59 protein-coding genes (1 of these 59 running past the window's edge) are annotated in these 57671 nt (G+C 35.8%); 39 read left to right on the top strand and 20 right to left on the bottom strand.

All coding sequences use genetic code 11. From position 1 onward, the window contains the following. Positions 1-457 carry the final stretch of a calcium/proton exchanger gene (gene cax / locus BAQ44_RS24680; RefSeq protein ID WP_061676716.1) on the top strand. Its footprint begins 599 nt before the window's first position, so the window shows 457 of its 1056 coding nt (coding positions 600-1056); its start codon lies off the left edge, out of view; the stop codon is at positions 455-457. Between the two features lie 81 nt (positions 458-538). Continuing rightward, positions 539-1336: a YfkD famly protein gene (locus tag BAQ44_RS24675; protein WP_061676717.1), complete on the top strand. Its 798-nt coding sequence runs from the start codon at positions 539-541 to the stop codon at positions 1334-1336. 34 nt (positions 1337-1370) lie between these two features. Here BAQ44_RS24675 and yfkAB read toward each other — a convergent pair whose 3' ends face one another. Then, positions 1371-2498, bottom strand: a complete 1128-nt coding sequence (yfkAB, locus tag BAQ44_RS24670) for a radical SAM/CxCxxxxC motif protein YfkAB (RefSeq protein ID WP_063263193.1) — start codon at positions 2496-2498, stop codon at positions 1371-1373. Between the two features lie 213 nt (positions 2499-2711). Between yfkAB and BAQ44_RS24665 the strand changes: the two genes are divergently transcribed. From BAQ44_RS24665 to truA, 6 genes are all read left to right on the top strand, one after another. After that, complete coding sequence (locus BAQ44_RS24665; RefSeq protein WP_000513558.1) at positions 2712-2894, top strand: SE1561 family protein; 183 nt, start codon at positions 2712-2714, stop codon at positions 2892-2894. 206 nt (positions 2895-3100) lie between these two features. Beyond that, positions 3101-4621: a class I fumarate hydratase gene (gene fumA / locus BAQ44_RS24660; RefSeq protein WP_084669636.1), complete on the top strand. Its 1521-nt coding sequence runs from the start codon at positions 3101-3103 to the stop codon at positions 4619-4621. A 126-nt stretch (positions 4622-4747) separates the two neighbouring features. Beyond that, positions 4748-5530 carry a delta-lactam-biosynthetic de-N-acetylase gene (gene pdaA, locus BAQ44_RS24655; protein ID WP_063263192.1) on the top strand — a complete coding sequence of 261 codons (783 nt, stop codon included), beginning with the start codon at positions 4748-4750 and terminating at the stop codon, positions 5528-5530. 59 nt (positions 5531-5589) lie between these two features. Further along, a complete protein-coding gene (locus BAQ44_RS24650) occupies positions 5590-6453 on the top strand; it encodes a DNA-3-methyladenine glycosylase family protein (protein WP_071724388.1) in 864 nt (287 codons plus the stop codon). A 10-nt stretch (positions 6454-6463) separates the two neighbouring features. Next, positions 6464-7843 (top strand): 23S rRNA (uracil(1939)-C(5))-methyltransferase RlmD, encoded by a 1380-nt coding sequence (rlmD, locus tag BAQ44_RS24645; RefSeq protein ID WP_061676722.1) that lies wholly within the window; start codon positions 6464-6466, stop codon positions 7841-7843. 56 nt (positions 7844-7899) lie between these two features. Further along, the gene (truA, locus tag BAQ44_RS24640; protein ID WP_061676723.1) at positions 7900-8637 is read left to right on the top strand and encodes a tRNA pseudouridine(38-40) synthase TruA; all 738 of its coding nucleotides are present in this window, start codon (positions 7900-7902) and stop codon (positions 8635-8637) included. A 41-nt stretch (positions 8638-8678) separates the two neighbouring features. On the opposite strand, the gene BAQ44_RS24635 is transcribed toward truA, so the two are convergent. The 4 genes from BAQ44_RS24635 to BAQ44_RS24620 form a co-directional block, all read right to left on the bottom strand. Beyond that, positions 8679-9023 (bottom strand): DUF4064 domain-containing protein, encoded by a 345-nt coding sequence (locus BAQ44_RS24635; RefSeq protein WP_061676724.1) that lies wholly within the window; start codon positions 9021-9023, stop codon positions 8679-8681. 19 nt (positions 9024-9042) lie between these two features. Next, the gene (locus BAQ44_RS24630; RefSeq protein ID WP_061676725.1) at positions 9043-9678 is read right to left on the bottom strand and encodes a hypothetical protein; all 636 of its coding nucleotides are present in this window, start codon (positions 9676-9678) and stop codon (positions 9043-9045) included. A gap of 224 nt (positions 9679-9902) precedes the next feature. Then, positions 9903-10100 (bottom strand): hypothetical protein, encoded by a 198-nt coding sequence (locus BAQ44_RS24625; protein ID WP_061676726.1) that lies wholly within the window; start codon positions 10098-10100, stop codon positions 9903-9905. A gap of 157 nt (positions 10101-10257) precedes the next feature. Next, complete coding sequence (locus tag BAQ44_RS24620) at positions 10258-11661, bottom strand: sigma-54 interaction domain-containing protein (protein ID WP_063263189.1); 1404 nt, start codon at positions 11659-11661, stop codon at positions 10258-10260. 274 nt (positions 11662-11935) lie between these two features. On the opposite strand from BAQ44_RS24620, the gene BAQ44_RS24615 reads away from it, so the two are divergent. From BAQ44_RS24615 to BAQ44_RS24605, 3 genes are all read left to right on the top strand, one after another. Further along, positions 11936-12190 carry a biotin/lipoyl-containing protein gene (locus BAQ44_RS24615; RefSeq protein WP_000859483.1) on the top strand — a complete coding sequence of 85 codons (255 nt, stop codon included), beginning with the start codon at positions 11936-11938 and terminating at the stop codon, positions 12188-12190. A gap of 98 nt (positions 12191-12288) precedes the next feature. Next, positions 12289-13710, top strand: a complete 1422-nt coding sequence (locus tag BAQ44_RS24610; RefSeq protein WP_071724385.1) for an amino acid permease — start codon at positions 12289-12291, stop codon at positions 13708-13710. Positions 13711-13818: 108 nt separating this feature from the next. After that, a complete protein-coding gene (locus tag BAQ44_RS24605) occupies positions 13819-15093 on the top strand; it encodes an acetylornithine deacetylase (RefSeq protein ID WP_071724383.1) in 1275 nt (424 codons plus the stop codon). Between the two features lie 99 nt (positions 15094-15192). On the opposite strand, the gene BAQ44_RS24600 is transcribed toward BAQ44_RS24605, so the two are convergent. Continuing rightward, a complete protein-coding gene (locus BAQ44_RS24600) occupies positions 15193-15846 on the bottom strand; it encodes a DUF1232 domain-containing protein (protein WP_071724381.1) in 654 nt (217 codons plus the stop codon). Positions 15847-15975: 129 nt separating this feature from the next. Between BAQ44_RS24600 and ytaF the strand changes: the two genes are divergently transcribed. Then, positions 15976-16587 carry a sporulation membrane protein YtaF gene (ytaF, locus tag BAQ44_RS24595; protein ID WP_063263185.1) on the top strand — a complete coding sequence of 204 codons (612 nt, stop codon included), beginning with the start codon at positions 15976-15978 and terminating at the stop codon, positions 16585-16587. Between the two features lie 122 nt (positions 16588-16709). Here ytaF and BAQ44_RS24590 read toward each other — a convergent pair whose 3' ends face one another. Together BAQ44_RS24590 and glsA are read right to left on the bottom strand one after the other, a co-directional pair. After that, positions 16710-17051 carry a DUF3969 family protein gene (locus BAQ44_RS24590; RefSeq protein ID WP_000766602.1) on the bottom strand — a complete coding sequence of 114 codons (342 nt, stop codon included), beginning with the start codon at positions 17049-17051 and terminating at the stop codon, positions 16710-16712. A gap of 175 nt (positions 17052-17226) precedes the next feature. Next, positions 17227-18156, bottom strand: a complete 930-nt coding sequence (gene glsA, locus BAQ44_RS24585; protein WP_071724379.1) for a glutaminase A — start codon at positions 18154-18156, stop codon at positions 17227-17229. A gap of 69 nt (positions 18157-18225) precedes the next feature. On the opposite strand from glsA, the gene BAQ44_RS31700 reads away from it, so the two are divergent. The 13 genes from BAQ44_RS31700 (at position 18226) to BAQ44_RS24520 (ending at position 33475) form a co-directional block, all read left to right on the top strand. Next, positions 18226-18339, top strand: a complete 114-nt coding sequence (locus tag BAQ44_RS31700; protein WP_071724377.1) for a transcriptional regulator — start codon at positions 18226-18228, stop codon at positions 18337-18339. A gap of 141 nt (positions 18340-18480) precedes the next feature. Beyond that, positions 18481-19974 carry an N-acetylglucosamine-specific PTS transporter subunit IIBC gene (nagE, locus tag BAQ44_RS24575; protein WP_061676733.1) on the top strand — a complete coding sequence of 498 codons (1494 nt, stop codon included), beginning with the start codon at positions 18481-18483 and terminating at the stop codon, positions 19972-19974. Positions 19975-20236: 262 nt separating this feature from the next. Continuing rightward, positions 20237-21478 (top strand): serine hydrolase domain-containing protein, encoded by a 1242-nt coding sequence (locus BAQ44_RS24570; RefSeq protein ID WP_071724374.1) that lies wholly within the window; start codon positions 20237-20239, stop codon positions 21476-21478. Positions 21479-21614: 136 nt separating this feature from the next. Beyond that, entirely contained in the window at positions 21615-22430 is an 816-nt protein-coding gene (locus BAQ44_RS24565; protein ID WP_071724372.1) for a sugar ABC transporter ATP-binding protein, read from the top strand. A gap of 167 nt (positions 22431-22597) precedes the next feature. Then, entirely contained in the window at positions 22598-22999 is a 402-nt protein-coding gene (locus BAQ44_RS24560; protein ID WP_071724370.1) for an LSm family protein, read from the top strand. 16 nt (positions 23000-23015) lie between these two features. Further along, complete coding sequence (locus BAQ44_RS24555; protein WP_002166988.1) at positions 23016-23210, top strand: LSm family protein; 195 nt, start codon at positions 23016-23018, stop codon at positions 23208-23210. Continuing rightward, complete coding sequence (locus BAQ44_RS24550) at positions 23191-24771, top strand: glycosyltransferase family 2 protein (protein WP_169833840.1); 1581 nt, start codon at positions 23191-23193, stop codon at positions 24769-24771. The genes BAQ44_RS24555 and BAQ44_RS24550 overlap by 20 nt, the downstream gene beginning before the upstream one ends. Then, positions 24761-26005: a nucleotide sugar dehydrogenase gene (locus tag BAQ44_RS24545; RefSeq protein WP_071724368.1), complete on the top strand. Its 1245-nt coding sequence runs from the start codon at positions 24761-24763 to the stop codon at positions 26003-26005. Before BAQ44_RS24550 ends, BAQ44_RS24545 begins: the two co-directional genes overlap by 11 nt. Further along, a complete protein-coding gene (locus BAQ44_RS24540) occupies positions 26002-26967 on the top strand; it encodes a UDP-N-acetyl-alpha-D-glucosaminuronate decarboxylase (RefSeq protein WP_071724366.1) in 966 nt (321 codons plus the stop codon). Before BAQ44_RS24545 ends, BAQ44_RS24540 begins: the two co-directional genes overlap by 4 nt. Then, the gene (locus tag BAQ44_RS24535) at positions 26960-28507 is read left to right on the top strand and encodes a glycosyltransferase family 2 protein (RefSeq protein WP_071724364.1); all 1548 of its coding nucleotides are present in this window, start codon (positions 26960-26962) and stop codon (positions 28505-28507) included. The genes BAQ44_RS24540 and BAQ44_RS24535 overlap by 8 nt, the downstream gene beginning before the upstream one ends. Positions 28508-28846: 339 nt before the next feature. Next, positions 28847-31096 carry a formate C-acetyltransferase gene (pflB, locus tag BAQ44_RS24530; RefSeq protein WP_063263176.1) on the top strand — a complete coding sequence of 750 codons (2250 nt, stop codon included), beginning with the start codon at positions 28847-28849 and terminating at the stop codon, positions 31094-31096. A 68-nt stretch (positions 31097-31164) separates the two neighbouring features. After that, positions 31165-31896, top strand: a complete 732-nt coding sequence (gene pflA / locus BAQ44_RS24525; protein WP_063263175.1) for a pyruvate formate-lyase-activating protein — start codon at positions 31165-31167, stop codon at positions 31894-31896. A 412-nt stretch (positions 31897-32308) separates the two neighbouring features. Continuing rightward, positions 32309-33475, top strand: coding sequence for a diglucosyl diacylglycerol synthase (locus tag BAQ44_RS24520; protein WP_063263174.1), 1167 nt, complete (start codon positions 32309-32311; stop codon positions 33473-33475). Positions 33476-33845: 370 nt separating this feature from the next. On the opposite strand, the gene BAQ44_RS24515 is transcribed toward BAQ44_RS24520, so the two are convergent. From BAQ44_RS24515 to BAQ44_RS24500, 4 genes are all read right to left on the bottom strand, one after another. Then, positions 33846-33965 carry a YfhE family protein gene (locus BAQ44_RS24515; protein WP_000358484.1) on the bottom strand — a complete coding sequence of 40 codons (120 nt, stop codon included), beginning with the start codon at positions 33963-33965 and terminating at the stop codon, positions 33846-33848. 110 nt (positions 33966-34075) lie between these two features. After that, on the bottom strand, positions 34076-34633 hold the full coding sequence (locus tag BAQ44_RS24510) for a GNAT family N-acetyltransferase (RefSeq protein WP_000914737.1): 558 nt from the start codon (positions 34631-34633) through the stop codon (positions 34076-34078). A gap of 241 nt (positions 34634-34874) precedes the next feature. Next, positions 34875-36005 carry an amidohydrolase gene (locus BAQ44_RS24505; protein ID WP_071724362.1) on the bottom strand — a complete coding sequence of 377 codons (1131 nt, stop codon included), beginning with the start codon at positions 36003-36005 and terminating at the stop codon, positions 34875-34877. A 140-nt stretch (positions 36006-36145) separates the two neighbouring features. Then, complete coding sequence (locus BAQ44_RS24500; RefSeq protein ID WP_071724359.1) at positions 36146-37051, bottom strand: TIGR01777 family oxidoreductase; 906 nt, start codon at positions 37049-37051, stop codon at positions 36146-36148. 81 nt (positions 37052-37132) lie between these two features. Between BAQ44_RS24500 and recX the strand changes: the two genes are divergently transcribed. Both recX and BAQ44_RS24490 read left to right on the top strand, forming a co-directional pair. Next, positions 37133-37951 carry a recombination regulator RecX gene (recX, locus tag BAQ44_RS24495; protein ID WP_071724358.1) on the top strand — a complete coding sequence of 273 codons (819 nt, stop codon included), beginning with the start codon at positions 37133-37135 and terminating at the stop codon, positions 37949-37951. Between the two features lie 10 nt (positions 37952-37961). Further along, complete coding sequence (locus BAQ44_RS24490) at positions 37962-38279, top strand: YfhH family protein (RefSeq protein ID WP_063263171.1); 318 nt, start codon at positions 37962-37964, stop codon at positions 38277-38279. Between the two features lie 64 nt (positions 38280-38343). On the opposite strand, the gene BAQ44_RS24485 is transcribed toward BAQ44_RS24490, so the two are convergent. Both BAQ44_RS24485 and BAQ44_RS24480 read right to left on the bottom strand, forming a co-directional pair. Next, the gene (locus BAQ44_RS24485) at positions 38344-38496 is read right to left on the bottom strand and encodes a YpzG family protein (RefSeq protein WP_000122093.1); all 153 of its coding nucleotides are present in this window, start codon (positions 38494-38496) and stop codon (positions 38344-38346) included. Positions 38497-38533: 37 nt separating this feature from the next. Then, entirely contained in the window at positions 38534-38692 is a 159-nt protein-coding gene (locus tag BAQ44_RS24480; protein WP_000517891.1) for a small, acid-soluble spore protein K, read from the bottom strand. A gap of 123 nt (positions 38693-38815) precedes the next feature. On the opposite strand from BAQ44_RS24480, the gene BAQ44_RS24475 reads away from it, so the two are divergent. Then, positions 38816-39082, top strand: a complete 267-nt coding sequence (locus BAQ44_RS24475) for a YfhJ family protein (protein WP_000997857.1) — start codon at positions 38816-38818, stop codon at positions 39080-39082. A 24-nt stretch (positions 39083-39106) separates the two neighbouring features. On the opposite strand, the gene BAQ44_RS24470 is transcribed toward BAQ44_RS24475, so the two are convergent. Next, positions 39107-40087 (bottom strand): metal-dependent hydrolase, encoded by a 981-nt coding sequence (locus tag BAQ44_RS24470; RefSeq protein ID WP_061676747.1) that lies wholly within the window; start codon positions 40085-40087, stop codon positions 39107-39109. A 150-nt stretch (positions 40088-40237) separates the two neighbouring features. On the opposite strand from BAQ44_RS24470, the gene mutY reads away from it, so the two are divergent. Then, on the top strand, positions 40238-41335 hold the full coding sequence (gene mutY, locus BAQ44_RS24465) for an A/G-specific adenine glycosylase (RefSeq protein WP_071724357.1): 1098 nt from the start codon (positions 40238-40240) through the stop codon (positions 41333-41335). A 34-nt stretch (positions 41336-41369) separates the two neighbouring features. On the opposite strand, the gene BAQ44_RS24460 is transcribed toward mutY, so the two are convergent. After that, positions 41370-41594, bottom strand: a complete 225-nt coding sequence (locus tag BAQ44_RS24460) for a mother cell protein YfhS (RefSeq protein ID WP_071724353.1) — start codon at positions 41592-41594, stop codon at positions 41370-41372. A gap of 125 nt (positions 41595-41719) precedes the next feature. Here BAQ44_RS24460 and BAQ44_RS24455 point away from each other — a divergent pair, with 125 nt between their 5' ends. The 4 genes from BAQ44_RS24455 to BAQ44_RS24440 all read left to right on the top strand — a co-directional run bounded on the left by BAQ44_RS24455 (position 41720) and on the right by BAQ44_RS24440 (position 45047). Further along, positions 41720-42001, top strand: a complete 282-nt coding sequence (locus BAQ44_RS24455; protein WP_071724351.1) for a gamma-type small acid-soluble spore protein — start codon at positions 41720-41722, stop codon at positions 41999-42001. A gap of 188 nt (positions 42002-42189) precedes the next feature. Beyond that, positions 42190-42450 carry a YgaB family protein gene (locus BAQ44_RS24450; protein WP_000997582.1) on the top strand — a complete coding sequence of 87 codons (261 nt, stop codon included), beginning with the start codon at positions 42190-42192 and terminating at the stop codon, positions 42448-42450. 251 nt (positions 42451-42701) lie between these two features. Continuing rightward, positions 42702-43232: a nucleoside tri-diphosphate phosphatase gene (gene ntdP, locus BAQ44_RS24445; RefSeq protein WP_061676751.1), complete on the top strand. Its 531-nt coding sequence runs from the start codon at positions 42702-42704 to the stop codon at positions 43230-43232. A 54-nt stretch (positions 43233-43286) separates the two neighbouring features. Beyond that, complete coding sequence (locus BAQ44_RS24440; protein ID WP_071724349.1) at positions 43287-45047, top strand: ABC transporter ATP-binding protein; 1761 nt, start codon at positions 43287-43289, stop codon at positions 45045-45047. Positions 45048-45062: 15 nt separating this feature from the next. On the opposite strand, the gene BAQ44_RS24435 is transcribed toward BAQ44_RS24440, so the two are convergent. From BAQ44_RS24435 to hemL, 3 genes are all read right to left on the bottom strand, one after another. After that, positions 45063-46151 (bottom strand): aromatic acid exporter family protein, encoded by a 1089-nt coding sequence (locus tag BAQ44_RS24435; protein ID WP_061676753.1) that lies wholly within the window; start codon positions 46149-46151, stop codon positions 45063-45065. A gap of 258 nt (positions 46152-46409) precedes the next feature. Further along, a complete protein-coding gene (locus BAQ44_RS24430; RefSeq protein WP_071724348.1) occupies positions 46410-50846 on the bottom strand; it encodes a glutamate synthase-related protein in 4437 nt (1478 codons plus the stop codon). Positions 50847-51045: 199 nt separating this feature from the next. After that, positions 51046-52344 (bottom strand): glutamate-1-semialdehyde-2,1-aminomutase, encoded by a 1299-nt coding sequence (gene hemL / locus BAQ44_RS24425; RefSeq protein ID WP_061676755.1) that lies wholly within the window; start codon positions 52342-52344, stop codon positions 51046-51048. Positions 52345-52471: 127 nt separating this feature from the next. Here hemL and BAQ44_RS24420 point away from each other — a divergent pair, with 127 nt between their 5' ends. The 6 genes from BAQ44_RS24420 (at position 52472) to perR (ending at position 56763) form a co-directional block, all read left to right on the top strand. Beyond that, positions 52472-53485 (top strand): ABC transporter ATP-binding protein, encoded by a 1014-nt coding sequence (locus BAQ44_RS24420; RefSeq protein ID WP_000843649.1) that lies wholly within the window; start codon positions 52472-52474, stop codon positions 53483-53485. Then, on the top strand, positions 53478-54269 hold the full coding sequence (locus BAQ44_RS24415; RefSeq protein WP_000521523.1) for an ABC transporter permease: 792 nt from the start codon (positions 53478-53480) through the stop codon (positions 54267-54269). The genes BAQ44_RS24420 and BAQ44_RS24415 overlap by 8 nt, the downstream gene beginning before the upstream one ends. Positions 54270-54273: 4 nt before the next feature. Beyond that, positions 54274-55059, top strand: a complete 786-nt coding sequence (locus BAQ44_RS24410; RefSeq protein WP_071724344.1) for an ABC transporter permease — start codon at positions 54274-54276, stop codon at positions 55057-55059. A 72-nt stretch (positions 55060-55131) separates the two neighbouring features. After that, on the top strand, positions 55132-55536 hold the full coding sequence (locus BAQ44_RS24405) for a potassium channel family protein (RefSeq protein WP_061676758.1): 405 nt from the start codon (positions 55132-55134) through the stop codon (positions 55534-55536). Between the two features lie 44 nt (positions 55537-55580). Beyond that, positions 55581-56036: a thioredoxin-dependent thiol peroxidase gene (gene bcp, locus BAQ44_RS24400; RefSeq protein ID WP_063263164.1), complete on the top strand. Its 456-nt coding sequence runs from the start codon at positions 55581-55583 to the stop codon at positions 56034-56036. Positions 56037-56334: 298 nt separating this feature from the next. Beyond that, positions 56335-56763 (top strand): peroxide-responsive transcriptional repressor PerR, encoded by a 429-nt coding sequence (gene perR, locus BAQ44_RS24395; RefSeq protein ID WP_000237831.1) that lies wholly within the window; start codon positions 56335-56337, stop codon positions 56761-56763. Between the two features lie 201 nt (positions 56764-56964). On the opposite strand, the gene BAQ44_RS24390 is transcribed toward perR, so the two are convergent. Further along, positions 56965-57321, bottom strand: a complete 357-nt coding sequence (locus BAQ44_RS24390) for a YgzB family protein (RefSeq protein WP_000025063.1) — start codon at positions 57319-57321, stop codon at positions 56965-56967. Positions 57322-57671: the final 350 nt, after the last annotated feature.

Here is a 57671-nt window from a genome sequence, read left to right as displayed (position 1 = left end):
GTGGTCGAAAGGTAAAGCGCTACTCGTTTTAGCAATAGCGACAATTGCGGTAGCTTATGTGTCAGAGGCGCTTGTGCATACATTTGAGACAGTTGCAAAATCATTTGGTTGGTCAGAATTATTTATAGGGGTTATTATCGTTGCGATTGTTGGGAATGCAGCGGAACATGCATCTGCAATTATTATGGCGTATAAAAATAAAGTGAATATTGCAGTTGAGATTGCAATAGGTTCTACGTTACAAATTGCCATGTTTGTTGCTCCTGTATTAGTACTGCTTTCTATGTTCTTCACGCAAAGGATGCCTTTAGTATTTACAATACCAGAACTTGTTTCTATGATTACAGCTGTTTTCTTAACGATTGCAATTTCAAATGATGGAGATACAAACTGGTTTGAAGGCGGTACTTTACTAGCAGCGTATGTCATTATGGGAATTGGTTTTTATTTATTATGAAAAATAGGCATAACAATTGTATTGAGAGAAAACAATAAACAAAGTAGTATATATACCTTTACGTAGGAAGGAGCCAGACAGGTGAAACGAGTATACAGCATATGTCTTTCAACTATGGTCTCGTTTATTCTATTATTTCCTAACATGAGTTTTGCAAAGACAACGGTAGAAACAAAAATGCCTTCATCTGTTTTAAATATTTCCAAAGACAATACGTTTCCAAATGATGCGCAAGATTTGCCGCGCTTACAGCCGAGTAAGTTTGCTCAAGAACTATTGAAAACAGCAAATATTAAAATTGAAAATCCGGACTTAATTCGAATGTTTAATGAAACGACAATATCGAATGCGCCGCTTGCGGTAGGGTACCGAGCGAAGATTTATTTAGGTCAATGGGCTTTGAATTATGAATCGGTTGATACATCGATTAATTGGGAATATAAACAAGTAAATCGCAATGTGTACGATAATCGCGGAGGAGATCGCTTATATCCACTACGCTATAAACAAGAAACGCAAAAGACGGTTGAAGGCGATTTAACAGCAGATATGAAAGATACTGCGGATGTGAAAAAAATGATGCTCCTCAAAGCGCTTGAAAAAGTACAATTGCCACTTTCATTTAAAACCACCATTGGGTATGGTACAGGGCATGAGCGCGTGTATAATATTAGTCCGAGTCAACTTGGATATTTATACGCTTATACACCAGCAGTAAATGAAAAAGGAAAAGTAACGTTTGGAGAAGTGTATCTTGTGTTAAAAGGAAATCAAAAAAGGCTTGTTGTAAAAAACATTACCTCACAAGGAATCGGAGCTGCTATTCCAATTCATGATCATTTGTATTTTAAATTCATTTCTTCTTCTCATTCACAATAATATGAAAAAACGTCAGCTTATAAGCTGACGTTTTTTATAATGTAATATTTGCTGTTTTTGATAAGAAATCTTCTGTCGGATAGTAGCTGTTTTTTACAAGAACATTCGGCCCTAGGCATTTCACTGCAGGACAGTGACAGCTTAATGATTTTGCAGTTTTTGAGGCACTCCATTTGTCATATGCTTCTTGTAGTGTGTTTGTTTGTACGTTACCTAGAAGGGGAACGTCACCGAAATCAGTTACAATAATATTTCCATCGAAAATGTTGACGTTTAAACGAGAACGGCCATCTGGATCGTTACGAACTGTTACATTTTTGCTTTCTTGTAATTTCTTAAATGTGGCGATGTCTCGCTCGTCATCACTACAAGCATAGAAAGGTAAAGTTCCAAATAACATCCATACATTTTCATCGCGAATTTCTAGTAAATGCTCAATTGCATCACGAATTTCAGCTTTTGTTAAAATCTCTAAATTACTCGCGAAGTCACTTGGATACATCGGGTGAACTTCATGACGTTTACATCCCATTTCGTCAACGATTTGACGATGAATATGCTCCATGTGTGGTAGAGTTCGTTTATTCAGCATTGTTTCGGCTGATACGAGTACACCTGCATCTGATAGAGCTTTACTATTTGTAATCATTCGTTCAAATAATTTTGCACGTTGTTCATACGTAGGTTTACGCTCCATCATTGCAAATCCACCTTCAACGAAGTCATCAATTGTTCCCCAGTTATGAGATATATGCAATACGTCTAAATAAGGAATAATTTGTTCGTAACGTGCTAAATCTATAGTTAAGTTTGAGTTGATTTGAGTGCGAACGCCTCGTTCATGGGCGTATTTTAAGAGTGGTGTTACATAGTTGTCGACGGATTTTTTTGAAAGCATAGGTTCTCCGCCAGTAATACTTAAAGAACGTAAATGAGGAATCTCATCTAATCGTTTTAATAAAAGATCCATCGGAAGCGGATTCGGGTCTTTCGGCTGTAACGTGTAACCAACAGCGCAATGCTCACAGCGCATATTGCATAACGTCGTCGTTGTAAACTCAACATTTGTTAATAGTAGTTTGCCGTACTCTTCAAGGTCCATATACGCTTCCCATGGATCGTAAGAAGGAGTAATCGGCTTCATTTTTTGTGATATCGTCATATGAAATACTCCTTTGACTATTGAAATAACAATTTGTCCATTCTCTATAATAGAAGAATATGTGCTTTTTATAAAGTGAAACTTTTTTGTAAAAAAAGAGATAGGGCTTACATTTGAATGAATTACTGTGACAAAATTGATGAAATTTCATGCCCATAGCAATCATTTTTGCGGTATAATAAAAGCAACTCGAATTAAAAGGAGAGTGCCTTCATGGGAAAAGCAATTCAAGATAAAGATACACAATTAGTATATTTAAAAGAACGTTTAAATATGTTCATTGAAGTAATTGATACAATTGAACCTGAAGAAGTAGAATTAGAAGATGTGGATCGTCTTCTTGCGATGTTAGATGAATTAGAATTAAAATGTGAGCAATTTAAAAAAGACGAATAATATATTAAAAAGGCTGCCAATTCCAATTTGGTAGCCTTTTTCTGTGCGGATAATAGAAGGACGATAGAAAAAGAGGTATAATCAAGTTGTGAAAAATTTCATTTATGCTTGAATAACGTGGAACAAATAAAAAGCTGAAGAGCATAACAATGGGATTTTCATCTCATAACGTTTTGGTAGCGTTCACAATTGAGGGGGAAGTAACAATGGAAAAGCTTCAAGAAAGCATGTATCAACTAATTGTTGAAACGTCAACGAACTTACCGAAAGATGTTCGTCGTGCGATTCAACAAGCAAAAGAACGAGAAAATGCAGGGACTCGTTCTGCGATGGCACTTGGCACAATTACGAATAATATTAAAATGGCTGATGATAACATCTCACCAATTTGCCAAGATACAGGGATGCCAACGTTTAAAATTTATACACCAGTTGGTGTGAATCAACTAAAGTTGAAGGAAGCTATCTATCATGCGCTTGAGCGGGCGACAAAAGATGGTAAACTTCGTCCCAATTCTGTTGATTCTCTTTTTGGAGACAATAGTGGAAATAATTTAGGACCAGGTACACCGGTTATTAAGTTTGAACAATGGGAAAAAGATTATATTGATGCACGTTTAATTCTAAAGGGTGGCGGCTGTGAGAATAAAAATATTCAGTATAGCTTACCATGTGAATTAGAAGGACTTGGACGAGCTGGCCGTGATTTAGAAGGGATTCGTAAATGCCTTCTTCATGCAGTATATCAAGCACAAGGTCAAGGATGTAGTGCAGGTGTAATTGGTGTTGGTATCGGGGGAGACCGCACATCAGGTTACGAATTAGCAAAAAATCAATTATTCCGTACATTAGATGATGTCAATCCAGTACCAGAGTTACAAAAACTTGAAGAGTACGTATTAGAAAATGCGAATAAGCTGGGCATTGGTACGATGGGATTTGGCGGAGAAACAACTTTACTTGGCTGTAAAATTGGCGTGTATAACCGTCTGCCAGCTAGCTTCTACGTATCTGTTGCATATAATTGCTGGGCATATCGTCGCCTTGGCGTAACAATCCATCCTGAAACAGGTGAAATTATGGATTGGCTATACCAAGAAGGTGACGATACACTTCAGCAAGAAGCACAAGAAAAAACAGAGCAACGTGAGATTGTATTACAAGCTCCAATTACAGAAGAGCAAATTCGTGAACTTCGCGTTGGTGATGTTGTAACAATTAATGGCATGATGTATACAGGTCGTGACGCAATCCATAAGCATTTAATGGATAACGATTGTCCGGTAGATTTAAATGGACAAATTATTTATCACTGTGGTCCAGTTGTCGTGAAAGATGAAAATGAAAACTGGCAAATTAAAGCGGCAGGTCCAACGACAAGTATTCGTGAAGAACCGTACCAAGGCGATATTATGAAGAAATTCGGTATTCGCGCTGTCATTGGAAAAGGCGGTATGGGTGCGAAAACATTAGCGGCTTTAGAAGAGCACGGCGGTGTATATTTAAATGCAATTGGCGGTGCAGCACAATATTATGCTGAATGTATTAAAGAAGTAAAAGATGTTGATTTCTTACAATTTGGTATTCCAGAGGCAATGTGGCATTTACGTATCGAAGGATTTAAAGCAGTTGTAACGATGGATTCTCATGGTAATAGCTTACATGCAGATGTTGATAAAACATCACTTGAAAAATTAGCTAGCTTTAAAGAGCCAGTATTTAAGTAAACAAAAATGCATCTCGAATTATTCGAGATGCATTTTTTTGGTATATATAGAAAAACATGCTCAGCATGAAAAAATGCGTAGCAACAGAAACTACAAGTACGATTATATATGGAAAGGAGACTATTTATGAAATATAAATGGTTATATATCGGTCTCATTTTTTCAATTATGATGGCACTTGTTCCAGTTTCGGCATTAGCTTATACAAATACTCCACATAACTGGGGAATCCCGCGCCCTAAAAATGAAACAGTACCAGATGCAGGAAAGTTATATACAGATTTACTACAAAAAAATGGTGGGTTTTATTTAGGGGATACAAAGAAAAAAGATATTTATTTAACATTCGATAATGGGTACGAGAATGGATACACAGGGAAAATCTTAGATGTATTAAAAGAGAAAAAAGTACCGGCAACTTTCTTTGTAACGGGTCATTATATTAAAACACAAAAAGATTTGTTATTAAGAATGAAGGATGAAGGACATATTATTGGAAACCATTCGTGGAGTCATCCTGATTTTACAACGGTAAATGATGCGAAACTTCGTGAAGAATTAACGAGTGTAACAGAGGAAATTAAAAAAGTAACTGGGCAAAAAGAAGTAAAATATGTACGCCCACCGCGAGGCGTGTTTAGTGAAAGAACGTTAGCTCTTACGAAAGAAATGGGCTATTATAATGTATTTTGGTCACTTGCATTTTTGGATTGGAAAGTGGATGAACAAAGAGGATGGCAATATGCGCATAATAATGTCATGACGATGATTCATCCAGGATCTGTTTTATTACTTCATGCAATCTCGAAAGATAATGCAGAAGCACTTGCGAAAATCATTGATGATTTGCGCGAGAAAGGGTATCATTTTAAAAGTCTAGATGACTTAGTAAAAAGCGATCAACCGTAAGCATGTATGCTTGCGGTTTTCTCATGCTATAATGATGTGTAAAAAGGATGGGGAAACGTATGTGGAGCGAACATGTTACGTTAGAGTATCCGTATCATTTTGAAGAGGTATTAAAACGGTTATCTTTTGATCCTCTTAACGTCATTCAATTAGATGAGAAAGTTATCTATGTCCCGCTTTGTATAGATGAGGAACAGGTTGTTGTTCGCTTGCAAGGGATTGGTACTGTGCAAAATCCACAGTTTTGGATTTCTAGTCAAACAGGAGATCCGGAGAAAGTCATGAAACGAATGAGAGCCATTTTTCATTGGAATGAACCGTTTCAAGATATACAAAATCATTTTTTAAACACATCATTACGTCCACTATTTGAAACATATGCTTATACTCCAATTATTTTAGAATTTGATTATTTCGCTTGTCTTCTTCGCTGTATCATTCATCAACAAATAAATTTGAAATTTGCTACTGTGCTAACAGAACAGTTTGTGAAACGATATGGAACAGAAAAGAATGGTGTATTCTTTTTCCCCACTCCGGAAATAGTAGCAAATATTTCAATAGAAGAATTGAGAGAGCAGAAGTTTAGTCAACGAAAGGCTGAATATATAGTAGGATTAGGTCAAAGTATTGTCAGTGGTACATTAGACTTAGTGAGTATAGAAACCAGGGCGGAAGAAGAGGTTTCGGCACAATTGTTACCGATTAGGGGGATTGGTGCATGGACAGTGCAAAACTTTTTAATGTTTGGGCTTGGACGAAAAAATATGTTTCCAAAAACGGACATTGGGATCCAGCGTGCGGTGCAAGGGATATTTCAATTAGATGATAAACCTGATGATGTATTTTTAGAAAAAGTGAAACAAGAGTGTGAACCATACTGCAGTTATGCAGCGTTATATTTATGGAAAAGTATAGAGTAGAGGTGTAATAATGATACAAAAGCAACATGAGAGTAAGTTGGAAGTTGGTCAAACATTTCCTGTGACAATTAAACGTCTTGGGATTAACGGAGAAGGCGTTGGTTATTTTAAGAGACAAGTCGTTTTCATTCCAGGGGCATTACCAGGAGAAGAAGTTGTTGCAGAAACAACGAAAATTCAGCGTGGCTTCGCTGAAGCAAAAGTGAAAAAAGTTCGTAAAGCTTCACCACATCGTGTGAAAGCACCATGTCCGGTATATGAAGAGTGTGGCGGTTGTCAGCTGCAACATTTAGATTATAAAGAACAATTAAATCAAAAGCGTGATATCGTTGTACAAGCATTTGAGAAGTATATGAATAACAGTTTGGAAGAGAAAATCCGCCCAACGCTTGGTATGGAAAATCCATGGCATTATCGTAATAAGAGTCAACTACAAGTGGGACGTAAAGACGAAAAGGTTATTACAGGGCTGTATAAGCAAAACTCACATCAGTTAATTGATATTGCTCATTGTATGATTCAACATAAAGCAACGAATGAAGCGACAAAAGTTGTAAGACGTATATTAGAAAAGTTAAATGTTTCTATTTATAATGAGAAAAAACAAAAAGGTTTAGTACGTACAATTGTGACACGTACTGCGGTTCAAACAGGGGAAGTACAAGTTACACTTATTACAACAAAAGAAGAATTGCCAAATAAGGAGCAGTTTATCGCAGAAGTACAAAAGCAAATGCCAAGTGTGAAATCAATTATGCAAAATGTAAACTGGCGTAAAACATCTGTTATTTTCGGTGATAAAACATTTAAATTAGCTGGAAAAGAAGTAATTCAAGAAACACTAGGTGATTTATCATTTGAATTATCAGCGCGTGCATTCTTCCAGTTAAATCCAGAACAAACAGTTGTTTTATACGATGAAGCGAAAAAAGCAGCTGCTTTAACAGGCGATGAGAAAATTGTAGATGCGTATTGTGGTGTTGGTACAATCGGTCTTTGGCTTGCAAATGATGCAGCGGAAGTACGTGGTATGGATGTAATTCCAGAAGCGATTGAAGATGCAAGAAAAAATGCGAAGCGTCACGGATTTACAAATACGAAATATGAAGCAGGTAAAGCTGAACAGTGGTTACCGAAATGGGTAAAAGAAGGATGGCGTCCAGATGTAATTGTTGTCGATCCACCTCGTACAGGTTGCGATGATAAATTACTGGAAACAATTTTAAAAGTGAAGCCGAAACAAGTTGTTTACGTATCTTGTAATCCTTCCTCATTAGCACGTGATGTACAAGCATTAATGAAGAGTTATGAAGTGGAGTATGTGCAACCAGTTGATATGTTCCCGCATACAGCTCATGTAGAAAATGTAGTGAAGCTTGTTAGAAAGTAAAGTGTATTCATATTCCCTCACGATATGAGGGAATATTTTCTATGAAGGAGAATAAAATGAATAATTATAAATTAACGATTCAGTACGATGGTGCACGTTTTAAAGGATGGCAACGTCTCGGTAATAACGATAATACGATTCAAGGGAAAATCGAAAGTGTTATATCTGAAATGGTCGGAAAAGAAATTGAAATTATCGGTTGTAGTAGAACAGACGCTGGTGTACATGCTTTGAATCAAGTTGCTAACTTTCAAAGTGATGAGAAGTTAGTGGAACATAAAGTGAAAAAATATTTAAATCAATATTTACCTAACGATATTAGCATTACAGATGTAGAAGAAGTTCAAGATCGCTTCCATGCTCGTTACAACTCTAAAGCAAAAACATACCTTTATAAGATTTGGAATGAAGAGCATACAAATCCATTTATGCGTAAATACAGCATGCATGTGAATAAAAAATTAAATGTGAAAAGCATGAAAGAAGCTGCGAAACATTTAGTTGGTTCACATGACTTTACTGCTTTTTCAAATGCGAAATCAAAGAAAAAGTCTATGGTTCGAGAAGTATATACACTTGATGTGATGGAAGAGGCTGGATTTGTACAAATTAGAGTAAGTGGCAACGGATTCCTTCATAACATGGTACGAAAAATTGTTGGGGCATTAATTGAAGTTGGATTAGGACAATTAGATGCAGAAGCAATTCCACATATTTTAGAGGCGAAACAACGCAATCAAATTAATTGCCTTGCTGAGGCGAGTGGTTTGTATTTGGAGAATGTTGAGTTTTAAAAGATATGGATATAAAAAAAGCACTCATGTGAGTGCTTTTTTTATGCTGATGCAGCCGTTTTATCTTTTCGGAAAATCCCCATTAACCCTCCGATTAATAATAAAATTCCTGGTAATAAGTAAACGATAGAAATACAAATAAATCCACCAATTGCAGCGATCGTCATCATAATGCCACCTACTTTAGCTTTGCTCTTAACCATAACGCATCCAACAATTCCTAAAATAGAAAGAGCTACAGCAGCCCAGCCTAATCCAATAATTTGATTAGCTCCGTCAGCTTCAACTGCTGCTCCGACGCCTCCGATAAATAAAGCGATAAATGCACATAAAATCCCGAATATACCACCGATTAGTCCTAATACAAATTCTGTCGTTCTTTTCATAGTAATCACCTTTTATATTTTATTTAGAGTTAAAGAAAACTTTTTTACTTTCGTGAGTTTCGAATTGAATTTTAAAATCATCGCCAGTGTTAACCAATTGAGAGATGTACCCTTCTCCTTCAGCGCCTTTATAAAGTTTTTGATGTAGTTCATTTGGTGTTACAGCGTACTGGTCATTATTGTAAACATGTCCATCATTTGAAACAAGTTTGAAACTCGAACCGAATAAATCATATTCGTGATCTTGTGTTTCAGCATCAGTAACTTTACCTTTAATTTTCACTAGAACCCATTCTTTTCCTTCTGGAGCAGCCTCATTAAATTGATTTTCCTTTTTTAATATTTCGAAGGCTTGCTCGCCACGAATTACTTCTAAAATCGATAATTCGACTTTAGTCTTGAATTTTTCAAAATTGCCGTCTTCGCTATTGAAGATAACATCATTAACAGTAGCAGTTTCATTAAAATTGATTGGGTTAGAACGATTTCCTTTAGCTGATTCTGTTTTGGATTCTTTTTCTTTTTGTGTTTCTTTTGGAGCTTGTTCTTTTTCTTTTGTTTGTACACCATTATCTTTTTGTTCATTTGATCCGCAAGCCGCTAATCCGAAAATTAATGAACTACATGCTAATGTAAGCAAAAGTTTTTTATACATAAATTCTTCCTCCTAGATGTTGAAATGTCAGATTTAGAACTTACATAATAACAAACATAATGAACACTAAATGTCGGAATTTGTCGATTAAATTAAAAAGCATTTATTCTGTATATAATCAATTTTAAATTAAATTTTAAAGTTGTGGGGTAGAGGGGATATAAAGAAAAAACACGAGAGTAGTAAACATCTCGTGTTTAAATAGGATAAGTAACTTTGTCGGTTTAAGAAGATTTCTCGTTTTTCATACGTATCTTCAAATTCCAAAAAACAGCAAGCATAATGGCTGCAAAGGAGCCGCTAATTGTTGCGAATAGCTTTGCATAAGGAAAGCTGTTCATATCCATGAGTAACATCATACATACAAGGGTAGGGAAGAAGGCTAAGTATTGTAATAACTTTAATTTGTTATCATTACTCATATATATCATTCCTTTCTAGTACGTTATATGTTTATTGTAGCATATTTTACCAATTTGTATTTACACTTGGAAGCAGATTTATCCTGCATTAACAGGAAATAAAGGTCCAATTAGTGAGGGTGGACAAAACCTCCACAGATTAAAGTTTCACTTCATTTCATATGTGTAAATGCAATTTTTTAATTCGATATTGTAAGTTTTGCCTACTTAATCCCAAAAACTTTGCAGCCTGTGAGATATTACCGTGGTACTCTTTCAGAATTTGATTGATGTAGTTCTTTTCCATTGCCTCTATTGTGTGCTTTAACGTTTTAGGTGCATCAGCATCGTTATTAGTTAGGAAAGGTTGCATATTGAATTCTTTTTTTATTCGTTCGCGAAAGTGAGTGGGAAGATGAAACGCTGTAATGATATTTTCTTCTTCAACTAAATTCATTGAACCTTCAATGATATGTTCTAATTCTCGTACGTTTCCAGGCCAATCATATGCATACAAAAATTCTCTTACATGTACATCTAGATCCGTCACGCTGAGCCCAAATTGAATGTTGTATTTTTCGATAAAGTGCTGAACAAGAGCTGGAATATCTTCTTTTCGTTCGCGTAAAGGCGGGAGACATAAAGTAACGACGCTTAATCGGTAATATAAGTCTTCCCGTAATCGATTGTGTGTAATAGCTTCAAGAGGGTCCTCATTAATAGTTGCTATAATACGAACATCAATTTCTTTTTCTTGTGTGCCTCCGATTCTTCGTATTGTTTTTTCTTGTATAGCTCGTAGTAATTTCGCTTGAAGAGCTGGACCTAATGAGTTGATTTCATCTAATAATAAAGTGCCTCCGTTTGCTTCTTCAAATAAACCAGCTTTATCGATAGCTCCTGTAAATGCACCTCGGTTCGTACCAAATAATAAGCTTTCCATGAGTGTGTCGGGTATGGCGGCACAATTTTGTGAAATAAATGGTTTTGTTGCACGCTGACTTTCATTATGGATGCTTTGTGCAAATAGTTCTTTACCGGTCCCTGTTTCTCCTACGAGAAGTATGGATGAGGATGTACGAATTACTCTCTTTGCTTCTGTAATGACGGATTGAATGGCGCTAGAATCCCCGATTATGTGATCAAAGGTAAACTTATTATTTGGTTTTCGAGAAAGGCTTGTTTTCATTGTTTGTTTGGAATGGTTAATTTCTGTTGAAATTTCAATAGCACCTTTAATTTTTCCATTTTCTATTATAGGGAAAGTGTTGTTAATCGTCGTAATTTCTTGCCCTTTATTGTTAAAATACGTTTGTTTTATATTTTTGTTTGTTTTTCCTAATTTTAATGCCTCTATAAGAGTACTATTTTTATTTTCTTCAAATGCGAATACTTCTAAAGGACTTTTATATAGCACATCTGAGCGTTCCATTGATTCAATTTCCATCATTTTGCGGTTGTAGATAATCGTTTTACTTTCCTCATTAATAATATGAATCCCGATATCGAGCTCATTGAGCAAAGTTTCATATAGCATATTCATTTCAATGATCTGTTTAAAATTAATTTCTTCTGTACGCATAGATTATCTTCTCCTCATTTCACCCTATGAAGACTGACTTTTTATAATTTTATTAAAATTCTTATAAAATCGCAAAATTTTTTTGCTATTTTCCTTTTAAAAATTCTCAAATGATAGAAAAATTTTGCGGTTATGAAGATTTTTTTTTGAGAAACCTTCATTTTAAATAGGAATTGGATATTGGTACGCATTTTGCATAAATAATAGTTGAAATCTCTAAAGGAGGGATATGCAACGTTTCAGTAGCGATTAATAAGAAGGAGGAGTTTATAAAGTGAAGACGGTTATAGAAGGCGTGTATAGTCCTTGTTACGGGAAAGTAGAGAAGTTATTTGTTGCGGAAAGTTCATACGTATACGAGTGGGAGAAATTAGCGTTGATTGAAACAATAGATAAACAGAAAGTAGAAATTAAGGTAGGAATCAGTGGGTATATCGAATCATTAGAAGTAGTAGAAGGACAAGCTATCGCTGATAAAAAGTTATTAATAACAGTGAGGGATGATCTTTTAATAACAGGTAGTGATTAATCTATGTATTTTGCTCTTTTCAATAATTATTTTTAATATGAATGATTTTAAAAACGCTTACATGGAGTGAGTTTCCAAAGGGAAAAGGGGGGATTTATATGATGGATCAAAACCAAGGGTTAAAACGGGAATTGAAAAGCAGGCACATATTTATGATTGCACTTGGAGGAGTTATTGGTACCGGTCTTTTTTTAGGATCTGGGTATACAATTCATGAAGCTGGGCCTGGAGGAGCGATTGTAGCGTATCTTGTTGGAGGATTTGTTATGTATTTAACGATGCTCTGTCTTGGAGAGTTAGCTGTTGCGATGCCCGACGCAGGATCTTATCAAACGTATGCTACAAAGCACATTTCCCCTGCAGCGGGTTATGTAGTCGGATGGATGTCGTGGCTAAACTGGTCTGCTACGATAGGTATTGAACTGATTGCAGTTAGTATTTTAATGAAACGATGGTTTCCTGATGTACCGTCATGGATTTGGTGTGTAGCATTTGCGGTGCTTCTCTTTGCTATCAATGCATTATCTTCAAGAAGTTTTGCAGAAGTTGAATTTTGGTTTGCAAGTATTAAAGTCATTACAATTATTGCATTTATTATTTTGGGCGGGGCAGCGATGTTTGGTTTTCTAGATATGAAAGGAAATGAACCAGCACCGATGTTCTCCAGCTTTACTGATTATGGTGGGTTATTCCCAAATGGATTATCAGCTATTTTAATTACGATGATTGCAGTTAATTTTTCTTTCCAAGGCACGGAACTAGTTGGTATTGCGGCTGGAGAGAGTGAAAATCCAGAAAAAACGATTCCGAAGGCAATTAATAATACAGTTTGGCGTATACTGGTGTTCTTTGTATTATCTATTTTTATTCTTGCAGGACTATTCCCTTGGCAGCAAGCGGGAGTAATAGAAAGTCCATTCGTAGTTGTATTTGATAAAATTGGTATTCCTTATGCGGCTGATATTATAAATTTCGTTATTATTACAGCAGTTCTATCTGTTGCGAATTCAGGGTTATATGCAACTTCTCGTATGCTATGGTCTATGTCTAATCAAGGAATGATTAGTCCAATTTTCGGTAAGTTATCTAAAACTGGTGTTCCTATTTATGCATTGATTGTAAGTACAATTGTAGGTTGTCTCTCATTACTATCAGGTATTTATGCGGAAGATACAGTTTATTTATGGCTACTTTCTATTGCCGGATTTGGGGCAATATTAGTTTGGGCATCTATTGCTCTATCTAACTTATTAGCTAGAAGGTCATATATTAAGCAGGGCGGGGATGTGAAGGACTTGAAATTTAAAACCCCGCTATATCCATTCGTACCACTCCTTGCATTAACATTAAATGTAACAGTTATAGTTGCTATGGCTTTTATCCCAGAGCAAAGAATGGCGTTATATTGTGGAATTCCATTTATGATTGTTTGTTTACTGTTTTACCGTGCGACAAAGAATAAGGGAAGCAAGATAGAACATGTTGAAAAAGTAAATACAACAGAAGCAGAAAGTTTATAAATATATTAGAAACTTATGCTGAAAAAAGAGACTGTAAAATTGTAAACAGTCTCTTTTTTTGTGACAATAAAGCTGGAAACATACTATGTATGCAAAGGGGAATTAGCGATGAATCAAGAAGTTTCACAGCTATTAGAACAGATTGATTTACGAAAAGATGAGTTACTAGAGCTTACAAAGAATTTAATCCGTTTTGAAACACCAGCACCGCCGGCGAGAAACACAAATGAGGCACAAGAATTTGTTGCGGATTTTCTAAGAAAACAAAATTTTAGTGTTGATAAATGGGATGTATACCCGAATGACCCGAACATTGTTGGGGTGAAAAAAGGGATAGAAAGTGACACACATAAAAGTCTTATTATTAACGGACATATGGATGTAGCTGAAGTGTCAGCAGATGAGGCGTGGGAGACTACTCCGTTTGATCCGTTTATAAAAGATGGTTGGCTAGTTGGACGTGGTGCGGCAGATATGAAAGGTGGACTGGCTGGAGCGCTATTTGCTATTCAGATTTTACAAGAAGCAGGCATTGAATTACCTGGAGATTTAATCTTTCAATCGGTAATTGGGGAAGAAGTTGGAGAGGCAGGTACACTTCAATGCTGCAAAAGAGGTTATGATGCTGATTTTGCAGTCGTAGTGGATACGAGCGATTTACATATGCAAGGACAGGGCGGCGTAATTACTGGATGGATTACTGTGAAAAGCCCCCAGACGTTTCATGATGCAACACGCAGGCAAATGATTCATGCTGGAGGACGTTTATTCGGAGCGAGTGCGATTGAAAAAATGATGAAAATTGTGCAAAGTTTACAAGAATTAGAGCGTCATTGGGCAGTTATGAAAACATATGAAGGTTATCCATCTGGAACAACAACAATTAACCCTGCTGTTATTGAAGGCGGACGGCATGCAGCGTTTATTGCGGATGAGTGCCGGTTATGGATAACAGTGCACTTCTATCCAAATGAAACACATGAACAAATAATAAAAGAAATTGAAGAGTATATTGGGAAAGTAGCAGCAGCCGATCCATGGTTAAGTGAAAATCCACCACAATTTAAGTGGGGCGGAGAATCAATGATTGTGGATCGTGGCGAAATTTTTCCTTCTTTAGAAGTAGATAGTGAACATGCAGCAGTAAAAACTCTTTGCTCAGTACACGAATCCATTCTATCTAAACATGCAATTGTAGATATGTCTGCAACGGTAACGGATGGTGGTTGGTTTAGTGAATTTCATATTCCAGCCGTTATTTACGGACCAGGTACATTAGAAGAAGCCCATTCAATAAATGAGAAAGTTGAAGTAGAACAGTTAATTGAATTTACAAAAGTAATAACAGCATTTATATATGAATGGTGTCATACAAAAAAATAGATTCGTATGTTGAAATCGTACAAGTATGTATACTTGTACGATTTTTTAGTGAACTATTTCAGAGTTGAACAGAAACAACTGAAATAGTTCTTTGGTTTTCTATGTCTTTCGTTTTAGTTCGATTAATTTCTCTTTCGCTAATTCAACAGCAATTGCATCATCTAAATAGCCAATAGGAAAGAGATAATCAGGGATAATGTCTGTTGATAAAATGAAATACAGTAATGCGCCTCCGAGAACCGCACGTTCCTCGTTTGAAATAGTCTCATTGCAAAATTGTTGATACATATCTGTTAATTGTTCAATAAAAGGGCCAGCGCTATCAATTTGTTCTAATTTACTCGCGAAACTTTCATGAATACGTTTTTCACCTTCTGTTGTTTGAGCATAGCGTTCATAGTTTTCAAGTTCTTGTTTTACGCGCGTTGTTGTATAGTCGAAATCGAATAAGTTAGAGGATTGCAGCGTTTGCTGAATGGTATCAAGAGATGTATACATATCCGTCTTTTCTTTATTTATATGAGGAGAATCAGGATACATTTCATCAAATAATAGTTGGGATGGAACTTTCAAGCATTCTGCAAATTTTTGTATATGTTTTTGTTTTGGCGGTTGTTTACCATTCATAATTCTTGAGATTGTTGCGGGATCAATATTTGTATGCATTCCTAATTGGCGCATGGATAAGGCACGTTCTTTTAAAAGTTTTTTTATTAATGTACTAAGCCGCTCATTGGGATTTTCTTTAGGCATAGTGAAGGCACTCCTTTTTATTGTTGAAAGAATGTTGAGCATTTATTACATGTATATGAAACAGACAGGCACAGTTGCTCAACATTTTCATAAGATGCATGGAAATGTGAGAAAAAGGGGTGGATGTTTATGAGTACGGCAGGTCTATTTTCAATTTTTTTAATCGGAATTGCTTCTAATTTAGATAATGCAGGTGTTGGGATTGCTTATGGCATTCGTAAAATTCGAATTTCGTGGTTTAATAATTTTATCATTGCATTTTTTGGATTTTTATTTACTTTATTGGCTGGATTTTTTGGGAATTGGATCGCATTATTTATTTCAGAGTTTACGGCAAATTTGATTGGGGCAATTGTTTTAGGAATAATTGGACTGTTTATTTTATGTCAGCCTTTCTTGAGTAAAAAAGAGACCGTAGACTCTAAAGATGATAGTGTACTTATTGGAATTTTACGCGATCCAGAAAAAGCAGATTTTGATGGATCTAAAACAATTAGTTTTTCTGAAGCAATTGTTTTAGGCGTTGCATTGTCTATTAATAATATCGCAGGTGGATTTGATGCTGGGGTAACAAACTTGAATCTGTGGCTTACGGCATGTATTTCTGGGGTGTTTAGTTTTATTTGTATTAGTGGTTTTACGTATGTAGGAAAACGATTTTTAGCAGCATACTTAGGGAAATGGGCTACTGTGATTGCGGGCGTGCTATTAATTCTTATTGGGATAGATCAGTTATTGTAACATACAACGTTCGAGCATTTCCTCGGAAATACTCGAATGAATTGCATATATCGACATCGGATGCGCAATTACTGAAACGTTACTGTTTTTATAAATATGAAAGCACCTACATAGGTGCTTTTTTAACGTATATCTTCAATTAATTGTTCCGATTCTTCATGCATACTGTACTCACTTAAAACTTGAATACAGAGCCACTTTAGTTCTTCGATAGTATGTTCAAGTTCTTCAGGAAGCACGTGATGAATGTCTTCAAGTCCCATTCCGAAATGAATAAGTTCAAGCACTTGATCATCGATGTTCCGATCCATGAGTAGTTCAAGTACTTCTAAATTGAATATGTATCGGTGAGCTTCATCGAGTGAAACCACTTTTAACTTCAAGCTTTCTACAATACTCAATATAAAAAGAAGAATTGTTTTTTCAAGAACAGGCTGTTTTTCCATTTGAAATATTAGTTTCATCTTTCACACCTCCACATATAGCGCTAGGTTGTACTATATTATTCAGGAGGGGGGAGCAAATATGCATGATATAGAGAAACTTTCAGTACGGTTTTTGTGAGGGGACGGATAGCTGATACAGTTGAGTGTTTTATGTAATAAAAAAATCCTGCTAGTATAGCAGGATAACTCAGAATTAAAAAATACTCCAACCTTCTTGAGCAGAAAGAAGTTCAAGAATTTTAAAACCAGCGATACTATTTCCGTTTGCATCTAAAGCTGGTCCGAAAATACCAATTCCCATTTCTCCTTTTACGCAGCCGAAAATGCCACCAGCTACACCACTTTTGGCTGGAATACCAACACGAATCGCAAATTCACCAGACTCGTTATACATACCGCATGTAACCATAAATGTTTTACAGATTTTTGTAATATGTTTAGGGATAATTTGTTTTTTCTTATATGGATCATATCCATCCATCGCAAAAATTAAGCCGATACGCGCTAAATCGATACAGTTTACTTCAACTGCACATTGACGAGTGTATAAATCCATAAGTTCTTCGATGTCACAATTGATAATTCCGTTTTGTTTCATATAGTAACAAAGTGAACGGTTTAAGTAAGCTGTCTCTAATTCTGAAGTGGCAACTTTAGAAGAATAATTAATAGTAGGATTATCTGTTATTTCACGTACAAAATGAAGGATACGCTCCATTTTTTCTTCATTATCTTTTCCTGTTAACATGCTTGTAATGGCTAGTGCCCCTGCATTAATCATTGGATTAAGTGGCTTAGAAGGACTTGTCGTTTCTAACTTAATAATAGAATTAAATGGATCACCAGTTGGTTCCATTCCAACTTTAGAAAATACATATTCTTCACCACGATCTAAAAGGGCAAGCGCAAGTGTAATTACTTTTGAAATACTTTGAAGAGTAAATAGTGTTTGTGAGTTGCCAGCATGGATGTATTCTGTTTCTTTATGGAAAATGGCAATCCCTAAATCATCTGGATTTGCATTTCCTAGTTCGGGGATATAAGTAGCAAGCTTTCCTTTTTTCGTATATGGTTTTACTTGTTCTAACAACTGTTGTAAGTTGTTTGTCTCAATGCACTGCATAGTACCAACGCTCCTATTTCGAATTAACTAAGTTTACTTTTCCCGATATGCTCGGAAATAAATAATAACATGAAAAAGTGGAATGATAAAACGAAAGTTACATGTTCTATAGTAGGTATTTCGTTTCGAGTATTCTATATTGAAAAAGGAGAATTTCCCTTTTATATAACAGTTTGGAAATAGGAGATTTATCCATAAAAAATTCGAAAATAAAAACTACACATCTATACAACTATATGTTATTATGGTTATGTAAATAGAAAGCGTTTTCTAAGGCGTACTTATAATGATAACGATTTCATAAATTTGATAGGGGGAATTAAAATGTTGCAGTTTCTACAACGTATTGGTAAAGCGTTAATGCTTCCAATCGCCGTACTACCAGCAGCAGGATTATTGCTTCGTTTAGGACAAGAAGACGTATTTAACATTCCTGTTATGGCACAGGCCGGTGCAGCAATTTTTGATAATTTAGCACTTATTTTTGCAATTGGTGTTGCAATCGGTTTGTCTATTGATGGTAGTGGAGCAGCTGGACTTGCCGGAGCAATCGGATATCTTGTTTTACAAAATACAACGAATGCTCTAAGTAAGACATATTCAGCAGCAGAGTTAAATGATAAATTAAAAAGTGTTCAAGATTTAGTCGGTTCAGTAGATCCAACTAAATTAGCAGATACAATGACAAAGGTTTCAAAAGCAGCGGCGTTAACGCCGAAAATTAATATGGCCATACTCGGTGGTATTATTGCAGGGGTTGTTGCTGGGTTACTATACAACAAATTCCATAAAATTAAACTACCAGAATGGTTAGGATTCTTTGCAGGAAAACGTTTCGTACCAATCATTACTTCAATCGTAATGCTTCTATTAGGATTAGTATTCGGTCAAATTTGGCCAACAATTCAAAGTGGTATTGATGCAGTAGCACATGGTATCGTGAACTTAGGTTCAATTGGTGCTGGTTTATTCGGATTATTAAACCGTTTATTAATTCCAATCGGTTTACACCACGTAATGAACACATACTTCTGGTTCGTACTTGGTGACTTTACAAATGCAGCTGGCGATATCGTTCATGGTGATATTGCACGCTTCTTTGCAAAAGATCCATCAGCAGGTATGTTTATGACTGGTTTCTTCCCAATTATGATGTTCGGTTTACCAGCGGCATGTTTCGCAATGATTGCAGCTGCTAAACCAGAAAAACGTAAAATGGTTACAGGTATGTTAGGTGGTCTAGCATTAACTTCATTCTTAACTGGTATTACAGAACCAATTGAATTCTCATTCATGTTCTTATCACCAGTATTATATGGAATTCATGCTGTATTAACAGGTCTGTCTCTATTCATTACAACAACTCTCGGCATTCACGATGGTTTCTCATTTAGTGCCGGGGCAATCGATTACTTCTTAAACTTCGGTATTGCAACAAAACCATTGTTACTAGCAGGTATCGGTTTAATTTACGCAGCTATTTACTTTGTAGTATTCTACTTCTTAATTAAGAAGTTCGACCTAAAAACTCCTGGTCGTGAAGACGAAGAGGAGCTAGCTGAAGGTGAAGAAGCTCCAGTTGCAGGTTCAATTGGTGAAACTTACGTAGCAGCTTTAGGTGGAAAAGAAAACTTAACAGTTATTGATAACTGTGCAACACGTCTACGCTTACAAGTGAAAGATGCTGGTCAAGTAAACGAAGCAGCATTAAAACGTGCTGGTGCAAAAGGTGTTATGAAATTAAGTAACACGAGTGTCCAAGTTATCGTAGGTACAAATGTTGAATCTGTTGCCGATGATATGAAAAAACACGTATAAATAATGAGATAAGAGGATATCCAAAAAGATTGATAACATCAATTTTTAGGGGATATCCTCTTTTTTATATTAAAATTTTAACAGCAATCTTACTTTTGTAAATTTTCTTTTTCTTTTTTATACATATAGGTTGGTAATATGTGCAGTGCGTGATAAAGTAGGGATGACGTCGAATGGAATGTCGAAAATCTATGAAAAAGATCCGAAATAAATCTTGTGTAGTGGAATTAAATTATCGGTAAATAAGGGGAAAAAAGCAATCATGGATCAGGAAAAAATTAATGCGAATGGGAAAGCACGTCGGCCGATTGTATACATAAAAAGAACAATCATTCTCGTCTTACTATTTTCAGTTGTATATTTCATGTATACAAAAATTGTTGCGGATAATAAGAAAGAAGAAACTTTAAAAGCAGCGGCAGAAATGAAGAAACAAGAAGAGCTGAAAAAGAAAGAAGAAAAAAAGAAACAAGAAGAACAAAAACAAAAAGAGCAGGAAGAACAAGTGAAGCAAGTACAAGCTGTGGAAAAGCCTGCTGAGGGACCACCTCAAGAAATTAATGAAAATGCTCAATTAGATCAATATTTACAAAACGCAGGATTTAGCGGGACAGCTGTTATTGTGAAGAACGGAAAAGTTCTTTTGAATAAAGGATACGGTATGGCGAACAAAGAGAAACAAGTACCGAATAATTCAGAGACAACTTTTTATATTGGATCTATTTCAAAGGCGTTTGTAGCGACGGCTATTATGCAATTAAAAGATCAAAATAAGTTGAACGTAGAGGATACGGTTGCAAAGTATATTCCAGATTTCCCTCAAGGTAATGGTATTCAGTTAAAACATTTACTAACACATACATCAGGGATTCCAGAGTATGAACAGGGAACAGAGGATATTTCTCATGAGGAATTGATAAAACGAATAGGAAAACAAAAGCGTATTGGGAGTCCAGGGGAGAAATGGAAATATTCCGATTCGAACTATTCGATACTGGCCTACATCGCTGAGAAGGTAAGTGGACAACCGTTAGAAGAGTATATTAAACAACATATTTTTGCTACTGCGGGTATGAAGCAGTCTGGTTTCGGCAAAGCGCTAGAGCAAACAAGGTTTCCATCGACAGGTTATAAAATAGTAAATAACAATATGACAACACCTAATATTCCAAGTATGTCACAACTATATGGTTGTGGTGATATATATACAAGTGCACATGATTTATATTTATTTAATGAAGCACTCTTCTCTGGAAAGTTAATTTCAAAAGAGAGTTATGATCAAATGTTTACGGCCGTGAAAAAGGATTACGGATTTGGTTGGTATGTAGACCCAGGAAGTTATTCGAATCACGGTGTAATGCCAGGATGGAATTGTTTAAATGGATTTAGTAAAAACGGAAGTGTGTATGTCGTTTTATTATCTAACATTCAAAACAACATTAAATCATTTGGTAAAGTGAATAACGACATTTACACGATGTTGCGAAATGTTGAAGTGTAAGAGACTATCCTTTTGGATGGTCTTTTTTTATTGAGGACGTGTATGTGCAATGAGATAATGAAATAAAGTGAAACTTTAATCAGTGGGGGTCTCACTGCACGGCGAATAGCGGGATAAATGGAAAAGGGAGAGGGATATGGGTATACATAAGCATCACGCACGTAACGCGAAACGCATTTTTTTTGTAGCTGTCATCGTATGGATTATTGTCGCAATTGGATTAGTAATGGAATATAAAAAAGGGATGCTATTCACTTCGGAGAAAGAAAATCTAAAATTAATAGGTGTTGTACTACCAGCATTTGGATTATTAATATATAGCTTTATAGAAAAAAGAAGATCGAAAATGCTTAAGCAGGACATTTATAATATAGAGGCTTCTGAATTATTAGAGCAACGAAAATTTGTTGTTCGCAAAGAGGTAGGGATATTTCAAGTAATAACATACTTTGGGTTAGATGGCAGTGCAGTAGGGTTTTTAAAAGAAGAGTATGATTTTGTTATGCAACGTGTATGGCAAGCTGTACTTTCTTTTTTTGTTAAGGGACTACATAAGCAACAATTTTATTTATATAATCACTCGGGAGAAAGATTGTTGCGTGTTCAAAAGAAGATGGGAGTACGCCATTTCTATATTTTTTCCGATGTAGAGGGAAAGAAAATTGGAGAATTGAAACAAGTACTAAGTTTAACAAAGTGGGAATGGATTTTTTTAGGGGTGGATGGTAAAGAATATGCTAAAGTGACTGGGGACCTTTCAGCAACAATGCAGAAAATAGACTGGCGAGATGGAACGCATATTGATGTGAAAGAGGATGGTATTCCGTTAGAAGCTGTTAAGTATTTTTCAGCAAGCGGTGGTTCACTTGTTACAGCTTCTATAAGTGAACAGGCAGAATTGCCACGAGCGGTTTATTACAGTGTCTCTGCCATAATTACAATTAAAAATTAAAATATATATAAAGATAGATGGGATACCATCTATCTTTTTTTGTGTTTAGAACATATTGTTTCGTTGAAAAATGTATGTCTTACCTATCACAAAAAAAGCCTGCTTTGTATACATTAAGATGTATAGATGTATTTTGTATACTTTAAAAATAATAGGAGGAGAAGTGTATGTGTCTGTTCGGTAAGTATTGGAAAAAGTTATCGAGATTGTTTAATAGGCAATTGGATTATTTTTTAGATAATAAGTTATTACCTGCTGTGGAACGACTTTTATTTTCGCAAAACTTTGCAAGGTTTATTCAAAGAAACTCTAAGCAAGCTACGGAAGAATTTATTGAATCAAGTAGATTTCAATCTATTATTTGTAACATTTTAAAAGAATGTAATACATCACCTTTTAAAGGAATTGCAGAGCAGTATTTGGGTAAAAACGTAGAAATTACTGTAACGGTTGGACAGTTAACGGGTGTGATTGTAGCAGTTGGTGATGATTTCTTAACACTGCAAGAAGGAATAGGAACAGAAGTTTTATTACCATTTACAAGTATTATATCAATTAAAGAAGCGTAAGAAAGGAGACTTATATATGTTATTTACTGATGAATTGCGTAATCATGTTGGTGAGTTAGTGCAAGTTGTGACAGCGGTCGAAATTGTTGCAGGTATTCTGTTATCTGTGACAGACGGGGCAGTAAGTGTTCGTACTTCTCCTTCTTATGGACCACCGGAAGATGTAGTTGTACGTATCCCTATTATTTCTTATGTTCGCTTGGAAGGGTAAGCGTGATACAAGTATGAGAGTATCAGTTGTTATTCCAGTGCATAATGAAGCAAGTACTGTATCACAAGTTTTAGTAGAAGTAGAGAAATTGAAACCTTATGAAATTATTGTAGTAGATAATGGATCGACAGATGGGACAAAAGAAATAGCGTTACAACACCATTGCCGAGTAATTTATTATAAATATTCTCTTGGCAATGATGTTGGACGGGCGATTGGAGCAAGAGAAGCGAAGGGTGACATTGTTTTATTTTTAGACGGTGACATCGTTATTGATAATAAAGAATTGCAACGTTTCATAAAAGGAATTCAGCAAGGTCACCAAATTGTTGTGAATAATTTAACATGGTCCGTTTATTTAAAGATGAGGCCGCATTATACGACAGTTGGAAAGTTTATGTTGAATCGTTATTTGGATAAAAAAGAGCTTGTTGTTGGTTCTTTAATCGCAATTCCACATGCAATAAGTAGAGAAGTTATTCAGAAATTTGGTTGGTGGAATTTAGCCGATCCCGCACTGTTTCAAGCAATGGCGATGTCTAGAGGAGTAGATATTGTCGATATGGCTTCGGTCGATGTTATTCATACAAATAAAGTGCGTCCTGTTCATACTGGTACATCTCCCGGTTCGCCTTATCCGAAAGCGACTAGTCGTATTATGGGAGATCATTTACGTGCTTTGCAATACGTAATCGAAACCTATGGTAAGCGTGGTGGTTTTTCGGAAGGAACTAGGGATAGAGAGTTTGTAGGAAAGTATAAACCAGTTGTATTACAAAAGAAAAAAGCAAAATATAGTGCTATTATCCCTGTATCAGAAGAAAAAATGACTATAAGATCTGTTATACAAGAAGTAAAAAAAGCAGGTGTAGATGAAATTATAGTGGTTGCGAATGGAGCTGATATGGAGACAATTAAACAAGCAAAGTTAGAGCATGTTATCGTTATTGAATTTGAGGAAGCACTCGGACATAATGTGGCCCGAGCGATAGGAGCTATGCATGCCACGGCCGATATTTGTTTATTTGTCGACGGTGATTTTGTTATTCCGGGAAAAAAATTAATTCCATTTTTACATGCGATTGAAGATGGGCATGATGTGGCATTAAATGATTTACAGTGTTTATTAGATATGTTTCATCCGGCAGATCCAATTAGCATGGGAAAATATTTAGTGAATTTGGTAGCGAAACGACCAGATTTATGGAATAACTCATTAACGGCAGTACCACATGCTATGCATAAAAAGGTAATAGAGAAAATAGGATATGATTCTCTTATCATTCCGCCACTAGCTCAAATGAAAGCTATTTTGGAGGGATTCTCTATTACAGCGGTAGAGTTTGTAGATGTTATAAAAACAAATCGTGTACGCCCAGAGCAACATGGATTTGTAAATGGACGTATTCCAGCATTTGACCGTATTTTCGGTGACCAACTTGAGGCAATTGCATATTTATTGCAATCCACAGATGAACGCGGGAGTTTTACAGATGGAGAGCGGGATAGAAATATAATTCAACAATTGAGAAAGGAAGAAGAGAATACAGATGAATGTTAGTAGTACAGTTGCTATTATCGGATTAGGGTATGTTGGCCTTCCTTTAGCAGTTCATTTTGCAGAGAGAGGACATACAGTAATTGGATTAGATAAAGATACTAGAAAAATAGAATCAATTATAAAAGGAGAAAGTTATATTCCAGATGTTTCTTCTAAATTGTTACAAAGTTTATTGGATAAAAAAAAATTAATAGTAAATACACCGGATCAAGGTATTGCTGATTTTCAAAATAGTGATTATGTTATTGTCACTGTTCCGACTCCAATTAATGAAAAAAGAGAACCAGACTTAAGTGCCCTCATTTCAGCTTCTCATTATATACAACAACACCTTCAAAAAGGACAAACCTTCATTTTTGAAAGCTCCACATATCCAGGTACGCTCGAGGAAGTTATCATTCCGATTATTTCTCAAACAGGAAAAAAGGTAGGAGAAGATTTCTATATCGGATATTCCCCTGAGAGAATTGATCCGGCTAATAGTCACTATTCCGTTCAAACGATTCCAAAAGTTATTAGTGGACAAACAGAAAAGTGTAAACAAAAAGTACAGGAGTTATATAGCACTATATTTGATGTAGTTGTTCCAGTTAGTTCTCCGAAAGTAGCGGAAATGTGTAAGTTATTTGAAAATATTCAGCGTCTAGTCAATATTTCATTAGTAAATGAGTTAAACACACTATGTGAAAGTTTAGGAATTGATTTTTACGAGGCGCTTGAAGCTGCATCTACAAAACCATTTGGATTTACCCCGTATTGGCCAGGGCCAGGGATAGGGGGACACTGCATTCCAGTAGACCCTTTATATTTTCAATGGAGAATAAAAAAGAATGGAGCAATTAGTCAATTAATTGAGGCGGCACATGTAATTAATGAAGAAATGCCAGAGAAAATAGTTCGGAAAGTAAAAGGCATGGTGCAATCACCTGCATCAGTTTTAATTGTAGGAATTGCGTATAAGAAAGATGTAAATGACTTAAGAGAATCACCAGCGTTGCCAATTATTGAATTGTTAATAGAAGAAGGATATGAGATAGAATATCATGATCCATATATTTCTTCTGCAAAATTTGGAGATAAGATGTACCAATCTGTTTCTTTGGATGAACAAGTCATGAAACAAGCGGGTTGTATTTTAATTTTAACTGATCACTCTAATATCGATTGGAAGCTTTTTAAAGGAATGAAGCGAGTAATAGATACACGTGGAATTGTAAAGAAGGTGAGTGTATGAGTAAGAAATGTTTAATTACAGGTGGAGCAGGATTCATTGGATCGCATTTAGCTGAAGAATTGGTGAAAAGAGGTTATGGGGTCACAATCGTTGATAACTTCTATAAAGGAAAAAATAAATATCATGATGAGTTAATGAAAGAAATTCGGGTTATTCCAATAAGCGTTTTAGATAAAAGCTCAATTTATGAATTAGTAAATCAACATGATGTAGTGTTTCATTTAGCAGCAATTTTAGGTGTGAAAACGACAATGGAAAAGAGTATAGAGCTGATTGAAACGAATTTTGATGGAACGAGAAACATTTTACAAGCAGCGCTAAAAGAAAAGAAGAAAGTAGTCTTTGCGTCTACCTCAGAAGTATATGGTAAAGCAAAGCCACCCTTCTCTGAAGAGGGGGATCGATTATACGGGGCGACTTCTAAAATACGTTGGAGTTATGCAATTTGTAAAACATTAGAAGAAACATTATGTTTAGGATACGCTTTAGAAGGTTTACCTGTAACGATTGTTCGTTATTTTAATATTTATGGTCCAAGAGCGAAAGATGGTCCGTATGCAGGGGTAATCCCACGATTTATCAGTGCGGCTCTGCAAGGAGAAGACATTCTCGTATATGGAGATGGAAAGCAGACACGTTGCTTTACGTATGTAAGTGATGCGGTAGAGGCAACGATTCGAGCAATGGATGAGAAGGTAAATGGTGAGATTATTAATATAGGTTCTGAGAACGAAAAGAGTATAAAAGAAGTAGCAGAAGTAATTAAAGAGCTAACGAAATCTTCTTCAAAGATTGTCCAAGTTCCTTTCGAAGAGGTATACCCACATGGCTTTGAAGAAATTCCAAATAGAAGACCAGATGTAACGAAATTAAAAGAACTTGTGCAGTTTCAAGCGACAGTAACGTGGGAACAAGGATTGAAAGAAACTATTAAATGGTTTCGTGAAGAAAAGAATGGCTAAGTCGCTATCAATTATTATACCTGTATGTAATGAAGCGGATACGATTTCAGACGTTATTCAATCGGTAAAAGGATTAAATCCATTAGAGATTATTGTAGTAGCAAACGGTTGTAACGATGGTACAGAAGAGATTGCCAGTCGTTTAGGGTGTAAAGTAATTGAGTATACAGAGCTACTCGGGAACGATGTTGGACGTGCAGTCGGCGCAAAACAAGCGATAGGTGATGTACTACTATTTATAGATGGAGATTTTGCTATTCAAACTTCAAAATTACAATTATTCCTGAATCCAATTTTACATGATCAGGCCGACATCGTTTTAAATAATTTGGACGCACTATTTTTAAAGAAACAAAAACCGCACTCCGTGACAGTATGGCGCCAAATATTAAATGCAATGTTAGAGCGTGAAGAGTTAAAAATTGATTCTTTATTATCTGTACCTCATGCGTTGACGAAAGAAGTTGTTCAAAGCATTGGATATGAATGTTTTGTAAATCCTATTGTAGCTCATTTACGCTTAGCACAAAGCAAATGGAGAATTAGTCGTCATTGTGCAATAGATGTTATTACGCCAAATAAATTTCGGCCAACCGAGCATGCTGCGTATGGCACGGGTCTTTCTCAATCTGAAAAACGGATGATAGGTGACCATATAGAAGCTGTAGCGGAGCGAATAGCGGGCAGTGATGAGCGCGGAGGGTATTATGATGGAAATAGGAAAAGAGAGAGTGTTTATCACACTTTAAGTTTCGAAGATTTTTATCAAGGATGGGGCGTCACATCTAAGTTGTATAAAGGAAAGCAATTATCGGTCATTATTCCTGTACAAGATGAAGAGAAAACAATTGGAAACGTTATAGAAGAGCTCCGCAAAATTGAACCTTTTGAAATTATCGTTGTTGTAAATGGTTCGTCTGATCGAACAGCAACGATTGCAAAAGACAAGGGAGCAACAACAATTGTATATAAAGAAGCACTTGGAAATGATGTGGGGCGTTCACTTGGAACTTATTTTGCAAAAGGGGAAATTGTATTATTTATAGACGGTGACTTTGTTATTCCAGCTAGGGAATTATATCCTTTCGCAAAAGCTATTGCAGATGGAATGGATGTCGCCTTAAATGATCTAAATCATTATTTAGATTTAAGAGTACCGCTTCATCTTGTAACTGCATTTAAATATGCATTAAATTTAGCTTGTGATAGAAAAGATCTAGGAGTAGGCTCTCTTATCGCTGTACCGAATGCGTTTAGTAGTAAGTGTTTGAAAGAAATCGGATATAGATCTTTACTTTCACCTTGTGTAGCTCAAGTGAAAGCTATTCTGTCGGGATTCGAGATTGCATGTGTAAGTCGTGTAGAGGTTGATAAGATGAACCGTATTCGTCCCAGTGAACATTTTGCAAAAATAGGTCACCCTCCAGCTGTCTTGCGAATTATAGGTGATCATATAGAAGGATTCGAGCAATTAATTGTATTAGAGGGTAGTCGTGGTGGATTCTATGATGGGAATAGAAAAAGAGATGTTTTAGAGTAGTAACAAAAAAAGTGTACAACATATGTACACTTTTTTGTTCTGTTATAAAAACTATAACAGATTAGGAGATAAGAGTATTACAGCTCTACAATGGGTATTGTTCTTGTATTACAAAATAGGACTCGTATATAAGGATACCAAAAAAATACAATTAAGGAAAGGGTTAATTATAAAGACTTTTAAGTGAAGTTAACACTATGCATATAGTATATTGCTCAACATTTCACAAACATGTCACAACTATTTCGTTCACTTTCGCCAAAAAGTAGTATTCTAAGTGTGTAAGCTGTTATATAAAAAATCTTAGTCCTGTACTAATCAAAAATGGAGGAGATTAGGATGACTCAAGTATTAGAAAATGTTAAAAACGCATGGGAAAACTTTAAAGGTGAAAAATGGAAAGCAGAGATTGATGTTCGCGATTTCATTTTAAATAATGTAAACGTTTTCGAAGGAGATGAATCTTTCTTAGCGGGAGCAACTGAAGCAACGAAACAACTTTGGGATCAAGTAATGGATTTAACAACGAAAGAACGTGAAAACGGTGGCGTTCTTGATATGGATACAAAAATTGTTTCTTCTATTACATCACATGAACCAGGATATTTAAATAAAGATATTGAAAAAGTAGTCGGTTTCCAAACTGAAAAACCATTTAAACGTTCTTTACAACCATATGGTGGTATTCGTATGGCGGAACAAGCTTGTGAATCTTATGGATACGAAATGGATAAAGAACTTAGTCGTATTTTCAGGGATTGGAGAAAAACGCATAATCAAGGTGTATTTGATGCATACACACCAGAAATGAAAGCGGCTCGTAGATCAGGTGTAATTACTGGTCTTCCAGATGCATACGGACGTGGACGTATTATCGGTGACTACCGACGCGTAGCATTATATGGTATTGATCATTTAATTGAAGTGAAAAAAGCTGATTTGAATTTAACTGGCGGTGTAATGAGCGAAGATACAATGCGTTTACGCGAAGAGTTATCTGAGCAAATGCGTGCCCTTCAAGAGTTAAAACAAATGGCTGCTTCTCATGGCTTTGATATTTCTAAGCCTGCAACAAACGCGCAAGAAGCATTCCAATGGTTATACTTCGCATATCTTGCAGCAATTAAAGAGCAAAACGGAGCTGCGATGAGTCTTGGACGTACTTCTACATTCTTAGATATTTATATTGAAAGAGATTTAGCAAATGGTACTTTAACAGAAGAAGAAGTACAAGAAATTGTGGATCACTTCATTATGAAATTACGTCTTGTGAAATTTGCAAGAACACCTGATTATAATGAATTATTCTCTGGTGACCCAACTTGGGTAACTGAGTCTATCGGTGGTATGGCATTAGATGGTCGTCCATTAGTAACAAAGAACTCATTCCGTTTCTTGCATACATTAGATAATTTAGGACCAGCTCCAGAGCCAAACTTAACAGTTCTTTGGTCTAAACAATTACCACAGAACTTTAAAAACTACTGTGCGAAAATGTCTATTAAAACATCAGCAATTCAATATGAAAATGATGACATTATGCGTGCTGACTACGGCGATGATTACGGAATTGCTTGTTGTGTATCTGCAATGAGAATTGGTAAACAAATGCAGTTCTTCGGCGCACGTGCAAACTTAGCAAAAGCATTATTATATGCGATTAACGGTGGTAAAGATGAAAAATCTAAAGCACAAGTTGGTCCTGAGTACGCACCAATTACTTCTGAAGTATTAGATTATGAAGAAGTTATGCATAAGTTTGATATGACAATGGAATGGTTAGCAGGTCTATACTTAAACACATTAAATGTTATTCATTACATGCACGATAAATATAGCTACGAACGTATTGAAATGGCACTTCATGATACAAATGTTCTTCGTACAATGGCAACAGGTATCGCGGGTCTATCTGTAGTAGCAGACTCTTTAAGTGCAATTAAACACGCAAAAGTAAAACCAATTCGTGATGAAAACGGAATTGCAGTTGACTTTGAAATCGAAGGAGATTTCCCTAAATACGGTAACAATGATGATCGTGTAGATGAAATCGCTGTAAATCTTGTAAAAACATTTATGAATAAACTTCGTAAACATAAAACATACAGAAATTCTGTTCATACAATGTCGATCTTAACAATCACATCTAACGTTGTATACGGTAAGAAAACTGGTAACACTCCAGATGGTCGCCGTACTGGAGAACCATTTGCACCAGGTGCGAACCCAATGCATGGCCGTGATACAAAAGGTGCATTAGCTTCATTATTATCTGTAGCTAAATTACCATATGAAGATGCACAAGATGGTATTTCTAATACATTCTCTATTATTCCAAAAGCACTTGGTAAAGAAGATGATGTACAAGTACGTAACTTAGTATCAATGCTTGATGGTTATGCAGTAAAAGAAGGTCATCACTTAAATATTAACGTATTTAATCGTGAAACATTAATGGATGCAATGGAACATCCTGAAAAATATCCACAATTAACAATTCGCGTATCTGGTTACGCTGTAAACTTTATTAAATTAACTCGTGAACAACAAATCGATGTAATTAACCGCACAATGCATGAAAGTATGTAAGTGAAAAAGTGTCCCTCTGCTTTATATAAATAGCAGAGGGAGGCTGCTTCAATAAAGGAGGAAGTAACATGGTAAAAGGAAGAATTCATTCTGTAGAGTCTTGTGGTACTGTCGATGGCCCAGGAATTCGTTATGTCATATTTACACAAGGGTGTTTATTACGTTGTCAATATTGTCATAATGCTGATACGTGGGAGATTGGTAAAGGAAACGAAATAACAGTTGAAGAAGTAATGCAGGATGTGACATGTTACCTTCCGTTTATTGAAGCTTCTGGAGGCGGTATAACAGTTAGTGGTGGAGAACCATTACTACAGCTAGATTTCTTAATTGAATTATTTAAGAAATGTAAGGAAGCTGGAATTCATACAACAATTGACTCTTCGGGTGGTTGTTATTCTGAAGAACCAGAATTCCAAAATAAGCTAGATATTTTAATGGATTACACAGATTTAGTTTTATTGGATTTGAAACATATTGATTCAAAGAAACATCGTAAATTAACAGGAAAACCAAATGAACATATTTTACAATTTGCTCGTTATTTATCGGATAAAAATAAACCGATTTGGGTACGACACGTATTAGTTCCTGGTATTACGGATAATGAAGAGGATCTACAAAAATTATCTAGCTTTATTCAAAGTCTGTCTAATGTTCAGAAAGTCGAAGTGCTACCGTACCATAAGCTTGGTGTATATAAATGGGAGGCACTTGGACATAAGTATCCACTTGCGAATGTAGAACCACCTACTGAAAAAAATGTAGAACAAGCAAGACATATTTTACAAGCAGTCTAATCCAAATATTGGGTTAGGCTTTTTGCTTTCTTCACAATAAAACCTAGAGTATGTATATGGAAAAGAGTATACTGAAAATAGAATATCCATATTTTTGTAAGGAATAAGTGGAGAAATTTACATAATTGTAAAGGGAAATCAAAATAGTAAAAAGAATTAAGAAGTAAAAGAGTGAGTATCATGGAATAGAGAACATTTGTAAGTTATTGCGAAAGCTCTTATAGGAAAGTATAATGTAAAGATATGAGCACAGATAGGATTAAGGGGTCAATCTTATATGCTTTGCATATCCACGACAGGTACATAGCTGAAAGAGAAGTATTAGAATCTGTTTATGTAATTTTTAAGGAAAATGTTTTTCCTATTGTCGTATATGCAATATGGAGAAACAATAAGCTAGGAGTGGATTTGTTTGATAAAAAACCCCAAGGTTTTAATATTAACTGCACATTACGGTAATGGTCATGTGCAAGTAGCGAAAACATTAGAACAAACATTTCGCCAAAAAGGAATTGAAGATGTAATTGTATGTGATTTGTTCGGAGAATCACATCCAGTTATAACCGATATTACAAAATATTTATATTTGAAAAGTTATACAATAGGAAAAGAATTATACCGCTTGTTTTATTACGGCGTAGAAAAAATTTATGATAAAAAAATAGCATCTTGGTATGCGAATTTTGGAAGAAAACGTTTGAAATTACTTTTACAAGCAGAGAAACCGGATATTGTTATTAATACTTTTCCGATCATAGCTGTGCCAGAGTTGAAAAAGCAAACAGGTATTTCAATTCCTGTGTATAACGTATTAACGGATTTTTGTGTGCACAAAATATGGATTCATCGGGAAGTAGATCGTTATTTTGTAGCAACTGATCACGTGAAAAAAGTTATGGTTGATATCGGTGTGCCTGCGGAGCAAATTGTTGAAACTGGAATTCCGATTCGTAGTAGTTTTGAACTAAAGATCAATTCAGACATTATATATAATAAATATCAGTTATGTAAGAATAAAAAGATTTTACTAATTGTAGCAGGTGCTCATGGGGTATTAGGAAGTGTAAAAGAACTATGCCAATCCTTTATGTCAGTACCTGATTTACAAGTAGTTGTCGTTTGTGGGAAAAATGAAGCGTTAAAACAGGATTTATTAGGGTTACAGGAAAAGAATCCTGATGCATTAAAAGTATTTGGTTATGTTGAAAATATTGATGAATTATTCCGTGTTACTTCTTGTATGATTACGAAGCCAGGCGGTATTACGTTAAGTGAAGCGGCAGCATTGCAAGTACCTGTCATTTTATATAAGCCTGTTCCAGGACAAGAAAATGAAAATGCGATGTACTTTGAAAGAAAAGGAGCTGCAGTTGTCATTCGTGATGATAGTGAGGTTTTTGCAAAGACAGAGGCATTATTACAAGATGATATGAAGCTTCTTCAAATGAAAGAAGCGATGAAAAGCATTTATCGTCCGGAGCCAGCTGGTCATATTGTGGATACAATTTTGGCAGAAAATCATGTAGAACCGAATCATATACCTATTAAATCACCTGCTCTTGCACAATTATTTACTTAATATGAAACCCTCTTTTATATGTTTAAAGAGGGTTCTTTGTTGTTTTATACGATAAAGTATTAACTTATCCACATGAAGATTACGCTTTCATTAAACAGTAAAGTCGAAATATTAACAACTATATCCACATTGTCCACAATTTTTAGAAAAATATCCACAATTCTAACATTTACTATGCGTTACAATATATAAACTTGTGAAGGGTTTGCGGAATTTATGCACAATTCTATATATTGTGTGGATAACGTTATCCACACAAAAAAGGTTCCTCATTTATAAGGAACCTTTTTTGTCTATTCTATCACGTAGAAAAAATATGTAATGAGAATGAATAATTAGGGGGGAAAACTTCTAATTATTCATTCTCACTTTAAATACTTTTCGAGCGATAACCCGCTGCGCGATCTGCTTTGCGAAATTCTCGTTGGTAGAGAACCTCTTGTGTACTAGATAATGTGTTTTTTGCTTTGTCACGTTTCTTTTTATCCATTACAAATCACCTCGTGTCCTAAAGTCACTATCTATCGTTTCCAAAGACATGGGGTGATATACGTATATGGCAAAATGTTAATGATTAATTATTTTTTCTAAAAATTTAGATTATGCTTCTTTTAATTGGTGAGCATCTTGGAACGTTGTATCTCGCATTGTAGCAAGTGTATATTGATCTTTTGGAATTTCATATAAGTTATATACTTCTTCATTTGCGTTAATTTCATCATAAACGGCTTTTCTTGTTTCGTTTGCTAGATTTACATATTGTAGTTTTTCGGCAGCTTTAATAGAACGAATATTTATTTTGCGAATACGCATAAAAATTGTTTCAATATCTAATTCATAGAAAAGTTCACTAAAAAATGAATCTTTCGCCAATTTATTATAGCCTTTTCCATGATAGGGTTTGCCAAGCCATGTTCCAAGAAATCCGGCTTTTTCTTGCACATCAAATAAAGTAATTGTTCCGATAGGGTTACCCCATTCATCTAAAATTGTGCGTGAAATTAATTCCCCACGCTCTTCAGCTTCAATCGTTTGTTTCGTTAAAAATAAATATTCCTCATAAGAATAAGCCTTTTGACGCACAAAAGGGAAGACAGCTGGATCCACCATTAACTCGTATAGAACGTGGCTGTCGTGTAAGTCGCGTTTTTTCAACATACTAACTCCTCCTCACACGAGGGTAGCATGACGAAAAAGCACCCCACCCTCGAAATTTTTATATCAATCTTTAAAAAATTTCGGGGTGGGAATCGAACCCACTAGAACCAGTTTCTAACGCTGGTGGCGCACCATTTGCCTTCCCCATTCATCAATTTGAAAATGATAATCACGACACAAATTGATTATGGTTTCATTCAGTTTATAATCGTATAATACTTTATCTAGTCAAAAAAATAAACTAGTTTTTTTTATTTTTTTTGTAAATTATTTTTCCATCAATCATGGTTAGTACAGGCTTGGCTAAATAATGGAAAGGATGATGAGTCCATAACACGAGATCAGCGTCTTTTCCAACCTCAATGCTGCCAATTCTATCCTCTAAACGTAAATTTCGTGCTGGAAATATAGTGATTCCTTCTAGTGCAGTTTTTTCGTCTAATCCTTCTCTTACTGCGACAGCAGCACAAACATTTAAATATTGAATTGGTGTATAAGGGTGATCTGTTGTTATAGAAACTTCCACTCCATTTTTCGATAATATATGGTAAGTATCCCATGTTTTGTTTTTAAGTTCGATTTTAGAACGGCGTGTAAGAGTGGGGCCAACTGAAACCTTCAAATTGTGTTTTGAAAGCTCTTCAACAATAAAGTGTCCTTCTGTACAATGTTCAATGCGTAAATCAAGGTTGAATTCTGTTGCAAAGCGTAGAGCTGAACTAATATCATCTGCTCGGTGAGCGTGGATACGTACAGGTATTTCGCGGCGTAATGCTTTTAAGATAGGTAGCATTCGAAAATCAGCTTCATGCCCGTAGTGCTGTGCTTCATAGAATGATTCCCGAAGTAATCCCATAATTCCCATACGTGTAATGGATTCTTTTGTTCCATTACTATGGACCTTTTTAGGATTTTCTCCAAAGGCAATCTTTAAGCCGGCAGGTTCTTGAATAATCATATGATCAATACAAGTTCCAGCTGTTTTTATTACACAAGTAGTACCACCGATAATATTTTGACTTCCTGGCATAACGTGAACAGTTGTGATTCCGTTTTGTACAGCATCTTGAAATGCAATATCAAAAGGGTGGATCCCGTCTAAGGAACGGATATGTGGTGTTGAAACTTCAGATGTTTCATTTGCATCATTGCCAGCCCAACCAGTACCTTCATCATAGAGACCAAGATGAGTATGAACATCAATAAATCCAGGTAAAAGATGAAGAGCACGAGCGTCTATAACTGTCATATCTTGGGTAGGTTGAATGGAAGGCTTGACCTCGGCAATTTTTTCTCCTATAACGAGTACATCCCCTTGAAATTTTTGGGATGTAATAGGATAGACAATGGCTTGTTTGAGCAATATTTTCATAGGTACCTCATTTCTGTTACTTTACAATATTAATGGAATTTAAGGAAAAGTAACTGAAAGATTATTTGTGTAATAATGCTCCGGATTCTAGAAAATGAAAGTTTTGAAAGGGGCCCCTGTAAAACTGTATTTTAGAAGTACTACATTGTATGCGAAAATATATTTTGTAATGCATGGTCTATTGTTGGAAATGTGTATTGATACCCGTGTGTAATTGCCTTACTAGGTAATACGTGTTGTCCTTCTAGTACAAGTATACTCATCTCACCCAATAAAGTGTTAAGCATAAATGAAGGGACAGGTAACCAATGAGGTTTTTTCATTATAGTTGCAATGGCTTCTCCAAATTCCTTCATTCTTATAGGTAGGGGAGCTGTAATGTTAAAAGGTCCATCAATTTCTTCTTTGTGTATGATGAAATCAATCAGGCGAACGACATCGTCTATATGAATCCATGATAACCATTGGTTTCCAGATCCAATTGTACCTCCGATATAGAATTGATAAGGGAGTAGCATTTTGGGAAGAGCTCCTCCGTCTGCGCCTAATACAACTCCGAGTCTAGCATAGATTGTTCGCATTCCGAGAGAACGAGCTTTAGATGCTTCTTGTTCCCATGAATATACTGTATTTGCTAAAAAGTCATTTCCAGGAATCTCATGCTGTTCTGTAAAAGACTCAGTTTCAGACGTTCCATAGTAGCCAATAGCACTTGCGTTAATAAATGTGTGTGGTTTTGTATTTAGTTTTTGCAATTGTTTAATGAGTCCTTTTGTTGTTTGAATTCTACTGTTTAAAATGGAGTCTTTTTGTTTCTTTGTCCATCTACTATTAATAGACTCTCCAGCTAGATTAATAACTACATCAATAGAAGAGAGGGGGAATGTTTGTAAATCTGGTGTCCATTGTACGTATTGAAGGTTAGGGTGGGAAGTTTCAATAGTTTTGTTTCGAGTAAGAATGTAAACATTATATCCTTTTTGAATAAAAAAAGTAGAAAGGTATTTACCGATAAAGCCGGTACCACCAGAAATTGCGATTCTCACAATTATTTCCTCCTCATTATATATATTCTTGAAAAGCAAAAACGTTCCTTGACTATGTTAAAATAATAGAGAGGTGAGAGTATGGCTGTCATTACAAAAATAGAAGTGCAAAAACGATCGAAAGAACGGTTTAATATTTATATTGATAAAGGTAAAGGTCAAGGTGAAGAGTACGGGTTTAGTGTGAATGAAGTAATCTTAATAAAACACGGATTACAAAAGGGCTTAGAAATTGATGAAATAGCGTTAGGAAATATTTTGTACAATGAAGAGGTACAAAAAGCATATTTACAAGCAGTCTCCTATTTATCCTATCAAATGAGAACGAAACAAGAAATAGAAGATTTTTTACGAAAAAAAGAAGTGGGACAGGCCATCATCTCTGAAGTCGTTTCGAAATTATTACATGACCGATATATTAATGATAAAGAGTACGCTGTTTTATATACGAGAACGCAAAGTAATGTGAATCGAAAAGGTCCCACTGTTATTAAAAGAGAGTTGTTAAATAAAGGTGTTCAGGATCTAATTATTACGCATAGTTTACAAGAATATCCGAAGGAAAAGCAAATTGAGAATGCTTTAATTCTTATAGAAAAGAAGAAAAGGTCTTATCAAAAGCATTCCTTTTTACAAATGAAGCTAAAATTAGACGAAATGCTCGTTCGTAAAGGATATTCTAGAGATGTGATTCAAATTTGTTTGGAAGAATTGAAAGACGAAAAAGATGACGAACAGCAACAAGAAGCGTTACACTATCATGGGAATAAATATTATGAGAAATATAAGAAGTATGATGGATGGACATTCGAAAATAAGATGAAACAAGCGTTATATCGCAAAGGATTCTCTATTGATGAGATAGAGATATATTTGCAGATGAAACGCGAAGAGGGATGAGGGGAATAAGATGAATATGCCAAAGCGCTACAGTGAGATGACACCACATGAGCTAAGGGAAGAAATTGGGGTTTTGAAAGAGCAAGCAATAAAGGCAGAGCAGCTTGGAATTGTAAATGAGTTCGATGTATTAATGAGAAAGATGGCAATGGCTCGCGCTTATATGACTGACATAAATAAATTCCATATTGGTGAGACATATGAATTAGTAGAAGAACCTGGTATATTATTTAAAATTACGTATTTCAATGGGGTATTTGCTTGGGGACATAAGCAAAATGATAATGAAGAGATTGGAATACCGATTTCCTTACTGCAAGAAAAATAAAAACCAGAGAGCGAATATCTCTCTGGTTTTCATCTTTGGTAGGCGTTACAGGAGATAGGAGATTCTAAAATTGGCGTTTTTTACATTCATTCGCCAGTATAATGAGAGACTGGGTTTGTTGCGTCTGTCCGTTAACTTGCGCTTTCGCATGTTTCGGACGAGTCCACGTATGGTTAAATAATTCAGAACGACTATCTAAGCGATCACGGTAGCTCATCTTTATCACCTCGTGTAGGAAGTTAATTTAATTTGTACTACTCTTCCTGCTGATTTGCAGCACGCATACGTTCTTGTGGGTGCGTGTTAATTGTGCCGTTAGGTCGTTTCGAAGCGAAGCGTGATTTCGCTTTCGGTTGACCGTCGATTTTGCTGTTGTTTTTTGACTCAGACCAAAATTCGGCTTGTTTACCCATTGCGAACGCCCTCCTCATCATCAGTTGATACCTATTTAAGAAGTATCACTTATAGAATGTGCAAAATAGAAGAAACTATCCTTTAGAAATTAAGGGAATAAATAGGTAAAAGGAGAATAGAACATGAATGATATTCACGAAACATTAACAAAAGAATTATTAGACAAAAATGACAAACTTTCTTACGCACAAGCTCGTGCGTGGGTTGAATTATTGTGGGAAGATTTTCAAACAACTTATGCTAAATCAGGTCGTTATCAAGGTGATGAAATGACTGAACAAGTGGTACGAACATGGATTAATAATCATGGAGGTCGCCTTCATGAAATGCGTACAAATAATCCGAAATATAGTCATTTAATCAATCAAGAAGATCATTTGAAACATTAAAAAAAGCGACTTAAGTCGCTTTTTTTAATGTGGAAGTAACTCCAGCTTTTTTCGAAGTTTTTCTTCACTAAAAATCCATCCTGTATAGGAACTAATAATATTTAAATTATGATCGAGTTGAACGATTGCAACGAATGGATAATAGTCTTTACTGCGATATCGCAAATCAATGAATCGAACTTCGTAATAATGATCATAATCGAAAACGTCCCAGCGATATACAGGGGAAAAAGATAGAAATGCTGAGATGTTTTCATCTTGTTTCGCTGCGCGCATAATAGCGTTATCTGGGAACGGTACCCGGTCGAATTTATCATAGACCATGATGTTACCACGATGCCATCTAGCAACGTAGTAATAATCAGTTGTAACGATTGCTAAATGATAATGATAAAATCTGTAAGAAGGGGAAATGATTATCTTCTCAACGTTATTGAAACGTTTATATACGACGCTACGTATGTTTCGATGCATCATAATTCGTCCGATATAGTAAACGATCATCAATATATATGCTGCTAAGGCAGTATAACCTTTATGGGAACCGACGAGCATACATGCAATAGCGAGTAGATGAATAAAGAAAATGACGGTATCGAATGTATTAATGATACCGAGCGCTACCCATTTTTTTGTGAAGGGTCGTAATGCCTGTGTACCGTAGGCATTAAAAATATCTACAAAGACATGAAGAAAGACGGCAATAAATGACCAAAGTAGTAGGTGCAAATATGGGGCGTCTAAAAAGAAGGCGAAAGAGATGCCACTTATAAGGAATGACCAAAGAATCACTGCAGGAATGGAATGAGTAATCCCGCGATGGTTTCTTATATATTTAGCGTTATTACGCAATTTTAAAACTGTATCGATGTCAGGAATATTGGAACCGGCAATTGTAGCAAGCATAACTGCTTGTGGTCCAATATCACTTTGTGCTATGGCTGGATCTAACGTTGCCAAACTGCCTAGAGTAACGCCCATAACAAGGTGAGTGGCTGTGTCCATAGAAATACACCTCCGTTTTTTTATTAATGTAACTCTTTTTATTCGATACCTCAAGTCCTTTGCCTTCTATTTCCTATGTCATCTTACTTAAATTTTTTCCTAAAATCTTTATAATAGTACTTATATGCAAAAAAATGAGGGGGATCAAGTTTGACACTTGAAATATTAAATAATTTTAACATAGAGCAGTTTCAAAATGATTTAATTGGTTGGTTTGAAAAAGAGCAACGCGACTTACCGTGGCGTAAAAATAAAGATCCATACCGCGTCTGGGTTTCAGAAATTATGTTGCAGCAAACAAGGGTAGAAGCTGTAAAACCATATTACGCGAATTTTATGGGGAAGTTTCCTACTCTAGAAGCTTTAGCAAATGCAGATGATGAAGAAGTGTTAAAAGCGTGGGAAGGTTTAGGGTATTATTCTAGAGCACGAAATTTACATGCGGCCGTAAAAGAAGTAAAAGAAGTATACGGCGGGATTGTACCGAATGATGTAAAGAAAATCGAAAAATTAAAAGGAGTCGGACCCTATACAAAAGGTGCTATTTTAAGTATCGCATATGGTATACCAGAGCCGGCAGTTGACGGAAATGTTATGCGTGTATTATCCCGTATTTTATCAGTATGGGATGACATTGCAAAACCGAAAACTAGAAAAGTGTTTGAAGAGATTGTACGTGAAATTATTTCGGCTGAAAATCCATCTTATTTTAATCAAGGTTTGATGGAATTAGGTGCACTAATTTGTATTCCAAAAAATCCATCTTGCTTACTTTGTCCAGTACGTGAGCATTGCCGAGGATACGCTGAAGGTGTTCAAAAGGAGTTACCAGTAAAAAGTAAAGCTAAGGCTCCGACAATGGTACCGATCGTTGCAGGGGTACTTCAAACGGAAGATGGTCGTTACGTCATTAATAAACGTCCAAGTACCGGGTTATTAGCTAACATGTGGGAGTTTCCAAATGCTGAACTTGGCGAAGGGATTCGGAACCAGAAAGAGCAGCTTACAGATTATATGAAAGAAAAATTTGAGCTCTCGATTTCTATTGAAGAATACGCAATGAATGTGCAACATACGTTTACACATCGTACTTGGGACATATTTGTATTTTACGGAAAAGTAACCGGTTATATTGTTGAAACAGATACATTGAAATTTGTATCGAAAGAAGCATTTGAGCAGTTACCTTTCTCGAAATCGCATCGTACGATTTATGAGAATTGCGTTGAGAAAATTACGATGCAATAAGTAAAAAAGTGTTCCCTAGATTGGGAACACTTTTTTAATCATAAGAAATTCTTGTCCCATGAGTCCAATTAGCTTCACCTTCTTGTAAGCCACCTCTTGATTCAATTTCTATTACAATTTCTTTGTAAATACTTTGACCCTCTGCATTTAAATAAGGCAAAATCTGTTGTAATGAATGATGAAAATAAGCTAATTCATCTTCTTTCCATTCATTTTTTGAAATCATCGTTAGTTCAGTCATATCGCGTCCTATATACATATTTCCACCTCCATTTTCTATAGTTTGAATGGGTGATGAGAGATATATACAAAATTTTTTCAAAAGAAAATGACGGATAGCTTCTAAAGGAATTGGTTACATTATTGGTTGTGGAGGTGAGAAAGATGAGTAAAAAACAACAAGGTTATAACAAAGCAACTTCTGGTGCTAGCATTCAAAGTACAAATGCTAGTTATGGTACAGAGTTTGCGACTGAAACAAATGTACAAGCAGTAAAACAAGCAAACGCACAATCAGAAGCAAAGAAAGCGCAAGCTTCTGGTGCACAAAGTGCAAACGCTAGTTATGGTACAGAATTTGCAACTGAAACAGATGTGCATGCTGTACAAAAACAAAATGCAAAATCAGCTGCAAAACAATCACAATCTTCTAGTTCAAATCAGTAATGAAAGAAAAACACTTCTCTAACTCAAGAGAAGTGTTTTCTTTGTGCTTGGGCCATGGTAATGAAAAGAAAGTGAACGACATAACTTCTAATAAGTCAACAAATGTAGTCAAAGGAGAAGGAAGTTAAAGATTAGAAATATGTAATGAGGAATAATAACTGATAAATAAGTCCAAAAGGGGGTAAGTAATGAACGATTTTGATAAGTTGGTAGGAGAGCAATTGGAAACGATGGATGAGTTGTTAAAGTTACAAGCGCATCTAGAGAAGTATCAGCAAATTGAAATGAGCGAAAAGGATACGTGCGATAAAAAGGAATTACATTTTATCCGCCAAGAAATATATAGAACAGAATTAGCGTTAAAACTGTTACATGAGAAATTTGAAGAGCAAACAAATAGTGTGATTCAATCTTTTGAAACTGAAAAAATGATTTCGAATTTAGGATAAGACATATTGTTACCTTTCGGTGAAAGGCCCTTCTTTAGAGAGAAATAAGGAAGGGCTTTTTCTATTCTCATTTCCTCGTGTCTAAATAATGTAGCGAAGGATCTAGCCCCTAAGAAGCTTAGAGATATGGTATGCAGTGTGAAAAAACAGAGTCTTGTCGCTTTAGTTTTAAAATTTCGACAAAAAAGTTATAATAGAAAAAAAGTGGATGCAGTTCAAAGGGCATTTGCAGTTGAAAGAAGGGAGCATATATGGGATTTCCCAAAGAAGGAGAAAGAGTACAAATACATAGTTATAAACATAATGGCTCCATTCATAGAATGTGGGAAGAGACAACAATTTTAAAAGGGACACAGAGTCTTGTGATTGGAGCAAATGATCGTACAGTAGTGACAGAATCAGATGGCCGAACATGGATTACTCGTGAACCAGCAATTTGTTATTTTCATGCAAACTATTGGTTTAATGTGATTGGGATGTTAAGGGAAGAGGGAGTATATTATTATTGTAATTTAGGCTCACCTTTTGCATATGATTCTGAAGCATTGAAGTACATTGATTATGATTTAGATATTAAAGTGTATCCAGATATGACATATACGCTTTTAGATGAAGATGAGTATGAAAAGCATAGTCAAATTATGCAATACCCACCTGTTATTGATACTATTTTAAAACGAAATGTAGCACAATTAACGCAATGGATTCATCAGAGAAAAGGGCCATTCGCGCCTGATTTCGTAGATATGTGGTATGAAAGATATTTAATGTACAGAAATTAAAACGAACCTGCAGGGGATTTCCCAGCAGGTTTGTCCTATTAGAGGGGGGATTATGTGCAGGGTATAAAAAGATATTTGCAATTTGTTAAACCATATCGATGGCTTATTGCGATTACGATTATGATTGGTCTAGTTAAATTCGGCATCCCGCTTATTATGCCGTGGTTATTAAAATATATTATCGATGATGTGATTCAAGGCGGAGGGTCACTTCAAGATAAAACATCCCAATTAGTAACAGCTGTTGGGATTGCCTTTTTTATTTTTGCAGTACTAAGACCGCCGATTGAATATTATCGTCAATATTTCGCGCAGCGTATCGCGAACACAATACTATATGATTTACGAAAACATATTTTTGGTCATTTGCAAAAGTTGAGTTTACGCTATTATTCGAATACAAAAACAGGAGAGATTATTTCACGTGTCATTCATGATGTAGAACAAACGAAGGATTTTGTAATTACTGGTTTGATGAATGTTTGGTTAGATACGGCAACAATTGCTATTGCTATTATTGTTATGTTTTCTATGAATGTAAAATTAACATTTGTTGCGCTATTAATTTTACCTATTTATGTAGTGGCAGTGAAATATTTTTTCGGACGTCTTCGGAAATTGACGAAAGAGCGTTCACAAGCTTTAGCAACGATGCAAGGGTATTTACATGAACGTATTCAAGGGATGCAAGTGACACGTAGCTTTGCATTAGAAGAGTATGAGGGTAAGCAGTTTGAAAAAAGAAATAATGAGTTTTTGACGAAAGCATTAACACATACGAGTTGGACGGCAAGAACATTTTCGGCAGTAAATACGTTAACAGATTTAGGACCGTTACTTGTGATCGGTTTTGCAGCGTACGAAGTGATTCAAGGGCAATTAACATTAGGGACTATGGTTGCCTTTGTTGGATATATGGATAGTTTGTATAGTCCGCTTCGCCGACTTGTTAATTCTTCTACGACATTAACGCAGTCTTTCGCATCGATGGATCGAGTGTTTGAATTGTTAGATGAGAAATACGATATTGTGAATGTGCCGAGTGCGGTACAAACGAAAAAATTAAACGGTGAAGTGATATTTGATAATGTATCTTTTCGTTACAATTCAGATGAAAGAGAGGTATTACATAACCTTTCATTAACTATGTTGCCAGGAGAAAAGGTAGCGCTTGTAGGAGCAAGTGGGGGAGGGAAGTCATCTCTTGCTAGTTTAATCCCGCGTTTCTATGATGTCTCTTCAGGTGCAGTGTATGTAGATGGGATAGATGTTAGAAAGTATGATATGAGAAATTTACGTAGTCATATTGGAATTGTACTGCAAGATAATTTGTTATTTAGTGATACAATTGGGGCAAATATTTTATATGGAAATCCGAAAGCTACAGAGGAAGAAGTGATTTCAGCTGCCAAAGCTGCGCAAATTCATGATTTTATTATAGAGTTACCTGATGGTTATGATACGGTCGTTGGGGAACGCGGTGTGAAGTTATCTGGTGGGCAAAGGCAACGTGTAGCGATTGCACGAGTGTTTCTAAAGAATCCATCGTTACTTATATTAGATGAAGCGACATCCGCTTTAGATTTAGAAAATGAACGGTATATTCAAGAGGCGCTTCAGACGTTAGCTGCTGATCGAACGACGATCATAATCGCACATCGATTGGCGACGATTACGCATGTGGATACGATTATTTATATTGAAGATGGTGAAATTAAAGAAACAGGTTCTCATGAAGAGTTAATGAAAAAAAGAGGGTTTTATTACAATTTATATCAACTTCAACATATAACAGAAACAGCCCCTTTAGCGTAAAAGGAGCTGTTTTCTTTATTCGTCTTCTTTTTTATCTTCGATTTGGAGTTCTGCTTCTGGTTTATGGTATGTGTAGAAGCTATCCACAAGTAAATCTAAATGCTCTACTTCTTCACTATAGTTAATAATGGCAGAAATTAGAGGGAAGAGGTGTAGCCATGTTTTATACGCTTCCTCATCGTCTTTGTTTTGATAATCCATAAAGATATCAATTAATTCTTGTTTACCTGTTTCAACTTCATCAAGCATTTCAACGGATTGTTGTTTTTTTGCTTTGCCAATAAATTTTAATAGCACTTGTTCATGATAATGCGTTAATGAATCAAGTTCGTTTTGGATAGATTCCTGAAATTCTTCTGGCATATAGCGCAGTTCATTTTCAGTACGATGTAATGATTTTAGCGTACTTAAAGCACGGCTTGTCGTCGCTAACATTTGTCTGAATAAAACGAGCTTACGAATTTTTGCGAACTGTACTTTTTTCGTATAGCTTCTTTCTTCTTTATACAGCAAATAGTAATGGTTTAGTTTGATCATTTTTTCTTTCATACGATCAATATCAGTTTTTAGTGTTGTAAAATCAGAAGCTTGCCTGCTATTCATTCGAATCCACTTTACAATTTCTTCTGTATTATCAACGATACGATGATACAATTTTGTTTCGTATTTTGGCGGCATAAACACTAAATTTACAAGTGAAGCCGCAATAATTCCAATCATAATCGTCGCAAAGCGAAGTAAGGCAAAACTGAAGAAATCTTCGCCTTGATACTCCATAATGGCGATAACTGTTACTAAAGCAATTGATATTGTGTTTTCTAATCGTAATTGTAACGTAAGCGCAATTACTAATATACATGTTAATCCAATAATAAAAGGATTATGTCCAAAAGCAGTAGCAAATACGATAGCGAATACCGCGCCAATGACGTTTGCTTGAATTTGCTCAAGAGCAGTTAAATACGAGCGGTATACAGACGGTTGAACAGCGAATATAGCTGAGATTCCCGCAAATACCGGACTCGGTAATTGAAGTAAAATACAAGCAAATAAAGCTAATGTGATGGCAATACCCGTTTTTAAAATGCGAGCACCAAGTTTCATACCCTTAATAAGATCCTTTCTCTTGTCATAATGAATGTACAACATGATACTATACATTCATTACAATATGTTAGCAAGTGATATTTTAGTGACGTTAATAAGAAATTAAGATTCATTTATACTTTTTCCTAATTCTTTTTAAACATCAATTTTTAGTAAAAAAACCTGCTGAATTTCAGCAGGTTTCAAATTGTTACTATAGATTACTATGAGAAGTGTACTTCGTCAATTTATTCTTGAAAATGAAAGTTAGGTATATCACTCTGTTGAGATAGATGGATCAGCCTGCTCTTTTTTCGGGATAATTTCAAAAAACTGTTGCTGCATATCATCGAGTAACGGTGTTAATAAAGCAACTTCCTCGTATTGCTCATGCTCATTTAATACACGAATATAATCTAGCAATAACTCAATTACATCTTGCACACCATTTTTACTAATTGGTTGTAATGTAACATTTGCTCCTTTTGCGATTCTTCTTTTTAAAGCCTGTTCAGTTAAACCTAAGCTTGAATCATGACGTAAATATACAACACCGCCAGTCATACCAGCACAGATCCATGGACCAGGATCCCCTAAAACAAGCGCTCGCCCATTTGTCATATATTCAAAAGCGAAACCTTTAATATTAGAGTATGCCCCTATATTCCCTTGCTCTTTTTCACGGAGTGGCTTTGTCATACGCCCTCCAATTATCATGTCTGCTCCAGAGAGGCGGATACCAGCGCGAGCATCGGCATTACCTTGAACGTATAGCGATCCTTTTTGTGCACCGTATCCAAAACCTTTTCCGACAGAACCGTTATAATATATGCCGTCTTTTCCTTTCGCTTTCGTTATATAAATACCACCACCAAAGGAGGTTTTACCAATGCCATCTTGTGCACCGCCATTTACGTGTATAAATAAGTTCTCGCTATTGTAAGCACCTAATCCATTTCCAGGAATAGAACCATTCGTATACTTTAATGTAAGTGGTTCAAGCTTCGTGTCTTCATATAATTTACTACGAACGCGATAGCAAGATTCTAGACCACCCATAACGCGTTGCTCTACGCCAACTCCTACTAATTCTTTCGAATGAGGGGAATGAACTGTTTCAAATTGTTTTTCCGGTACGTATTCTGTTTGTGTAACAGATGGATGTTCTATCGTTTGTAGTAAATTACATAAGTCTAATAAATTTTCGCCTCGAACTTGTTCTAATAAATCGGAACGCCCGACAATTTCTTGTAAATTTGTATAACCAAGATTTCCTGTTAATCGTTTTAGTTCTACACCAAAAGTGGTGAATAAATGTAATAATCCAGCAACGGCGCTTTCTAATTCGCGTGGGACGAAGCGGCGTAATCCGTGTTCTTTCGCCTGAGCTTCAGACTCAATTTGTGTTGCAATTCCAACGTGACAAGTATCTAGATGACATCCGCGACAAGTTGTACAGCCGATTGCAATCATGGATAATGTACCAAATCCAATACGGTTTGCCCCAAGAAGCATGATTTTCAAGGCGTCATTCACACTTCGAATACCACCGTCTGCCCAAATTTCTACCTTGTGTCTCATATTTGCTTCTAATAAAGCATTGTGAGCGGCTTTCACACCGATTTCTACAGGAAGGCCTACATGTTGCAATGCGTGAATACGTGCAGCTCCTGTACCGCCATCAAATCCGCTAATGTTAATAAAATCAGCGCCAGCTTTTGCGATACCGACAGCAATTGTTCCAATGTTAGGGACAACAGGAACTTTTACAGCTACTTTCGCAAGTTGATTGGCGGTTTTAATTTCTGTAATCATTTGAGCTAAATCTTCAATGGAATAAATATCATGGTTGTTAGAAGGTGAAATTAAATCTGAGCCAATTGTAGCGTTACGTGCTTCAGCGATTTTGGCTGTTACTTTTGAACCTGGTAAATGTCCACCTTCACCAGGCTTTGCACCTTGACCAATTTTTATTTCAATTAAGTTTGATGAATTTAGTAGTTCGGCGTTTACACCAAATCGCCCAGATGCAACTTGTTGTCCGCGTGTATGTGGATACTTTCCGATCATGTCTTTAATTTCGCCGCCCTCACCGTTCAAACTGATCATATTTAGCTGGTCAGCTGCTTCTGCATACGAACGAAAGGCAACTTCATTTTGAGAACCGAATGACATGGAACTAATAATAAATGGTAAATCATGATTTTGAATGCGGATCGACACTTCTTCAGCCGGAACGATATGTTTTGTTTCTTTCATTTGAACTAGGTGTCTAATTGCAATTGGGTTATTTTCTTCTAATTCACTTAACTTGTCACGGTAATCATCATAAGAGTTTCCTTTTGCGACATCGCCGATTGCTTTCCAAATTCGCGGGAATATATGAAAAGATTTTCGCATTCTAACTTTAGGATCGTTGTAATCATCTGCGCGCATTTGTGCATCTTCAGCAAGTGAAGCAAGCGAAAAGGCTAAATTATTTGAACCGAAGAAATTCGTAATTTGTAATATATTTGCGATTTCCTCATGTAATCCGATAGAAGAATAGAGGCGACCGTAACCGCGTAATTCATGAATTCCAATTGTTGAAATGACTTTTTCCAGCCCTTTATTAAGAGCGTGATATAAATTCGTAATGGGTGTTTTTGTCCCATCATTTACGGTTGCAAATAATAAATATGGATTAATACTATCTGCTCCTAATCCATACAGTGTGACGATATCATGTAAGGAGCGAAGGGCACCAGAACGTATAACGAGAGAGCAGTTTCGGCGTAATTTATTTTCGCTTAATACTTGATGTACTTTAGCGGTAATTAAATGCGGATCAATCCATAACCGTTCATTTAGATGAGCGTCGGCATCGTCTATTAATAGTAGGGAAGCTCCATCGTTCACGGCCTTTATCGCTTCAGAACTAATTCGATTTAAGGCGCATTGTAAAGTTTCTGCCGGACTGAATGTAGCAGAGATTGTAGCGATAGAGCTATGAGTATTGAATAGCTGTATAAGTTGTTCGTACGTAATTGTTTGTAATTCCTCTGTAATAGATTGTGCTACACTTCCTTCTAAAATAACGGGGGAAAGCATTTCAACTACAAATGGTTGTTTAGCACCGCTTAATAAACTTGGGCGTTCTCCAAGTATCGTTCGTGTGGAGAAGTGTTCGACCTCTCGATCGCGATCGATTGCTGGATTTGTAACGACAGCTACACTTTCCTTAATGAAGTCAGCGATATTTCGTCTATCAGTATCGAGTGCGGCAAGTGGTGAGTCATGCCCCAGTGAGCGAATTGGCTCAACGCCTTTTGTTGCCATCTGTTCAAGAAGTTGAATATGCTCTCGATCCCATCCGAAAGCAACATATTGCTTCGTCTCAACTTGCATAGAATCACATAGTCCCGAGGTTTCTTTCGTTTCAGGGATGGATAAGTTTAAATGATAACCTTTAGTATCCACTCGTTTTTTAAAACGGTTATATACTTGAGTTTGGTAGTCATCGTATTCGTAGAGTACAAGCTCATCTTGTTCATTCCACTTTAGGCCGACTTTTTCTCCAGGAGCGAGTGGTTTCGGTTCTGCTACATATTCAGTTGGTGATACAACTCCAGGTTCAGAAGAGAAAATATAAGAGCTTTCTGTTTCAACTTTCCATACTGGTCGTAGTCCAAGGGAATCAACGCTGAAAACAGCTTCATCTTTAAAACGTGAAATAATACCAGCTGGACCTTGCGCAAAATGGCCCCAAGCTTCACGTATATACGTATATAAATCTTGTAAATGTGGTTCATAAAGTTTAATTTCATTAATAATTGGTGGGAATAGTATGTCCATTGCTTCAAATAAACTGTAGTCGTATTGAACAAGTAGAGTTTCTAAGGTGCGGTTTAAATCTTGGGAGTCACTGCCCCCAGCAGTAAGTGGAACATGGATCATTTCAGCTTGATCGCGTAATTTTGCAATTGTGTTAATTTCACCATTATGTCCGAGAACGCTAAATGGTTGTACACGAAAAAAATTAGATAATGTATTAGTAGAATAGCGATTATGTCCAAGTGTCATAGTTGAAGCGATAAGTGGGTGTTGTAAATCATTGTAATAGGCAACAAGTGTATCCCCAGCACCTAGAACTTTATATACAACATGGTCACGACTTAAAGAAGCAACATGAATCGCTTCGTTTTCCTCTATTTTAATCGTTACTGAAAATAATGTTTGCTCAATATGTTTAACTTTATTTTCCGCGATAAGAGCAACTTGCCAAAATAAAGGTTCTTCCTGTTTACCAAGTGGACCGAGTGCATCGGAATTTGTTACGTCGTCACTTTCGAAAATCATAGTGAAATTTTCGTTATTTAATTGCGTACGAATATGATTCTTTAAATTAACTATATTTGCATTTTTGTTTAGAAAAAAATGTCCAACGATAAAGTGGGGATGATCCACGATCGTTGGATTATATCCGCTACTTTTTAGTTTTTCATTCCAAAGTGCTTTTGGGACATCAATGTGAATGCCGATTCCATCTCCTTCACCATTAATGAAGCCAGCCCGATGATTCATTTTGACTAGTGATTGTATACAAAGGTCAATGTTTTCTTTTGTAGGAATTTTTTGTTTCTCCATAACGGAAACGATTCCACACGCATCGTGTTCTGCATTTTTATAACCTCGAAATAAAGACGGTGTCCATGTATTTGTTTTATTGAGCATCCGTCAATCCCCCCTCTTATTGAAGTTTGAATAATCTTACTATTTAAGGCGTGAGCAGCCTTGTATACAAGGATAGTAAGGATATAAAAGAAAAATTAAACAGATAATTATGAATAATTATACTATTAATGAGGGATTTATGAAATAGAAAAAAGGAAAAAAGAAAGATGTGCTTTCTTTTTTCCTTGTAATGACGGGATTATTTATTCTCCGCTAAAGCAGCAAATGCTCTGCCTACAGCTTCGATTGTATATTCAATATCTTCTTTTGTATGTTCTGTCGTTAAGAACCATGCCTCATATTTCGAAGGTGCTAAGTTAACGCCTTCTTGCAGCATAAGCTTGAAGAATTTACCGAACATTTCACCGTCTGTATCTTGTGCTGCATCGTAATCTTCAATTGTATTTGTTGTGAAGTATACAGTTAAAGCACCTTTTAGTCGGTTTAATGTAATATCGATATTATGTTTTGTAGCTTGCTCTAAAATTCCCTTTTCAAGCATCGCACCAAGTTCATCTAATTTCTCATAAAGCCCTTCTTGTTGAAGAACTTCTAGACAAGCGATACCAGATGCCATAGAAGCAGGATTTCCTGCCATTGTACCAGCTTGATATGCAGGTCCAAGCGGGGCAACTTGTTCCATAATTTCTTTCTTACCACCGTAAGCACCGATCGGAAGTCCGCCGCCAATAACTTTACCAAGCGCTGTTAAGTCTGGTGTTACGCCAAGTAAGTCTTGAGCACCACCGTACATGAAGCGGAACGCAGTAATAACTTCATCATAAATTACTAGTGCGCCAGCTTCGTGAACAAGTTCATTCACTTTCTCAAGGAAGCCAGGTTTTGGCTCTACAATCCCGAAGTTTCCAACAATCGGTTCTACAAGGATAGCTGCTACTTCATGTCCCCATTTATCTAATGCTTCTTTTAAAGTTTCTACATTATTAAATGGAACGGTAATAACTTCTTGAGCGATACTTTGTGGTACACCGGCTGAGTCAGGAGTTCCTAGCGTAGAAGGGCCTGATCCAGCTGCTACAAGTACTAAATCAGAATGACCGTGGTAACAACCAGCGAATTTCATAATTTTTGTGCGGCCTGTGTAAGCACGAGCAACACGAATTGTTGTCATTACTGATTCAGTACCAGAGTTTACGAAGCGGACTTTATCTAATGCAGGCATTGCTTCTTTTAACATTTTTGCAAATTTTACTTCTAGCGCTGTTGGTGTTCCATAAAGTACACCATTTTCAGCAGCTGTTGTAATTGCTTTTGTAATGTGCGGGTGAGCATGTCCAGTAATAATAGGACCGTATGCTGCTAAATAATCGATATATTTATTTCCGTCTACATCCCAGAAATAAGCACCTTTTCCACGTTCCATAGCAACAGGAGCGCCACCGCCAACGGCTTTAAAAGAACGAGAAGGACTATTAACGCCGCCAACAATATGTTCTAAAGCTTCTTTATGTAATGCTTCTGATTTTGTGAATTTCACTACAATTCATCTCCTTACAAAAATCTATGTATTATTCTAACATGTTTTTCGAAAAGACGTATTGTTTGTGATAGAGAAGGCAGTTGGGTAAACTATTCGTTGTGACATTTAGGAAGGGGGTCCGGTTATGAAATCGGTAATTGAGGTACAAGGATTACGTAAAGAGTTTACAGCCTATTCAAGTCGTCCGGGTTTAAAGGGTGCATTTCGCGATTTATTAAATCGTAATTATAAAATAGTACCAGCAGTAAATGACGTATCTTTTACTGTGAAACAAGGTGAAATGGTTGGGTATATTGGTGAGAATGGTGCCGGTAAATCAACGACAATTAAAATGCTTACGGGGATTTTGACTCCGACATCAGGAGAGATTTTAGTAAATGGGATGAACCCACATAAGCAGAGAGAAGAATTTGTAAGAACAATTGGTGTTGTTTTCGGTCAACGCTCGCAACTTTGGTGGGATATTGCTGTACAAGAATCGTTTCGTTTATTAAAAAAGGTGTACGGTGTATCAGACGCTCAGTATAAAGAGCATATGGAGCACGTAATTGAAACGTTAGATATTGGTCCTTTATTAGATAAGCCAGTTCGAAAGTTATCTCTAGGTCAAAGAATGCGTTGTGAATTAGCGGCAGCATTAATTCATAATCCGCCGTTATTATTTTTAGATGAACCTACAATTGGGTTAGATGTTCTTGTGAAATTGAAAATACGTGAATTTTTAAAAGAAATGAATGAACGCTATAAAACAACAATTTTATTAACAACCCATGATATTACTGATATTGAAGCTTTATGTGAGCGCGTGATCATGCTGGATGAAGGAAATATTATGTATGACGGTTCTTTAAATAATCTTCGTACGCAGTGGGGAGCAGAGAAGGAAATACATTTTCAATTTATTGCACCAGTTTCCTATCAGGCTTTATCAATGGTTATGCCAGATAGTCATGTCGTTTGGTCGAAAGCAAAAGAGGAAAACGCGTGGGTTGCAAAAATACCGAATGAAGAAGTTATCATTTCAATGCTTATTTCTAAAGTAGTACAAGCATTTCAAATTAAAGATTTAAAAATTAACGAAGTGTCTACAGAGGAAATCATTCGTAACATTTATGAAGAAGGTATTAAACATGGGTAAGTATATTGAAATGATTCGGATTCGCTTTTTAATGATGCTTGCGTATCGTACAAACTATTATAGCGGGATTTTAATTTATACAATTAATATCGGTGCGTATTATTTTTTATGGCAAGCAATTTATAGCGGAAAAGAGAATATTGAAAGTTTATCTATTTCGCAAATGACTACGTATATCGCAATTGCGTGGATGGCACGTGCCTTTTATTTTAATAATATAGACAGGGAAATTGCGATGGAGATTCAAGAAGGACGTGTAGCGGTAGAACTGATTCGTCCATATAACTATTTAGGGATGAAAGTAATGCAAGGTCTCGGTGAAGGAATATTTCGTTTTGCCTTCTTTTCCATTCCAGGTATGGTTATCGTTACCTTATTATTTTCATTGCAAATTACAACGAATTTTCAAACGTGGTTATATTTCTTCTTATCTTTAATATTTAGTTTTATTATTAATACACAAATTAATTTAATGACGGGAATGCTCACGTTCTTCCTATTTAATAATAGTGGAATTATGTATGCAAAACGTGTTGTTATTGATTTATTTTCAGGTCTATTATTACCAATTAGCTTTTATCCGTTATGGGCTCAGAAGGCAATGGTATTTTTACCGTTTCAGGCCATTAGTTATATTCCGAGTATGATTTTTTCAGAAGGTATACAAGGAAGTAAATTGTATGAGGCATTATTATTCCAAGTAATTTGGGCAATTGTACTTATTATTCCAATTGTACTCATGTGGAGAACGGCGAGAAAACGTCTAATTGTACAGGGGGGATGATGAGATGATGTATATAAACCTATTTTTGCAATATGCAAGTCAATATATAAAAACAAAATTGGAGTATCGGGGCGATTTTATCGTTGGATTACTTTCTGATTTATCACTGCAGGCTGTTAATTTAATCTTTATTCTCGTTGTGTTTGGGCATACGCAAGCATTAAAAGGCTGGAGTAGAGAAGAAGTTATCTTTATTTATGGTTTCTTTTTAGTGCCGTTTGCCATTTTCTCAGCTTTCTTTAACATATGGGACTTTAATGATCGTTACATTATTAAAGGAGAAATGGATCGTATATTAACGAGACCGATTCATAGTTTGTTCCAAATTATATTAGAAAGAATGGAGCTTGAATCTTTAATTGGAGCGATTACAGGAATAATTGTAATGGGCTACGCAGCGGTGGAGTTGCAATTATCTTTTTACTGGTACGATTTCTTCTTATTCTTACTGATGGTAGGAGGGGGCGCCCTTGTATACGGAGGGATATTTGTTACGCTTGCAAGCCTTGGTTTTTGGTCGGATGCGAAAAGTTCAATTATGCCGCTAATGTATAACATAGGTAACTATGGTCGCTATCCTGTTAACATTTATAACCGTGTGATTCGTTTCATTTTAACGTTTGTTTTACCATTTGCGTTTGTCGGAGTGTATCCAGCGGCATACTTTTTAAGAAAAACAGAGTGGAATAGCTATGCATTTGCAACACCATTCGTTGGGGTTATCTGTTTTACGATTGCAATTACTCTTTGGAATCAAGGGGTAAAAAGGTACCGTGGTGCTGGGAATTAATTATAGAAGCTTGTTTGTTTCTAAGGGATAAATCCAATAGCTGTCTCATACATATAAAATGAGGTGGAGGACATGTTATGGGGATTTATTCTATTAATTGTAGCAATTGCTATTTTGAGAAGTGTCCAATTGTTATGGAGTTCATATTCAGATTCTAGGCGTTTCTTTTCGCTTTATAATTTAGCCTCCTTATTTTTAATTTATACAACGGTATTGATTGCGTTTGGGTTAAGTTATGTTGTATTAGAAGAAATGGGCTTTGCAGTTTTGAAAGAAGATGGAGAAAGTTTGCATGCCCAATCTTTTCAACTTGTAGAAATTTGCTTATATTTTAGCGCAGTTACTTTATTGTCCGTTGGGTATGGTGATATAGCTCCGATTGGAATAGGGAGATGGATTGCAATTGCAGAAGCGCTAATTGGATATACATTACCGTTTGCTTTTGTCATGAGGTCTGTAATAGACAATGAAAAATAAGATAGCATTTGATATAGTAAAAGAAAAGAGTAGGAGTGATAACAATGATCACAGTAGGAGAAATGGCTCCAGAATTTACATTAGAGGGAAGTAACGGGGAACAAGTTCGCTTAGCTGATTTTCGTGATAAAAATGTAGTTCTATATTTTTATCCGAAAGATATGACTCCAGGGTGTACAACTGAAGCGTGTGATTTTCGAGATGCATATGGATTATTCCAAGAAAAAGATACAGTTATTCTTGGTGTAAGCCCTGATTCAGCGAACAGACATCTGAAATTTATTGAGAAGCATGAACTTCCATTTGTGCTTTTAGTAGATGAAGATCATAAGGTAGCAGAATTGTACGATGTTTGGAAATTGAAAAAGAACTTTGGGAAAGAGTACATGGGAATCGAGCGTTCTACATTCCTTATTAATAAAGACGGTGAGCTTGTAAAAGAATGGCGTAAAGTGAAAGTGAAAGGACATATTGAGGATGTTCTTTCTTATATAAAATAAATTCACTGCGGAGATAAAATATATAGAAGTAAGGCAAGTGTCTATACATATTTTATCGTCTTACATAAAGTGAAGTGTAGGGCATACCTCCTCAGATGATAGTATTCCAAGTGCGATTATGTCGCACTTTTTTTCTATGTAAATGTATAGAAAATGGGGAAAGATATATAAGAATAGGGCTATATACAAAAATAAACCACATACTTATAGTAGAAATATTGACGATTTATAAGAAAAGGAGTACACTCTTTATAAGAATTATAAAATAATAATCCGTATAGAATCGGGGTGCATGACGGTGGTCAAAGAAGAATTAAAAGAAGCGCTAGAAATGCTGAAAAATACGGGTGTACGCATTACTCCACAGCGTCATGCTATTTTAGAGTACCTTGTGGAATCTATGACGCACCCAACAGCGGATGACATTTATAAAGCATTAGAAGGTAAGTTTCCAAATATGAGTGTTGCAACTGTTTATAATAACTTACGTGTATTTAAAGAGGTTGGACTTGTAAAGGAATTAACTTATGGAGACGCTTCAAGTAGATTTGATTATGTTACAAGTCAACATTATCATGTGATTTGCGAAAAATGTGGTAAAATTGTTGATTTTCCTTATGGAGGTTTGGAACAGCTTGAAGAGGAAGCTGCGAAAACGACAGGCTTCGTTATTAATAGTCATCGCTTAGAAATTTATGGCGTTTGTCCAGAGTGTCATAAGGCGTAATATATAATAAAGAAAGAGGCTGACGGCTTTACGTCAGCCTCTTTCTTTATTGTATATGGGAATCGCGTTAGGTTCAGGAGGGTTTACAATGTTCAGTGAAGAATCTAATTTAATTAAGGATAAATACAAAAGGTGATTTCTTGGTTAAGAAATCACCTTTTACTGTTTAGTTTTGTAAGGCTACATTGTACCCGTATATACCTATGATTTATAGCTCTTCTTATTATATTTCTCATCAAATTCTTTTCCTTCTAGATTTCGATCCATTGTTAAAGGTTGGTTGCAATGCATACATGCGTCGACACGACCGAGCATTTTTGTTGGCTTATCGCAGCTTGGACAAATAATTTGTACAGTTTTAGTAGATAACATGCCAATCCAAAAGTAAACGACAGTACTAGCGATAACAGCTAAGAAGCCAACCATCATAAATGTTGTCATAATAATAATGTTTTCACGGAAAAAGACTCCTAAGTATGCAATGAAGAGGCCGATAAATACTAAACTTAATGCAAAGGTCCGGATTTTATTGATTTTGTTTGAATACTTAATGCTCATTCTCACCACTCCCCTATAATAATAATATAACATAAAATTTAGAATTTTCACTCGTTCGTAAATGTGATAAACCAATAAGATAGGAGATATGGAGTATGATGAAGAATGAAGGGAGGTTATAATGGTTTTTGGAACATGGTTTTAAGATTTTAACGGGATGTGAAATTTTTTTATAAAAAGTATTGACCCTGTATGTACTGCATGATATATTAATAACCGTCGCTGATGTGGAAACGCAGAAAACGACAAAAAAGAAATTAAAAAACTTAGTTGACATCGAAAAACGAAGATGTTAACATAAGGAAGTCGCAAATGAGCGACCAAGTAGTTCTTTGAAAACTGAACGAAAC

Source organism: Bacillus mobilis (assembly GCF_001884045.1).
GTDB classification, from domain to species: domain Bacteria; phylum Bacillota; class Bacilli; order Bacillales; family Bacillaceae_G; genus Bacillus_A; species Bacillus_A mobilis.
The sequence above is the reverse complement of the archived record's forward strand: the minus strand, read 5'-3'. Positions and strand labels throughout refer to the sequence as shown.

Coding starts and splice junctions, on each gene's coding strand:
- yfkAB (WP_063263193.1), bottom strand. CDS start 2,498: ATGACGATATCACAAAAAATGAAGCCGATTACTCCTTCTTACGATCCA.
- BAQ44_RS24665 (WP_000513558.1), top strand. CDS start 2,712: ATGGGAAAAGCAATTCAAGATAAAGATACACAATTAGTATATTTAAAA.
- fumA (WP_084669636.1), top strand. CDS start 3,101: ATGGAAAAGCTTCAAGAAAGCATGTATCAACTAATTGTTGAAACGTCA.
- pdaA (WP_063263192.1), top strand. CDS start 4,748: ATGAAATATAAATGGTTATATATCGGTCTCATTTTTTCAATTATGATG.
- BAQ44_RS24650 (WP_071724388.1), top strand. CDS start 5,590: ATGTGGAGCGAACATGTTACGTTAGAGTATCCGTATCATTTTGAAGAG.
- rlmD (WP_061676722.1), top strand. CDS start 6,464: ATGATACAAAAGCAACATGAGAGTAAGTTGGAAGTTGGTCAAACATTT.
- truA (WP_061676723.1), top strand. CDS start 7,900: ATGAATAATTATAAATTAACGATTCAGTACGATGGTGCACGTTTTAAA.
- BAQ44_RS24635 (WP_061676724.1), bottom strand. CDS start 9,023: ATGAAAAGAACGACAGAATTTGTATTAGGACTAATCGGTGGTATATTC.
- BAQ44_RS24630 (WP_061676725.1), bottom strand. CDS start 9,678: ATGTATAAAAAACTTTTGCTTACATTAGCATGTAGTTCATTAATTTTC.
- BAQ44_RS24625 (WP_061676726.1), bottom strand. CDS start 10,100: ATGAGTAATGATAACAAATTAAAGTTATTACAATACTTAGCCTTCTTC.
- BAQ44_RS24620 (WP_063263189.1), bottom strand. CDS start 11,661: ATGCGTACAGAAGAAATTAATTTTAAACAGATCATTGAAATGAATATG.
- BAQ44_RS24610 (WP_071724385.1), top strand. CDS start 12,289: ATGATGGATCAAAACCAAGGGTTAAAACGGGAATTGAAAAGCAGGCAC.
- BAQ44_RS24605 (WP_071724383.1), top strand. CDS start 13,819: ATGAATCAAGAAGTTTCACAGCTATTAGAACAGATTGATTTACGAAAA.
- BAQ44_RS24600 (WP_071724381.1), bottom strand. CDS start 15,846: ATGCCTAAAGAAAATCCCAATGAGCGGCTTAGTACATTAATAAAAAAA.
- ytaF (WP_063263185.1), top strand. CDS start 15,976: ATGAGTACGGCAGGTCTATTTTCAATTTTTTTAATCGGAATTGCTTCT.
- BAQ44_RS24590 (WP_000766602.1), bottom strand. CDS start 17,051: ATGAAACTAATATTTCAAATGGAAAAACAGCCTGTTCTTGAAAAAACA.
- glsA (WP_071724379.1), bottom strand. CDS start 18,156: ATGCAGTGCATTGAGACAAACAACTTACAACAGTTGTTAGAACAAGTA.
- BAQ44_RS31700 (WP_071724377.1), top strand. CDS start 18,226: ATGAAAAAGTGGAATGATAAAACGAAAGTTACATGTTCTATAGTAGGT.
- nagE (WP_061676733.1), top strand. CDS start 18,481: ATGTTGCAGTTTCTACAACGTATTGGTAAAGCGTTAATGCTTCCAATC.
- BAQ44_RS24570 (WP_071724374.1), top strand. CDS start 20,237: ATGGATCAGGAAAAAATTAATGCGAATGGGAAAGCACGTCGGCCGATT.
- BAQ44_RS24565 (WP_071724372.1), top strand. CDS start 21,615: ATGGGTATACATAAGCATCACGCACGTAACGCGAAACGCATTTTTTTT.
- BAQ44_RS24560 (WP_071724370.1), top strand. CDS start 22,598: ATGTGTCTGTTCGGTAAGTATTGGAAAAAGTTATCGAGATTGTTTAAT.
- BAQ44_RS24555 (WP_002166988.1), top strand. CDS start 23,016: ATGTTATTTACTGATGAATTGCGTAATCATGTTGGTGAGTTAGTGCAA.
- BAQ44_RS24550 (WP_169833840.1), top strand. CDS start 23,191: ATGTTCGCTTGGAAGGGTAAGCGTGATACAAGTATGAGAGTATCAGTT.
- BAQ44_RS24545 (WP_071724368.1), top strand. CDS start 24,761: ATGAATGTTAGTAGTACAGTTGCTATTATCGGATTAGGGTATGTTGGC.
- BAQ44_RS24540 (WP_071724366.1), top strand. CDS start 26,002: ATGAGTAAGAAATGTTTAATTACAGGTGGAGCAGGATTCATTGGATCG.
- BAQ44_RS24535 (WP_071724364.1), top strand. CDS start 26,960: ATGGCTAAGTCGCTATCAATTATTATACCTGTATGTAATGAAGCGGAT.
- pflB (WP_063263176.1), top strand. CDS start 28,847: ATGACTCAAGTATTAGAAAATGTTAAAAACGCATGGGAAAACTTTAAA.
- pflA (WP_063263175.1), top strand. CDS start 31,165: ATGGTAAAAGGAAGAATTCATTCTGTAGAGTCTTGTGGTACTGTCGAT.
- BAQ44_RS24515 (WP_000358484.1), bottom strand. CDS start 33,965: ATGGATAAAAAGAAACGTGACAAAGCAAAAAACACATTATCTAGTACA.
- BAQ44_RS24510 (WP_000914737.1), bottom strand. CDS start 34,633: ATGTTGAAAAAACGCGACTTACACGACAGCCACGTTCTATACGAGTTA.
- BAQ44_RS24505 (WP_071724362.1), bottom strand. CDS start 36,005: ATGAAAATATTGCTCAAACAAGCCATTGTCTATCCTATTACATCCCAA.
- recX (WP_071724358.1), top strand. CDS start 37,133: ATGGCTGTCATTACAAAAATAGAAGTGCAAAAACGATCGAAAGAACGG.
- BAQ44_RS24490 (WP_063263171.1), top strand. CDS start 37,962: ATGAATATGCCAAAGCGCTACAGTGAGATGACACCACATGAGCTAAGG.
- BAQ44_RS24485 (WP_000122093.1), bottom strand. CDS start 38,496: ATGAGCTACCGTGATCGCTTAGATAGTCGTTCTGAATTATTTAACCAT.
- BAQ44_RS24480 (WP_000517891.1), bottom strand. CDS start 38,692: ATGGGTAAACAAGCCGAATTTTGGTCTGAGTCAAAAAACAACAGCAAA.
- BAQ44_RS24475 (WP_000997857.1), top strand. CDS start 38,816: ATGAATGATATTCACGAAACATTAACAAAAGAATTATTAGACAAAAAT.
- BAQ44_RS24470 (WP_061676747.1), bottom strand. CDS start 40,087: ATGGACACAGCCACTCACCTTGTTATGGGCGTTACTCTAGGCAGTTTG.
- BAQ44_RS24460 (WP_071724353.1), bottom strand. CDS start 41,594: ATGTATATAGGACGCGATATGACTGAACTAACGATGATTTCAAAAAAT.
- BAQ44_RS24455 (WP_071724351.1), top strand. CDS start 41,720: ATGAGTAAAAAACAACAAGGTTATAACAAAGCAACTTCTGGTGCTAGC.
- BAQ44_RS24450 (WP_000997582.1), top strand. CDS start 42,190: ATGAACGATTTTGATAAGTTGGTAGGAGAGCAATTGGAAACGATGGAT.
- ntdP (WP_061676751.1), top strand. CDS start 42,702: ATGGGATTTCCCAAAGAAGGAGAAAGAGTACAAATACATAGTTATAAA.
- BAQ44_RS24435 (WP_061676753.1), bottom strand. CDS start 46,151: ATGAAACTTGGTGCTCGCATTTTAAAAACGGGTATTGCCATCACATTA.
- BAQ44_RS24430 (WP_071724348.1), bottom strand. CDS start 50,846: ATGCTCAATAAAACAAATACATGGACACCGTCTTTATTTCGAGGTTAT.
- BAQ44_RS24420 (WP_000843649.1), top strand. CDS start 52,472: ATGAAATCGGTAATTGAGGTACAAGGATTACGTAAAGAGTTTACAGCC.
- BAQ44_RS24415 (WP_000521523.1), top strand. CDS start 53,478: ATGGGTAAGTATATTGAAATGATTCGGATTCGCTTTTTAATGATGCTT.
- BAQ44_RS24410 (WP_071724344.1), top strand. CDS start 54,274: ATGATGTATATAAACCTATTTTTGCAATATGCAAGTCAATATATAAAA.
- BAQ44_RS24405 (WP_061676758.1), top strand. CDS start 55,132: ATGTTATGGGGATTTATTCTATTAATTGTAGCAATTGCTATTTTGAGA.
- bcp (WP_063263164.1), top strand. CDS start 55,581: ATGATCACAGTAGGAGAAATGGCTCCAGAATTTACATTAGAGGGAAGT.
- BAQ44_RS24390 (WP_000025063.1), bottom strand. CDS start 57,321: ATGAGCATTAAGTATTCAAACAAAATCAATAAAATCCGGACCTTTGCA.